The organism is Bacillus sp. FSL K6-3459 (assembly GCF_038003305.1).
Lineage (GTDB): Bacteria > Bacillota > Bacilli > Bacillales > Bacillaceae > Bacillus > Bacillus pumilus_O.
The window spans coordinates 807,403-865,073 of record NZ_JBBOOW010000001.1; the positions used below are offsets into that span (position 1 = coordinate 807,403).

59 protein-coding genes and 2 other annotated features (2 of these 61 only partly in view) are annotated in these 57,671 nt (G+C 39.9%); of the genes, 43 read left to right on the forward strand and 16 right to left on the reverse strand.

Annotated elements, in window-relative coordinates; translation table 11 throughout:
* The 11 genes from MHI35_RS03815 to MHI35_RS03865 all read left to right on the forward strand — a co-directional run.
* Positions 1 to 295 carry the 3' end of an alpha/beta fold hydrolase gene (locus MHI35_RS03815; RefSeq protein WP_211063701.1) on the forward strand. Its footprint begins 1,565 nt before the window's first position, so the window shows 295 of its 1,860 coding nt (coding positions 1,566-1,860); its start codon lies off the left edge, out of view; it ends in the stop codon at positions 293 to 295.
* Between the two features lie 106 nt (positions 296 to 401).
* On the forward strand, positions 402 to 827 hold the full coding sequence (locus tag MHI35_RS03820; protein WP_211063700.1) for a DUF6508 domain-containing protein: 426 nt from the start codon (positions 402 to 404) through the stop codon (positions 825 to 827).
* Positions 817 to 1,329, forward strand: coding sequence for a hypothetical protein (locus MHI35_RS03825; protein ID WP_211063699.1), 513 nt, complete (start codon positions 817 to 819; stop codon positions 1,327 to 1,329). Before MHI35_RS03820 ends, MHI35_RS03825 begins: the two co-directional genes overlap by 11 nt.
* A gap of 139 nt (positions 1,330 to 1,468) precedes the next feature.
* Positions 1,469 to 2,296 carry a MerR family transcriptional regulator gene (locus tag MHI35_RS03830; protein ID WP_211063698.1) on the forward strand — a complete coding sequence of 276 codons (828 nt, stop codon included), beginning with the start codon at positions 1,469 to 1,471 and terminating at the stop codon, positions 2,294 to 2,296.
* Positions 2,297 to 2,322: 26 nt separating this feature from the next.
* Entirely contained in the window at positions 2,323 to 3,510 is a 1,188-nt protein-coding gene (locus MHI35_RS03835; protein WP_211063697.1) for an MFS transporter, read from the forward strand.
* A gap of 136 nt (positions 3,511 to 3,646) precedes the next feature.
* A complete protein-coding gene (locus MHI35_RS03840) occupies positions 3,647 to 4,477 on the forward strand; it encodes a DNA alkylation repair protein (RefSeq protein ID WP_211063696.1) in 831 nt (276 codons plus the stop codon).
* 238 nt (positions 4,478 to 4,715) lie between these two features.
* Positions 4,716 to 5,900 carry a DUF1835 domain-containing protein gene (locus MHI35_RS03845; RefSeq protein ID WP_211063695.1) on the forward strand — a complete coding sequence of 395 codons (1,185 nt, stop codon included), beginning with the start codon at positions 4,716 to 4,718 and terminating at the stop codon, positions 5,898 to 5,900.
* A gap of 74 nt (positions 5,901 to 5,974) precedes the next feature.
* Positions 5,975 to 6,197, forward strand: a binding site (T-box leader).
* Between the two features lie 38 nt (positions 6,198 to 6,235).
* Positions 6,236 to 6,459, forward strand: a binding site (T-box leader).
* A gap of 52 nt (positions 6,460 to 6,511) precedes the next feature.
* The gene (thrS, locus tag MHI35_RS03850; protein ID WP_211063694.1) at positions 6,512 to 8,434 is read left to right on the forward strand and encodes a threonine--tRNA ligase; all 1,923 of its coding nucleotides are present in this window, start codon (positions 6,512 to 6,514) and stop codon (positions 8,432 to 8,434) included.
* Between the two features lie 173 nt (positions 8,435 to 8,607).
* A complete protein-coding gene (locus tag MHI35_RS03855) occupies positions 8,608 to 9,174 on the forward strand; it encodes a hypothetical protein (protein ID WP_144522578.1) in 567 nt (188 codons plus the stop codon).
* A 17-nt stretch (positions 9,175 to 9,191) separates the two neighbouring features.
* Entirely contained in the window at positions 9,192 to 10,481 is a 1,290-nt protein-coding gene (locus MHI35_RS03860) for a hypothetical protein (protein ID WP_335349808.1), read from the forward strand.
* 313 nt (positions 10,482 to 10,794) lie between these two features.
* A complete protein-coding gene (locus tag MHI35_RS03865; protein WP_003217864.1) occupies positions 10,795 to 11,076 on the forward strand; it encodes a hypothetical protein in 282 nt (93 codons plus the stop codon).
* A 53-nt stretch (positions 11,077 to 11,129) separates the two neighbouring features.
* On the opposite strand, the gene MHI35_RS03870 is transcribed toward MHI35_RS03865, so the two are convergent.
* A complete protein-coding gene (locus MHI35_RS03870) occupies positions 11,130 to 12,638 on the reverse strand; it encodes a helix-turn-helix domain-containing protein (protein WP_335349809.1) in 1,509 nt (502 codons plus the stop codon).
* 711 nt (positions 12,639 to 13,349) lie between these two features.
* On the opposite strand from MHI35_RS03870, the gene MHI35_RS03875 reads away from it, so the two are divergent.
* The 4 genes from MHI35_RS03875 to MHI35_RS03890 all read left to right on the forward strand — a co-directional run bounded on the left by MHI35_RS03875 (position 13,350) and on the right by MHI35_RS03890 (position 21,486).
* Positions 13,350 to 19,502 carry a SpaA isopeptide-forming pilin-related protein gene (locus MHI35_RS03875; RefSeq protein WP_335379116.1) on the forward strand — a complete coding sequence of 2,051 codons (6,153 nt, stop codon included), beginning with the start codon at positions 13,350 to 13,352 and terminating at the stop codon, positions 19,500 to 19,502.
* 21 nt (positions 19,503 to 19,523) lie between these two features.
* Entirely contained in the window at positions 19,524 to 20,126 is a 603-nt protein-coding gene (locus tag MHI35_RS03880; protein WP_012009295.1) for a class D sortase, read from the forward strand.
* Positions 20,119 to 20,445 carry a hypothetical protein gene (locus tag MHI35_RS03885; RefSeq protein WP_335349671.1) on the forward strand — a complete coding sequence of 109 codons (327 nt, stop codon included), beginning with the start codon at positions 20,119 to 20,121 and terminating at the stop codon, positions 20,443 to 20,445. Before MHI35_RS03880 ends, MHI35_RS03885 begins: the two co-directional genes overlap by 8 nt.
* Positions 20,446 to 20,673: 228 nt before the next feature.
* The gene (locus MHI35_RS03890) at positions 20,674 to 21,486 is read left to right on the forward strand and encodes a leucine-rich repeat domain-containing protein (RefSeq protein WP_335349670.1); all 813 of its coding nucleotides are present in this window, start codon (positions 20,674 to 20,676) and stop codon (positions 21,484 to 21,486) included.
* A gap of 155 nt (positions 21,487 to 21,641) precedes the next feature.
* Here the strand turns inward: MHI35_RS03890 and MHI35_RS03895 are convergent, their stop codons facing one another.
* The 3 genes from MHI35_RS03895 to MHI35_RS03905 form a co-directional block, all read right to left on the reverse strand.
* On the reverse strand, positions 21,642 to 21,956 hold the full coding sequence (locus MHI35_RS03895; RefSeq protein ID WP_003217878.1) for a DMT family transporter: 315 nt from the start codon (positions 21,954 to 21,956) through the stop codon (positions 21,642 to 21,644).
* On the reverse strand, positions 21,957 to 22,301 hold the full coding sequence (locus MHI35_RS03900; RefSeq protein ID WP_003217798.1) for a DMT family transporter: 345 nt from the start codon (positions 22,299 to 22,301) through the stop codon (positions 21,957 to 21,959).
* Between the two features lie 80 nt (positions 22,302 to 22,381).
* Positions 22,382 to 22,960: a TetR family transcriptional regulator gene (locus tag MHI35_RS03905; RefSeq protein WP_034620888.1), complete on the reverse strand. Its 579-nt coding sequence runs from the start codon at positions 22,958 to 22,960 to the stop codon at positions 22,382 to 22,384.
* A gap of 173 nt (positions 22,961 to 23,133) precedes the next feature.
* On the opposite strand from MHI35_RS03905, the gene MHI35_RS03910 reads away from it, so the two are divergent.
* The 7 genes from MHI35_RS03910 to MHI35_RS03940 all read left to right on the forward strand — a co-directional run bounded on the left by MHI35_RS03910 (position 23,134) and on the right by MHI35_RS03940 (position 30,558).
* Positions 23,134 to 23,682: a VanZ family protein gene (locus tag MHI35_RS03910; RefSeq protein ID WP_335349669.1), complete on the forward strand. Its 549-nt coding sequence runs from the start codon at positions 23,134 to 23,136 to the stop codon at positions 23,680 to 23,682.
* Complete coding sequence (locus MHI35_RS03915; RefSeq protein ID WP_211063688.1) at positions 23,679 to 24,143, forward strand: DUF6884 domain-containing protein; 465 nt, start codon at positions 23,679 to 23,681, stop codon at positions 24,141 to 24,143. The genes MHI35_RS03910 and MHI35_RS03915 overlap by 4 nt, the downstream gene beginning before the upstream one ends.
* Positions 24,144 to 24,294: 151 nt before the next feature.
* Positions 24,295 to 24,924 carry a rhamnogalacturonan acetylesterase gene (locus MHI35_RS03920; RefSeq protein ID WP_144522571.1) on the forward strand — a complete coding sequence of 210 codons (630 nt, stop codon included), beginning with the start codon at positions 24,295 to 24,297 and terminating at the stop codon, positions 24,922 to 24,924.
* Positions 24,925 to 25,077: 153 nt separating this feature from the next.
* Complete coding sequence (locus MHI35_RS03925; RefSeq protein WP_335349668.1) at positions 25,078 to 26,118, forward strand: NAD(P)/FAD-dependent oxidoreductase; 1,041 nt, start codon at positions 25,078 to 25,080, stop codon at positions 26,116 to 26,118.
* Positions 26,119 to 26,187: 69 nt separating this feature from the next.
* The gene (locus tag MHI35_RS03930; protein ID WP_335349667.1) at positions 26,188 to 27,789 is read left to right on the forward strand and encodes an AraC family transcriptional regulator; all 1,602 of its coding nucleotides are present in this window, start codon (positions 26,188 to 26,190) and stop codon (positions 27,787 to 27,789) included.
* A 114-nt stretch (positions 27,790 to 27,903) separates the two neighbouring features.
* Complete coding sequence (locus MHI35_RS03935; RefSeq protein ID WP_335349666.1) at positions 27,904 to 28,830, forward strand: ABC transporter substrate-binding protein; 927 nt, start codon at positions 27,904 to 27,906, stop codon at positions 28,828 to 28,830.
* A 12-nt stretch (positions 28,831 to 28,842) separates the two neighbouring features.
* Positions 28,843 to 30,558: an ABC transporter ATP-binding protein gene (locus MHI35_RS03940; protein WP_335349665.1), complete on the forward strand. Its 1,716-nt coding sequence runs from the start codon at positions 28,843 to 28,845 to the stop codon at positions 30,556 to 30,558.
* A gap of 75 nt (positions 30,559 to 30,633) precedes the next feature.
* Here the strand turns inward: MHI35_RS03940 and MHI35_RS03945 are convergent, their stop codons facing one another.
* The gene (locus MHI35_RS03945) at positions 30,634 to 30,960 is read right to left on the reverse strand and encodes a YnfA family protein (RefSeq protein WP_144522602.1); all 327 of its coding nucleotides are present in this window, start codon (positions 30,958 to 30,960) and stop codon (positions 30,634 to 30,636) included.
* Between the two features lie 356 nt (positions 30,961 to 31,316).
* Here MHI35_RS03945 and MHI35_RS03950 point away from each other — a divergent pair, with 356 nt between their 5' ends.
* The 6 genes from MHI35_RS03950 to MHI35_RS03975 all read left to right on the forward strand — a co-directional run bounded on the left by MHI35_RS03950 (position 31,317) and on the right by MHI35_RS03975 (position 35,169).
* Entirely contained in the window at positions 31,317 to 31,883 is a 567-nt protein-coding gene (locus MHI35_RS03950) for an RNA polymerase sigma factor (protein WP_335349664.1), read from the forward strand.
* On the forward strand, positions 31,880 to 32,626 hold the full coding sequence (locus MHI35_RS03955; protein ID WP_335349663.1) for an anti-sigma factor: 747 nt from the start codon (positions 31,880 to 31,882) through the stop codon (positions 32,624 to 32,626). The genes MHI35_RS03950 and MHI35_RS03955 overlap by 4 nt, the downstream gene beginning before the upstream one ends.
* A gap of 96 nt (positions 32,627 to 32,722) precedes the next feature.
* Entirely contained in the window at positions 32,723 to 33,226 is a 504-nt protein-coding gene (locus MHI35_RS03960) for a hypothetical protein (RefSeq protein ID WP_335349662.1), read from the forward strand.
* A 90-nt stretch (positions 33,227 to 33,316) separates the two neighbouring features.
* Entirely contained in the window at positions 33,317 to 34,342 is a 1,026-nt protein-coding gene (locus MHI35_RS03965; RefSeq protein ID WP_335349661.1) for a zinc-binding alcohol dehydrogenase family protein, read from the forward strand.
* A complete protein-coding gene (locus MHI35_RS03970; protein WP_144522564.1) occupies positions 34,339 to 34,866 on the forward strand; it encodes a YfiT family bacillithiol transferase in 528 nt (175 codons plus the stop codon). Before MHI35_RS03965 ends, MHI35_RS03970 begins: the two co-directional genes overlap by 4 nt.
* A 12-nt stretch (positions 34,867 to 34,878) precedes the next feature.
* Positions 34,879 to 35,169 (forward strand): hypothetical protein, encoded by a 291-nt coding sequence (locus tag MHI35_RS03975; RefSeq protein WP_088001679.1) that lies wholly within the window; start codon positions 34,879 to 34,881, stop codon positions 35,167 to 35,169.
* A 22-nt stretch (positions 35,170 to 35,191) separates the two neighbouring features.
* Here MHI35_RS03975 and MHI35_RS03980 read toward each other — a convergent pair whose 3' ends face one another.
* Positions 35,192 to 35,671, reverse strand: coding sequence for a MarR family transcriptional regulator (locus MHI35_RS03980; RefSeq protein WP_088001677.1), 480 nt, complete (start codon positions 35,669 to 35,671; stop codon positions 35,192 to 35,194).
* A 168-nt stretch (positions 35,672 to 35,839) separates the two neighbouring features.
* Between MHI35_RS03980 and mprF the strand changes: the two genes are divergently transcribed.
* From mprF to MHI35_RS03995, 3 genes are all read left to right on the forward strand, one after another.
* The gene (gene mprF / locus MHI35_RS03985) at positions 35,840 to 38,410 is read left to right on the forward strand and encodes a bifunctional lysylphosphatidylglycerol flippase/synthetase MprF (RefSeq protein WP_144522562.1); all 2,571 of its coding nucleotides are present in this window, start codon (positions 35,840 to 35,842) and stop codon (positions 38,408 to 38,410) included.
* 91 nt (positions 38,411 to 38,501) lie between these two features.
* Positions 38,502 to 39,050 carry a thioredoxin family protein gene (locus tag MHI35_RS03990; RefSeq protein ID WP_144522561.1) on the forward strand — a complete coding sequence of 183 codons (549 nt, stop codon included), beginning with the start codon at positions 38,502 to 38,504 and terminating at the stop codon, positions 39,048 to 39,050.
* Between the two features lie 336 nt (positions 39,051 to 39,386).
* On the forward strand, positions 39,387 to 39,854 hold the full coding sequence (locus MHI35_RS03995) for a thiol-disulfide oxidoreductase DCC family protein (protein ID WP_144522560.1): 468 nt from the start codon (positions 39,387 to 39,389) through the stop codon (positions 39,852 to 39,854).
* 36 nt (positions 39,855 to 39,890) lie between these two features.
* Here MHI35_RS03995 and MHI35_RS04000 read toward each other — a convergent pair whose 3' ends face one another.
* Positions 39,891 to 41,147, reverse strand: a complete 1,257-nt coding sequence (locus MHI35_RS04000) for a transcriptional regulator (protein ID WP_211063677.1) — start codon at positions 41,145 to 41,147, stop codon at positions 39,891 to 39,893.
* A gap of 272 nt (positions 41,148 to 41,419) precedes the next feature.
* Here MHI35_RS04000 and MHI35_RS04005 point away from each other — a divergent pair, with 272 nt between their 5' ends.
* Positions 41,420 to 42,007 (forward strand): nitroreductase family protein, encoded by a 588-nt coding sequence (locus tag MHI35_RS04005; protein WP_335349660.1) that lies wholly within the window; start codon positions 41,420 to 41,422, stop codon positions 42,005 to 42,007.
* A 37-nt stretch (positions 42,008 to 42,044) separates the two neighbouring features.
* Here MHI35_RS04005 and MHI35_RS04010 read toward each other — a convergent pair whose 3' ends face one another.
* From MHI35_RS04010 to MHI35_RS04020, 3 genes are all read right to left on the reverse strand, one after another.
* Positions 42,045 to 42,200, reverse strand: coding sequence for a YfhD family protein (locus tag MHI35_RS04010; RefSeq protein WP_012009317.1), 156 nt, complete (start codon positions 42,198 to 42,200; stop codon positions 42,045 to 42,047).
* Positions 42,201 to 42,261: 61 nt separating this feature from the next.
* On the reverse strand, positions 42,262 to 42,372 hold the full coding sequence (locus MHI35_RS04015; protein ID WP_017358836.1) for a YfhE family protein: 111 nt from the start codon (positions 42,370 to 42,372) through the stop codon (positions 42,262 to 42,264).
* 52 nt (positions 42,373 to 42,424) lie between these two features.
* A complete protein-coding gene (locus MHI35_RS04020) occupies positions 42,425 to 43,321 on the reverse strand; it encodes a TIGR01777 family oxidoreductase (RefSeq protein WP_335349659.1) in 897 nt (298 codons plus the stop codon).
* A gap of 94 nt (positions 43,322 to 43,415) precedes the next feature.
* Here MHI35_RS04020 and recX point away from each other — a divergent pair, with 94 nt between their 5' ends.
* Positions 43,416 to 44,207 (forward strand): recombination regulator RecX, encoded by a 792-nt coding sequence (gene recX, locus MHI35_RS04025; protein WP_012009320.1) that lies wholly within the window; start codon positions 43,416 to 43,418, stop codon positions 44,205 to 44,207.
* Between the two features lie 3 nt (positions 44,208 to 44,210).
* Positions 44,211 to 44,525 (forward strand): YfhH family protein, encoded by a 315-nt coding sequence (locus MHI35_RS04030; protein WP_088001663.1) that lies wholly within the window; start codon positions 44,211 to 44,213, stop codon positions 44,523 to 44,525.
* 22 nt (positions 44,526 to 44,547) lie between these two features.
* Here MHI35_RS04030 and MHI35_RS04035 read toward each other — a convergent pair whose 3' ends face one another.
* Positions 44,548 to 44,721: a YpzG family protein gene (locus MHI35_RS04035; protein WP_003217811.1), complete on the reverse strand. Its 174-nt coding sequence runs from the start codon at positions 44,719 to 44,721 to the stop codon at positions 44,548 to 44,550.
* 25 nt (positions 44,722 to 44,746) lie between these two features.
* Complete coding sequence (locus MHI35_RS04040) at positions 44,747 to 44,896, reverse strand: small, acid-soluble spore protein K (protein ID WP_003217849.1); 150 nt, start codon at positions 44,894 to 44,896, stop codon at positions 44,747 to 44,749.
* A gap of 116 nt (positions 44,897 to 45,012) precedes the next feature.
* Here MHI35_RS04040 and MHI35_RS04045 point away from each other — a divergent pair, with 116 nt between their 5' ends.
* From MHI35_RS04045 to MHI35_RS04055, 3 genes are all read left to right on the forward strand, one after another.
* Positions 45,013 to 45,285: a YfhJ family protein gene (locus MHI35_RS04045; RefSeq protein ID WP_012009323.1), complete on the forward strand. Its 273-nt coding sequence runs from the start codon at positions 45,013 to 45,015 to the stop codon at positions 45,283 to 45,285.
* Positions 45,286 to 45,575: 290 nt separating this feature from the next.
* Positions 45,576 to 46,559: a glycosyltransferase family 2 protein gene (locus tag MHI35_RS04050; RefSeq protein ID WP_003217835.1), complete on the forward strand. Its 984-nt coding sequence runs from the start codon at positions 45,576 to 45,578 to the stop codon at positions 46,557 to 46,559.
* An 87-nt stretch (positions 46,560 to 46,646) separates the two neighbouring features.
* Complete coding sequence (locus MHI35_RS04055; RefSeq protein ID WP_335349658.1) at positions 46,647 to 49,241, forward strand: YfhO family protein; 2,595 nt, start codon at positions 46,647 to 46,649, stop codon at positions 49,239 to 49,241.
* A gap of 22 nt (positions 49,242 to 49,263) precedes the next feature.
* Here the strand turns inward: MHI35_RS04055 and MHI35_RS04060 are convergent, their stop codons facing one another.
* The gene (locus tag MHI35_RS04060) at positions 49,264 to 50,397 is read right to left on the reverse strand and encodes an FAD-dependent oxidoreductase (protein WP_335349657.1); all 1,134 of its coding nucleotides are present in this window, start codon (positions 50,395 to 50,397) and stop codon (positions 49,264 to 49,266) included.
* A gap of 206 nt (positions 50,398 to 50,603) precedes the next feature.
* Between MHI35_RS04060 and MHI35_RS04065 the strand changes: the two genes are divergently transcribed.
* Entirely contained in the window at positions 50,604 to 51,071 is a 468-nt protein-coding gene (locus MHI35_RS04065; RefSeq protein ID WP_335349656.1) for a DinB family protein, read from the forward strand.
* Positions 51,072 to 51,073: 2 nt separating this feature from the next.
* Here MHI35_RS04065 and MHI35_RS04070 read toward each other — a convergent pair whose 3' ends face one another.
* From MHI35_RS04070 to MHI35_RS04080, 3 genes are all read right to left on the reverse strand, one after another.
* Positions 51,074 to 51,496 (reverse strand): regulatory YrvL family protein, encoded by a 423-nt coding sequence (locus MHI35_RS04070; protein WP_335349655.1) that lies wholly within the window; start codon positions 51,494 to 51,496, stop codon positions 51,074 to 51,076.
* A gap of 68 nt (positions 51,497 to 51,564) precedes the next feature.
* Positions 51,565 to 52,728, reverse strand: coding sequence for an oxalate decarboxylase family bicupin (locus MHI35_RS04075; RefSeq protein WP_268496505.1), 1,164 nt, complete (start codon positions 52,726 to 52,728; stop codon positions 51,565 to 51,567).
* A 94-nt stretch (positions 52,729 to 52,822) separates the two neighbouring features.
* A complete protein-coding gene (locus MHI35_RS04080; protein WP_003217819.1) occupies positions 52,823 to 52,987 on the reverse strand; it encodes a YvrJ family protein in 165 nt (54 codons plus the stop codon).
* A 166-nt stretch (positions 52,988 to 53,153) separates the two neighbouring features.
* Here MHI35_RS04080 and MHI35_RS04085 point away from each other — a divergent pair, with 166 nt between their 5' ends.
* The 5 genes from MHI35_RS04085 to cas10 form a co-directional block, all read left to right on the forward strand.
* Entirely contained in the window at positions 53,154 to 53,756 is a 603-nt protein-coding gene (locus MHI35_RS04085) for a sigma-70 family RNA polymerase sigma factor (protein WP_335349654.1), read from the forward strand.
* Positions 53,704 to 53,925, forward strand: coding sequence for a sigma-O factor regulator RsoA (gene rsoA, locus MHI35_RS04090; RefSeq protein ID WP_029707333.1), 222 nt, complete (start codon positions 53,704 to 53,706; stop codon positions 53,923 to 53,925). Before MHI35_RS04085 ends, rsoA begins: the two co-directional genes overlap by 53 nt.
* A gap of 1,280 nt (positions 53,926 to 55,205) precedes the next feature.
* Positions 55,206 to 56,048, forward strand: coding sequence for a DUF6602 domain-containing protein (locus MHI35_RS04095; protein WP_211063669.1), 843 nt, complete (start codon positions 55,206 to 55,208; stop codon positions 56,046 to 56,048).
* A 15-nt stretch (positions 56,049 to 56,063) separates the two neighbouring features.
* Entirely contained in the window at positions 56,064 to 57,371 is a 1,308-nt protein-coding gene (gene cmr1, locus MHI35_RS04100) for a type III-B CRISPR module RAMP protein Cmr1 (RefSeq protein WP_335349653.1), read from the forward strand.
* Positions 57,341 to 57,671, forward strand: the 5' portion of a protein-coding gene (cas10, locus tag MHI35_RS04105) for a type III-B CRISPR-associated protein Cas10/Cmr2 (protein ID WP_335349652.1). It continues 1,481 nt past the right edge of the window; 331 of the gene's 1,812 nt are visible here — the first part of the coding sequence; it begins with the start codon at positions 57,341 to 57,343; its stop codon lies off the right edge, out of view. Before cmr1 ends, cas10 begins: the two co-directional genes overlap by 31 nt.

Consider the following 57,671-nt stretch of genomic DNA (forward strand, 5'->3'; position numbering starts at 1 on the left):
GGAGAGCATCCCTGCATATTATATTGAAAAAGTCAGAAATAGTTTGACGTCTCCTAGAATATTAAATACGACGGTTCAGCTTATCAGCTTACTACAGAAAATCAATCAAGATCATTTCAATAAGGTCACAAAGGATCATCTTCATATCATTTGGGGGAATGATGACAAAGGCTATTCAGCCCCATCACATCTTGGTCAAGTTGATTTTGTTCCATATGGTCATCATTTTCCTCTTAGCCATCCGAGTGAAACAGTCGCATTGGTCATAAAGCAGATGAGAGTATGGGGTAAATAAAAAGTTTGAGGGAGACAAGCGTAGCTAAATCATTTCATTAGTAAAATACCTGATAAAATCGCGAGAAACAAAGTGATCCATATCAATGAAATAGAGGAGAATGAGAATGAGCCAGTTCGATATTCTAACAAAATACATACCGGTGCTTCAGGAAGATCCTATTGGAGAATGGGTCATCGATCGAGAAAATGATGGTACAGCTGAACATCCGATTCAGATGCCCTTTGTGAATTATTCCGAAACGGTTCGTCACTTGATTGCAGATATTTACACCTTTGCAGAACAACACGAAGAGATGGAGCTTATCCGTTACAGAGAAATCCTGAAAGAAAATGGGTTTGAATCGGGAATGAACGTTATGGAGAACGTGGACATTTCAAACTTAAGTGCGCAGTGTGTGCTTGCTTTGATGATGGAGGTTGTGAGAGCCGAACGATTTAGCGAGGGTGCCATCCTCAATTTCTTTAAAAGCGGAGCTATTGTCAAGTGCCTAGAAAGATTGGATTGTTTGGATTCAACAAATGAAAAGTAAAACAGATGCAGCCAATACTTTTCATCCTATGAAAATAGAAGAAATTGATCAAATATTATTATATGATCTTGATGCAATAAAAATGGAAAAAGAAGATGAACGTATAAAATTCATTTTACAAGATCCCTATTGTCCTGATAAACATCATATTCACAGTGTGTATGTCATTTATAAGAAGTCTATCCTCAATTTACTTGAAGGTAGGATTCGCTCTATTCACAGTCATGAATTCATGACTGCTAAGAAAAAGGATCGAACGATTTCTATAGAAGATATAGAATATGTATTAGAGATGGCTACAGTTGTAGTTCTTGCAAGTGAAAATAATGGAATATTGACGAATTATTTTTATAGTGGAGTCGGAGAAAGGTTAGATTGTATTTTTAATCTATGTTTAGGTTATTCTTCAGATTTACAGAAAAAAGAGAACAAAGTAAGTTTACAACGCTTTATGAATGATATAAAGATTGTTGAAAAGATGGGATTATTAGAGAAATTTTAGAATAATAAGCAAAACCTAGATGTTAGAGAAATCTAGGTTTTTTTGCGCTTTTGAAAAATTTATTCAACTTCATGTTGACCTTCCCCTTAACTGAAAGGTTTATACTTTGATCAGATCAACAAAACGGAGGAGATGCAGGATGTTCAAGATCGGCGATTTTTCAATGTTAAGTAAAGTGCCTGTTAAAACCTTAAGATATTATGACCAAATTGATTTACTAAAGCCTAAGCAGATTGATCAAGATTCAGGATACCGTTATTACTCAGCTGAACAGCTACTTGAGGTTAATCGAATTTTTCTATACAAGGAATTAGGTTTTACGTTAAAGCAAATGGCTCAGCTTCTTCGTGAAGATATCTCAGTAGAGCAAATTCAGGGCATGTTTCTGCTGAAAGAAAGTGAAATTCAGCAATTGATCGAGAAAGAACAACAGAAATTGGCGCGTATTAAGGAACGGATGCACCTCATCAAAAGAGAGGGATGTGTTGAAAAAGAACAGGAGGTCATCATCAAATCCGTTGAAAGCAAACGTATCATGTCTTATCAATCTAACGGAACGGTTGATGAGATCCCTTCATTCTTTGAAACGTTTCATCATTTATTACTTAAACATCAACAAGAATCGATCTCGGGACCACAAGTGGTGCTATGGAGGGAATCATTCGAAAAAGAAAGTGAATTTGAATTTGAGGTAGGGTATTCCGTCAAAGCGTTAAAAGGCACTCTTCCTCAAGAAATCACGATACGTACGTTACCTGCTGAAGAAACCATGGCGACATTATTGTTTCATTCACATTCTCCATCCGCACAAACAGCTTGTATTGACCTGGCGACATGGATCGAAAATAACGGATACCGCGTGAAAGAAGATCAGCCGGGCCGAGAGATTTATTATCCATTGTCTGAAACTGAAGAAGGCAGGCTCATTGAAATTCAAATTCCGATTATAGATGAAAACAAATCGTAAACATTGCCCAAAGGAGAAACGTCACGATGAAGAATAAAACCGTTGTCTATTTACTTGCATTAGCAGCCTTTTTAATTGGAACAATCGAATATATCATTACAGGCATTATCCAAATGGTCGCAGATGATTTACATGTCACGACGTCTGCCGCTGGATTATTGGTCACGTCTTTAGCACTCTCAGCGGCAATCGGTGCACCAATTGTCATTGCACTGACCATCAATATAGATCGTAAAAAAATACTGTCATGGATGCTGATGATTTTTATTTTAAGTAATGTCATCACAAGTGTCAGCCATTCGTTTGAAATGGTGATGATGACAAGGGTTTTACAAGGAATTAGCGGGGGGACGGCTATTGTAGTGGCAATGGCTGTTGCAACTCGTCTTGTAGAACGTGAAAAAAGAGGAACAGCTATTGGCATCATTTTAATGGGATTAAGCAGCTCCTTGGTTTTAGGCGTTCCAATTGGGACATTTCTAAGCAGTCTGATCGGATGGAAAGCATTATTCGCAGCCATTGGATTGATCACGCTTATTCCACTGATTGTTGTGTATAGGCGGATTCCATCTATGAAAGAAGAAGAACCGGTGACGATTCGTATGCAGTTATCGATTTTAAAAGATAAGCGAATATTACTGGCTGTGGCAGTGACGCTATTTTATGTAGGTGGGTATTCCACGTTGTTTACCTATCTAACACCCTTCTTGCAAGCATCAGCAAACCTGAGCATCACAGAAATCAGTGGTATTTTGTTACTAGCAGGAATATGCAGCTTTTTAGGTTCGAGCCTTGGAGGATTGGCGGCAGATAAAAAGGGCCCAATATTTACGATTTTCTCAGGAATCATTTTGCAAATCATTATGCTCATGCTGCTATCATTTGTCACAGGGAATCTCGTGGTCATGGTAGCTGTCATCATGATATGGATGATCGCTACATGGAGCACATCACCAGCACAGCAGCTATATCTTGTCACACTTGTACCAAAATCTCCAGATATCGCATTAAGTGTCAATACATCATTTATTCAATTCGGATTTGCCTTAGGTTCTGGTGTAGGAGGGTTTGTGCTAAGCGAAACATCTATATTAAACCTAAGCTGGATCAGTGCTGGCACGGTTTTCCTTTCTTTACTCATGACCATTCTAATGGTAGCGTTTGGCCGATTTTCTCAGCGTAAGGGTTTGAAGGTGATCGGGCAAGGAAACTAACTGACATTCCATTTTGTTAGAAGGAACTACTTATTTCGAGTAGTTCTTTTTTAATTTGAAGAATGAACCAGTGGAGTTGTTTATTTGCTAAAATAGGAATCAATATCTAATCCGCTAGACAAGGAGAGAATACAGCATGCCAATAAGTGAGGAAATCATCAATCGAAAAGGCGCTCGAAAAGGTTCTGATATCCCTCATGACGTCTTGATCCTTTTGAATCAGGGAGAGATCGAAAGTGTGAATTTAACCGAATGGTTGGCTGTCAATCATATGACGCTAATACAGCAAGTTTTACCGTCCGTTGGATTAGAGCATCATTTAGACGATGTATCAGCTGAGATCACTAAACAAAAAACTGAATCAGGAATGAAAGCCATTCGGCTCATCGGTCAATTGTTAGATGACGTGCTACATGAAGAGAATGAAGAAAAACAAACGGAAGTGTTGCAGGCATTTGCTCACCACGTATCTGACAGCGTTCGCTGTTGGGCTGCTTATATGAACAAACAGAGTTTATCAACACTGGAAGAGAAACTCACGTACATTCAGCCATTTGCAGCTGATCATCATTTTGGTGTTCGAGAAATTGCGTGGATGTCAGTGAGAGAAAGTCTCAGTCTTCAGCTCGATCAAAGTATAGAGCATTTAACAGAATGGGCAAAAAGCGAGGATGAAAATCTTCGCCGGTTCGCTGTAGAGGCAATCCGTCCGAGAGGGGTATGGACAAAGCATATTGAGTTATTAAAAAAGGAGCCAGAGAGAGCACTACCTATTCTAAATTTACTCAAGGCCGATCCATCCACATATGTTCAAGATTCTGTAGGAAATTGGCTCAATGACGCGAGCAAAACACAACCAAATTGGGTAACAAACCTGTGCGACCAGTGGTCAAAGGATTCTGACACAAAAGCAACTAGCAGAATTGTGAAGAAAGCCAAGAGAACGATTGTGAAGGGGAATTTGTGAATAAGAACATGAACTAAATGAAGGGGATTTCTATCAATCATTCAGAAAGAAATTCTCAAAGCGAGCCCAGTAAACAGATTGCCCCAATTCATGGGATATAGTCTCTTCAATTCTGCATTCTATAAAGATCTTAACCTCTCATTGTCATACTTTTGAATGAAATTGACTCAGTAGAATTGACGCAAATACCATGAATAGGTGAAGATAAAATAAACTGTAAGATAAAGGGAGACGAATGATGATACATATCGTATTTGGGGCAGCGACTGCCGGTAGTTTAAAACAAGCATTCTGCGAAATGAAGCAAGATCAAGTAAATGATATCATCGCCTTTGATGACATTTATTCGATTGGACCTCTTCTGCATTTGCACGAACAAGAAGGACAGGAGAAACGTATAGAGTGGCTTCGTCACGTGATGTCAAATGAATATGGCTATTTTGATGACATGGTCACCGGTCAGCATAGAATGTTTCAGCAAATAAAAAATATACAAGATGGTACTCGTATCCTCATCTGGACAGGCAATAATGCCCATGAGCAAATTGGTTTGCGATATGCCATCTATTTATTAAAAAAGAAAAACATTGAATTGTCTCTCATCAATACAACGACTGCATTTGACAAGCTGTTCAATACAAATACAAGACGAATGGATATTCGGCATGCCGGGGAAATCACATCTGAAAAATTGCAGGTTTTGTACAGAAGTAAAGAGCATATTCACGCAGTGTCAAAAGATGAAAGGGAGAACTTACAAAACGAATGGCTATTATTTGCTAAAGAAAACCATACCCTGAGGGTTTGGCAAAAAGGACAAACGATCAACGTACCAGAGGATGAATTTGATGCTTATTTAGTGAAAATGGCTAAGCGACTTCATCAGTCTCATTCAGAAGAGGAGTACATCGTAACGCCACGCTTAATAGGAGAAGTGATCGGTCATTTAGAACAGTATATCGGTGATGATTTTATTGAGTATCGACTGAAGACATTAATTGATCAAGGGATCTTTGACATGATAGGAAGGCGCACTTCCATGCGTTATTACTCAATTAAACTGACAGAATTCGGTCAGCGCTTCAAAAAATGGGTGTGCTGTCGAGAATTTGAGGATCATCCTTTTGTGAAAATTGAAGGAGATTACGGTGGTGAACCTTTTCATTGTGGGCATTGTCAATGTCATTTAGAAAGAGATGATGTACCAGTAAGCGATACCCTTTTCTCGAAGATATGGAATTGGAATATACAGTATGGCCGCTGGTTTGACGAAGAGACAGATGAATTGGTGCTAAATGGTGCAGACATGGAAAAGAAATTCAATCAAGATGGAGAGCGTATTACTGAAGAAGTGAAACGAGCCTTATCCCCTGCGTTTCAAATTGAATACAGCCCAAGTGAATACACTCAATATGTCATTTAAAGAATGAATTTCAATTGCTCTGAAAAAAATAAAGCTTTACATGATCCATCATCTTCATGTAAGATATGGAGAAATTAAAAGCGAAGAAAAGGACATGAGCCATTTTTACTGGTTACCAGAGAGGGAAGTCACGCTGAAATCTTCCTAGCGCAGAAAAATGTCTTACCACCTTTGAGCTGTATTGGGGAAATCATAGTATCCAATATCGTCTACGCCACGTTACGGCACCAGAGCCATAGAGCGAATACGCGATATGGGAATTTGGGTGGAACCACGGATTACACATTCGTCCCTTTATGAGGGATGGGTGTGTTTTTTTTGTTCACTCAACTATGATCATTGCTTTGAAAAGGACATGAGCAGCTTTTATCGGTTACCAGAGAGGGAAGTCACGCTGAAATCTTCCTAACGCAGAAAAGTTGTCTTACCACCTTTGAGCAGTATTGGGGAAATTCAAGTATCCAATACCGACTTCGCCACGTTACGGCACCAGAGCCATAAAGCGAGTATGCATTATGGGAATTTGGGTGGAACCACGGATTACACATTCGTCCCTTTACAAGGGATGGGTGTGTTTTTTTATTTTTTAAAAAAAGAAAGGTGTGTCAGTCATGAGAGAAAAAATGGTGAAGATTCAATTTCCAGATGGAAAGATAAAGGAGTTCTCTGCAGGTACGACTGTCGCAGATGTTGCCTCCAATATTAGCCTAAGCTTAAGGAAGAAAGCAGTGGCAGGAAAGGTCAATGATCAAATGGTCGATGTCAGTCATCAGCTGGAAAGCGATGCCCGGCTGTCTATTGTCACACTCGATTCAAAAGAAGGCCTTGAAGTGCTGCGCCATACATCCGCACACGTATTAGCTCAAGCTGTGAAAAGGTTATATGGCAATGTCACACTTGGAATCGGGCCTGTTATTGAAAATGGATTTTACTATGACATGAAGCTGAATCAAACATTAAGTGTAGAGGATTTGGCTGCTATTGAAAAAGAAATGGAAAAGATCATAAACGAGAATCATCATATCCAAAGAAAGGAGATTTCCTACAAAGAAGCTGAATCGATGTTTGAGCATGATCCATATAAGCTGGATATTTTAAAACGTCTCCCATCTGAAGAAGCCATCACAGTGTATCAGCAAGGTGAATTTATCGATTTATGCCGCGGGCCTCATTTACCTTCTACTGGATTCGTAAAGTCATTTAAGCTAACACGTGTTGCAGGGGCTTATTGGCGGGGCGATAGTCAGCAAGATGTATTGCAGCGAGTGTATGGTGTCGCGTTTCAACATCCAAAACAACTAGCTGAGTATCTTCATTTCATGGAAGAAGCGAGCAAACGTGATCACCGAAAATTAGGGAAACAATTATCTCTGTTTATGTTTTCAGAAGAAGCGCCAGGTATGCCGTTTTACTTACCAAAAGGTCAGCTTGTGAGAAATGAATTAATGGCCTTTTCAAGAGAAGTTCGAAGCAAAGCGCAATATGAAGAAGTGAGTACACCGTTTATGATGAACCAAGAGCTATGGGAAAAGTCAGGGCACTGGGATCATTACCATGAAAATATGTATTTCTCAGAAGTAGATCATACAAGCTTTGCTTTAAAACCGATGAATTGTCCAGGACATATGCTCATGTTTAAAAACAGCTTATTTTCATATAGAGACCTTCCGATCAGAATGGCTGAGTTTGGTCAGGTGCATCGTCATGAATTTAGCGGCGCATTAAATGGATTGTTCAGGGTCAGAACCTTTTGCCAAGATGATGCCCATATTTTTTTGAGAGAAGATCAAATTGAAGCTGAAATCAAACGGATTTTCCAATTAGTTGATCATGTGTATCGGACATTTGGATTTGAGTACTCTGTGGAACTATCCACTCGTCCAGAAAAGGCGTTAGGGGATGATGCCATTTGGGATATTTCTGAATCAGCGCTAAAGAATGTGCTTGATCGGCTAAAGGTCGATTATCAGTTAAATGAAGGAGATGGGGCATTTTATGGACCGAAGATCGATTTTCATATTAAAGATGCCTTGCAGCGGAGCCATCAGTGCGCCACAATCCAGCTAGATTTTCAAATGCCTGAGAAATTTGATTTAACATATATCAATGAAAAGAATGAAAAGGTACGGCCAGTTGTGATTCACAGTGCCATTTTCGGTTCTCTTGATCGTTTCCTTGGCATTCTCATTGAGCATTTCGCAGGCGCCTTCCCGTTATGGCTAGCACCAGTGCAAGTACAAATCATTCCTGTCTCAAAGATTCACCTTGATTATTGCCTCGAGGTGCAGCAGCAATTAAGAAAGATCGGCATCAGAGTCACAATCGATGAACGGGATGAAAAGCTCGGCTATAAAATGAGAGAAGCACAAATGCAAAAAATCCCTTATATCGCTGTCATTGGCGATACAGAAATGGAAGAAAAAACACTGAATATCAGACAGCATGGAGAAAAGACTTCAAAACAGCTGTCTATTGATGACTTTCAACACATGGCGGCTCAACAAATAAAAGATAGAACAGTTGCCCAAATATGATGTACTGATTTCATGAAGAAGGATAAGACGTTCATTGAATGATGGGCGTCTTTTCATTTGTGAAAAAAGCCGAATTGACAATAGGAAGGGAAAATATTGAAACATTTTTTCGGTGGAATCGTAATAAAGATAGAGCGTTTAACAGAAACATTGAAAACGGAGAGGAGTATTACATGGAACAAGCTACACTGAAAAAGATGAGAAGAAAACAGATAGCTGTCTCTAATTTAATAGTCTGCATCATGATCGTCGCTTTTTTTATCTTGTTTCAAATGTCTGATATTCGATTTACACATTTCTTTCTTTGTTTAGGATTTATCATGCTCTTTCTAAGTATTTATGGTTTTATTAAGAAAGGCTCAACAAAGTCTTTCATTCCTATTTTCGAGCAGATAGCCATTTATGAAAAAGAAAAATTGGGGGAAGAGTGGGAGAAAGAAAAGAGGTCAGAAAATATTTCGAGAGTGGTATTGAGTGGTCTGATGTTTCTCCAGTCATTTAGTTTCCAAGATGTAACGAATCCATTCTTAAACATACAACCTATACTTTTACTTTTCTTATTATTTGTAACTCTAGCCCTTATTAATTTAAGCATGCTTTATCGCTTTAGAAAAATTGACCGGTCGACGGAAGGTGAATTAAAAGGCTTTACAAAGGAATCAAACATGATGTCATTGGTTTTAGGATTATTATCAGCGATCATCATAGTCGGTTTTATTGTCACCTTTCTTCTTCCATAAAACATCATTATTTTGAGGTGAAACCATTGAATGCAAACATTCAACAACTAATCGATCAGACAAAGGCGAAATTTGGCTTAAATCTTTACTATTTAAAAAGACACAGCTTTTATCGTTACGTCAACATGTTCAATGAAACGATTTATACTTTTAATATGGAATGGTTCCCCTCTCATGAAGCTGAACCTGTGGACGACGATGTCAACCCAGACGGTACAGCTGTGATTGAAGTGAATTTGAATACAGGACAGATCGAATCGGTTATTTTTGTCATGGACAAAACCTATGCGCAGCATGGTGTCACGTTTAAGAGACCTTATCCAGCTCATGTCATTCAATGGATCGAACAAGAAACAGGGTTGATCTATGGAGAGCATTTTCATATGCATCAAAAGGAGAAAGGGGAACTTTCTTTCGAAGAAGCAATAGATGATGTGCAAGTCACACCTTCAGGTAGAATCGAAGTGAAATGGAATGAACATGGACAGCTCATGTACTTTACACACAACGGCCCATTTTTAGCCAAAACATTACTGAAAGCTGAGGAATATGCGCTTTCTCTTGATAAGCTGGAGAACTTAGCTGAGCAGCAAGTACAGCTGTTTCAATTGCCTTCCTTTGAGCACAACCGAATCCGATCTATTTATGCGTTAGAAGAAATTTATGTGAAGAATGATGGCACAGGAACGCTTCCGTTTGAAATTGGGCGTGAAGAAACGCATTGTATACACATGAATGAGGTCATTGAATGGAATGAACCGTTAAACAATACCTATGAAAAAAAAGAAATAGACATTCATGAGAATATTTCAGCTGAACAAGCTTTCTCATTGGAACCGTCACCAGATTCCTTCCCGATATCAAAAGAAGAGCAAGCCGAGTGTATCAAAGCAGTTCGAACCTTCTTGGCGCAAAAATATCCAAAGGATACAGGGAAGTGGGTTCTGAAAACACTCCATCGTGATCATGGATACATCCATGCGGTATTAAAAACGAACGGGCAAGAAGGCAGTGGGTTTATGGACAAGATCAAGGTCTTCATTGACGCCAGCTCGTTTGAAGCCGTTAATTACATAGACAAAAAAGAAATGTTTCAAGTGTGCGGGATACTGAGTCCCTCTCAATCAGCAAATGAAATTTCTGTATCTCAGCCAGAAGCCTTTGAAAAGTTGAGAGAACGTCTTGAACTTACACCTATCTACGTCTATGACGAAGCACAAAAACAATATGTTCTATGCGGAAAGCTCGATTGCCATGATGGTGTTGATGCAGAGAGCGGTGAAGTGTTTTCTTTGAAAGAGCAGTGAGGAGCTGTTCTTTTTTGTCTCATTGGACCAATTTTTTGAAGAAATTTGGAATTTTGTAGCAGGAAGTTGTCGTTTCATCACGAAAGAAACAAATAAGAATATGATCATAGGTCCATCGGTTGGAATATGAGTAGACGTCATACATATGAAACACTCATGACAGTCAAGTTGATCTACAATGCTTTTTGAAAAAAATGAAATCGTGTCTCTAGTAGTATACGACATTTGGTGGGCTGACATCATAGGATGACTTTGAACATGTTTGGTTTAGGTAAGCTTGAAGCCATGATAGAAGAAAGTGAGGATATCTACCTTGAGTACATTGGAAGTGTTTCGTCAGTTTTTGGTTGACCATTATCCTGCGTTACAAGATGAACTTTGGCTAAAAGATGTTGATACTCTTCGAATCTCTCCTATTCTTCATCCTTTTCTGAAAAGCAAGCTGCCAGAGGGGATCGAAAAATTCACTTGTGTCCTATTCACGCAGCAGACAGATCAAACGGCTGCACCGCTCAAAGTATACCTTCTATTAGATGAATATGAGCAATCACTTTATGCCATTGATTTGATGAATGAACAAATCGTGCTTCATTAATACAGAAGCAAAAAGCTGCTTGAGAGTTCCTCAGCAGCTTTTTTTGGTGAATCTTAGTTTGTCATATCAACCAATCTTGAGTACAAGTTGTCCAATTCTTTCTTTGTTGGAAAAGAGCTGATCAGCAGCGTAGACCGTCCTAATTGATGAGGAAGCTCAGTATCGGTCACAATCATATCAATCCCAAGTCGATCCATTGTCAGTTCATTTAATGTATTTTCTGGACTTGTGAAAATATGAATGAGAGGAGGCAATCTTAATTTAATTAAATCCGCAATCAACAAACTATGATTATAACCTAATGTTGAAATGACAAAAATGTTCAACACGTTTCTCCGATCCATTTCCAAATGAACAAGCCCTCTCCAGTTAGAAGTAATGATACGAATCAATTCTCGTTCATTTTTCACAAAAGAAGCGAGTATATCGTCTGTTTTTAACTCTTGGATGATGTGAGTAATCCTCGAATAGAAGTAAGGAAGCTGTTTTTTTACCTCTGATAAATACCTCGATTTCTTTTTGAAAAGGAATCCATCTCTTACGGTAATTTCCCTAGAATACACATAATATTGGAGAAGAATCAGTGTCATCACCTTGCGATTAGCCACCTCTTGATGAAAAATCAACTCCAATTGATTGATAAAGGAATGAATGGCTTCGAAGAGGTGTGGTGTATGCGATTGAAAGAACGTCAATTTTTCTTCGACAGTTTCAATTGATTTATAATGGCCAATAGCTGGTTCAATCAATAGTAAAAAGACAAATTCGTGACGATCTAACGTAACACCAAAAGTGTCCTTTGTCATTTGGCAAACGTGTTCTTCCAAGTTTTTGATTTGTTTATAGGTACCTTTAGCTGTAGATGTTTGTTTTTCCTTATCCATTGAGTACGTATAATTGCGTCGTATGGTAAAATTTTTCCTCACTCGGTGTATGGAAACGGCGAGCCATAGGCAAAATTTATCTATCGCCACATCTGGTAGATTGACTTCGAGCACCTGAAATAGCTTTTGTAAAAAATCAACTGCATCTTGCTTTTGAATATCATCGAATGGCCAAAGCCTGCTTCCATAGACTTCAAACAAAAATTCCACAAAAAATTGACGAATCTCCTTCTCATTTCCATGGAACTGCATACTATCTGGTCGTATCTCAATGTCATACGAGATAAGAAGCGAATTGATTTTATGAATGGTGTTATACAATGTGGATCTACTGATATTCAGCGTGTCCATCCATTCATAGAAAGACCTGTTTTGTTCAAAGAAAACGCCGTCGATCAATCGAATTTCAATCGTATTTTTTAGAATTTCTTTGATATAGTAGTCGACTCGTATCGTCTGTGTATAACAAATAGATATGCCTTGTCTTGGCTTTATGTGGATTAACGGCTCTCCGTTCTCTGTTTGGAACGACTTCATTTGTTCTAAATCGCTTTGAATGGCACGAACCGAACCGATTTGTTCATTCGATATCTCTTGAAGGCTCCACCACTTATCTTTTGATACAAGCAGTTTTAAAATTTTTATCCATCTCTTTGATTTATTATCAATGAGCTCCATTAAACAACTAACTCCTTCCCTTGGCTTGCCTCTATATTATGAAGTTCACTTAAAGACCATTTGATTTTCTAAATAGGCATAAAATGATTTTAATGTTTAGGCTAAATCGTTTTGTCTTAACTTTTCGTGATAAAAGAGAAAAAAATTAGACGAAAACAAATGTTATGCCCTGATTCTCCATATATTTCTTTTAAAAGGTGATAAGTAAGCCATGATTCCTATAAAAATGGATCAATTTAGATATTTAAGTTTATTTTTTTGCTGTTGAAACGGTAAATGTAAGAATAAAACGCAACAGCTTTTTGATTACCATATGAAAGGGAGTAGAAAGGAATGCGATTTATATAATGCTGAACTGACTCACCTTACATACGATATGATACATGCTTGTTTCATATGAACGAACCATATGTGAATACATGCTTATATATGCATGTACACATCGTTTATTGTTCATTCCAGTATAAATAGAAAAATTCACATTTAATCTTTTCACGATCCTCTCACTATTCCCCATTTCTATAGACCCCTATTTAGTTACTATACCCACTACTCATGATTTCCTTTCAAGCTCATGATTGATCAACTCATTTAATTCATAGGGTCTTAAGGTGCACTTTTCAAAAAAATATTTGATCAGAAGCGGAGTGATTGATCTGACAGTATACAAATGAGTTTTTTATCATTGTTGAAAATTAATTTTAGAAAAGGGTGGATGTATTGAAAAGAATATTGTCATTGGCTCTCATCGCGGTGTTAGTCATACAGTCTAGTATATTAGGAATCTTGCCTTTAGCAGGGGCACAAGCTAAAGAAAGCCAAGAAAACATTTATGGGGATATTGAGTTTGCTGATAGCGAAGGAAACAAGTTATCAAACATAGAAGATCAGCAAGTTAGAAAGGCAATTGTTCATTGGTCGATAAAAGGAATAGATCTAAAAAAACAATATCCGTATGTTCTCACTCTTCCTTCAGCCATACAGGTAGAGAAGGAGCAAAAGGAATCAATTACAGTAGGTGACATCATTATTGGTGAGTATACCGTTTCAAAACAAAATGAAGTGACGGTCATATTTAAAGAAGATGTTGAGCTTGATCCAAATCTAGAAGGATCAATAGACATCGATGTCACCAGTATAGCTGAGCAAAAAGAAAAAACAAAGCAAAACGAGCGTGAAGAAAGCCTTCCAAAAGATGACTCAACCTCATCTGAAAAAGACGCTAAGAATCAAGAAGCCGCTCAAACGAAACAAAACGATGAAGATGAATTACTTAAAAACAAAGTGAGCGTATCTAAGCGTGTAGGGCTGCAAAGTGTTTCAAAACAAATGCAGATACAAGAAAATCTTCTCACTGATGCGAAATTAATTTTTGAAGATCAGGAAGGAAATTCAGTTGATAAGCCTGACATCAACTCGCTTATTTCCATTAACTATGAGTGGGCGATCCCAAATGGTCATAGCTATAATGGCGGGGATGAATTCCATTTCAAGGTTCCAGAGGAATTAGTGATTTACGAAAAAATCAATCGTCTTGAGATGAAATTTAATCAGGCAACCATTGGTTATTTTTCTGTAGATGAAAGCGGAAATGCCTCCATCGAATTCACAGATTTTATTAAACAATATTCAAATATCCATGGAACACTTCAAGTATGGACGCAATTAGATAAAAAAACTGTCATTACTGAAGAAAAAGAAGTGGTCATTACCCCGATTGAAGGCAAAGATAAGATATCGATCCCGATTCAATACATTCCAAATGGTCCAAACGTCTCGAAAAAGGGAGAACCAAATCGATCTTACAATGCTGAAACCATTCAATGGACAGTCGATTTTAATATGGACTTAGACGATGTGAAACAAGCGAAACTGTTAGATCCGATTCAAGAAGGTCAAGAGTTAAAGAAAGATTCAATCAAGCTTTATCGTGTTGATACAAAGCTAAATGGTGAAACATCGATTGGTCAGCTGCTTGACGAAAACCACTACACGATTGGCCAAACAGCAGATGGTCAAGATTTCACGATTGAATTTAAAGATGACGTGCATCTCGCTTACCGTTTAATGTATGAAACAGACATTACGAATCAAGACCAGTCTGCGTTTCGTAATAAAGCGTCCCTTGTCTCTGCTGATAAAGTGATTAGTTCAGCGGAAGGAACAGTGAATGTGACAAGAGGCAGTCCTTTAAATAAAAAAGCCGCCCAATACGACCCAGTCACACAAACAATTACTTGGGAAATTCGTTATAACTATAACGAAAAAAAGATTGCTGAAAAGGATGCTTTGTTAGAAGACTTCTTTAATGGCACACAGTCGCTGATTACTGATTCATTTCAAGTCAAGGAAGTCACAATTGATCAGAATGGCAAAGAATCAGGAACAAAAGCGTTTGAAGATTATGTGGTTCAACCTCAAAAAAAGGATGAACAAAATGGGTTTACCTTGCAATTCAATCAAGATATCCAATCGGCTTATCTCATCACATATCAAACAAAAGCAACCGAGCGGATTTTCGAAGCTGAAGACATTATCAATACCGTAACAGCTGGCAAAGAGAGCAAACAAGGGAAGCAAAGAATTGACCAGCAAATCTTAACGAAAAATCATGGAACACCGAATTACAAGAACAAGACCATTCCATGGCGTATCATCTTCAACAAAGATCAACAAACCATGAACAATGTGATATTAAAAGATACGTTTACAAACGAAGGATTGACGCTGCAAAAAGATAGTTTAAAAGTGACGACAGGTAATACAGTGCTTGAAGAAGGCACAGATTATCAAATCGTTGAACATGCAAATGGATTTGATATTCAATTTATGAAAGAAATCAAGACAGAACATACCATCACATATACAACGTCTTTTGATTATGAAAAAAGAACAGATAAAGATCAAAAGAACTTGCGTAACCACGTAAAGCTTGAATGGGTAAATGAAGATGGCAAGGATTTGACGAAGGAAAATCAATCTGTCTTCACGCCTGACACATACACGCAGTCAAATGGTTTCAAGAATGGAACATATGATGCAAAGAAAAAAGAGATCACATGGAATATCGGTGTGAACTATAACTTGAAACATTTAGAAGAGGCGAAAATCGAGGATTTCATTCAAGGAAATCAGCGTTTGCTTAAAGAGTCAATCATCGTCTACTCGCTTGATTTACAAGGCGGGGAAAATGGTGCGGAAGAAAAAGAAGTATTAGCGAAAGAACATTATGACATCAAATTCCTTGAAAATGAAAAGGGAGAATCAGGCTTCGAAGTCATTTTCAAACATGCCATTGATTCCCCATACAAAATCACGTATCAAACAAGTGTTGAAGGAATGGATTTAGTACAGAAAACCTATGAAAATAAAGCAACCCTTTATGATGGAAAGACGAAAGAATCAGATGTGAATGCTGTGGTGTCCATTCCAAATGGAGGGAAATACACGAGCAAATCAGGAAATCAACAAGGGAAAGTCATTGATTGGAAACTGAATATCAACTTTGGTCAATCAACAGTCCAAGATGCGACGATTATAGACCATCCGAGCAGTAACCAAGCCATAATAGAAAACTCATTTCATCTGTATTCGACAACAATAGATGAAAAGGGGCAAGTGACCAAAAAGGAAGAGCTGGAAAAAGGGAAGGATTATGAACTAGACCTTGAATTCGATCCAGATTCTTTTCAAATCAAATTTAAAGAAGAAATCACGAGACCCTATATTTTAGAATACCAATCTCTCATTTTAGATAAGGTGGGAAGTACACTTCAAAACGAAGTAACGTTTAGAGGTGAAAATGTAAAAGAAATCAAAAAGGAATCCGAAGCCTCAATTGTGGTCAAACGTACCGCTGGCATGGGAGATGGCACTGGAGCGGTTGGCGCTTTAACCATTAAAAAGGTAGATGCGAGTAGTGGAAAAGCGCTAAAAGGAGCAAGCTTTTCTCTGACTGATGCTGCGAGCGGTATCGTCATTGGAACAAAGACAACAGATGAAGAAGGATCTCTTCGATTTGATCGTCTTCTGTATGGTGACTATATCGTGACAGAAGAGAAAGCACCTGATGGTTATATAAAAACGAAGGAACCGATCAATGTCACGATTGATCAGCCTTACGAATCAGGAGATCAAGCGAAAACAGGAAATAGCATGACGGTTCAAAACCAAGAAATCCGCCAACATGTCCAGTTAACGAAAAAAGACAAAGAGACGGGTGCGGTATTAGAGAATGCAGAATTTGAACTGAAAAATGAATCTGGAGATACCGTCCAAACCGATTTGAAAACGGACGAAAAAGGAGAAATCCTTTTCAAACATCTTGAGCCGGGTTCCTATTATTTTGTTGAAACAAACGCACCGAAAGGCTATCAATTAAATCAGCAAAAATGGCCGTTCACCATTAAAGAAAATCAAACAGAAACAACGATTGTCACCGCAGTAAATGACATCATCAAAGGCTCTGCTGAATTGAGCAAAATAGGTGAAGGCGGAGAGAGACTAGAAGATGCACAGTTCAAGCTCTTAGATCAAGACGGACATGAGCTAAAAGGTTCGCTTGTCACAGGAGAAAATGGCAAAATCACGATAAACGAACTAAGACCGGGTACGTATCAGCTCATTGAAACAAAAGCACCTGATGGTTATGTATTAGATGAAACACCCATCACATTTGAAGTACCACTCGATCCAAAAGAACCAGTCATCATTTCACAAAAGAACCTATATGAAACAAGTGCATTAGAAGTGATGAAAGAAGGGGAAGATGGTAAGAAGCTTCAAGGTGTTCGATTTGACATCACGGATCAAAATGACAAAGTGGTACGTAAAGATTTGACAACAGATGAAGATGGGAAGCTTTTGGTCGATAACCTCAAACCGGGCAAATATCAGCTTGTCGAGACAGAGAGTATTGATGGGTACCAAAAGAAAAATAAACCTTATCCGTTTACCATCGAAATCGCACAAAAAAAACCAGCAGAGATCAAAGTGATCAATGATCTCAAAACTGGAGCTGTCCAGCTCACGAAGCTTGGTGAAAAGAATGAAGCGCTTGAAGGAGCAGAATTCAAGCTTGTAGATGCGAATGGAAAAGAGATAAAAACAGGTCTTGTCACTGATCAGAACGGGGAAATCATCGTCAATGATCTTAAACCTGGAACCTATCAGTTTGTTGAAACGAAGGCTCCATTCGGTCATGAGCTTGACGAAACACCTGTCACTTTTGCTATTCCATTTAACCCTGAGAAGCTGGTCAGTGTGACAAAAGAAAATAGCCGCACAACAGGCGGAGTGCTGTTACACAAAAAAGGCGAAGACGGGAAATCATTAGAAGGGGTTGTCTTTGATCTATCTGATGCCAAAGGAAAGATAGTGGCAGGAGGAGAAGGGATTACAACCAATCAGGATGGAAAGATTACCTTCACAGGTCTAAAACCTGGAACCTATCAATTTGTTGAAAGAAAGAGTCTTGAAGGCTATGAATTGAGTGCGAAACCACTTGTCTTTGAAGTTGAATTAGGTCAAAAAGAATTGATTCAAGTGGAGGCGATCAATCAGCTCAAGAAAGGTTCTGTAGAACTAACAAAAATAGGGGAAGAAAAAGAAAGATTGAAAGGCGCAGAATTTACACTTTTTAATGAAAATGGTAAAGAATTGATGTCAGGTTTAACAACCAATGAAAAAGGTATCATCACTGTTAACGATTTGAAACCAGGCGCTTACCAATTGGTTGAAACGAAGGCTCCTTTTGGACATAAACTTGATGCAGAACCAGTAGACTTTAAGATTGATTTCAATCCAAATCAACTGGTGAAAGTGACAAAAGAAAATATCCGGACGACAAGTGCTGTAAAGCTTCAGAAAAAAGGGGAAGATGGTCAACTGCTCGCTGGCGTGACCTTTGACCTGATTGATGCGCACGATCAGCGTGTGAAGAAAGACTTAAAGACAGACAAAAACGGTCAACTGACAGTCGATCAACTGAAGCCAGGAACCTATCACTTTGTCGAAACAGCAAGCATTGCAGGCTATGAATTGGATCAGACACCTGTCTCATTTACGATTCGATTAGGTCAAGACAAACCAGCAAAAGTAGAAATGATTAACAAACTGACGCCGGGAGCAGTGGAACTGACCAAAGTCGATGATGAGGGACATACGCTCGAACATGCAGAGTTTGCTCTTCTGAGTAAAGAAGGGAAAACGTTGAAGAAATCACTTGTAACGGACCAAAAAGGAAAGATTCATATCAACGATCTAAAACCGGGAGAATATCAATTCGTTGAAACGAAAGCACCCCATGGCTATCAATTGGATGATCAGCCGATCCTGTTTACAATTGAGAAAAATCAGCAGAAGCCACTTCAAGTAACAGCTAAGAATCAATTGATCTTAGGAAGTCTGCGTATCATAAAGGTAGACCAGCAGACAGATAGAACTTTAAAAGGTGCAGCCTTTGACATTCGTACAAAAGCCGGGAAAACCATAAAATCTGTGACAACAGGAAAAGATGGAGAAGCCATTGTCAAAGGGCTTAAACCTGGTGAATATACACTCACAGAGACAAAAGCTCCAAATGGTTATGTAGCTTTAAAGAAACCACTCGCTTTTACAATTCAAATGGGTGAAGTGGAGATCAAGACATTGATTGTGAAAAATGCTCCGGTGAAGAATGAAGTGGACCACACGAATCCTCCAGCCTCAGATAAGGGGGATCAACATCCACCTCATGGCTCAAACTCAAACGGGGAGCTGCCAAAGACTGGGGAAGAATGGCTACGTTATTTGATGTATGCAGGTATTTTATTAGTAGCTTCTGGAACTGTACTTCTTGTTCTTAGAAGAAGAACCATTCAGTAAAAGGAAGGATCGAGTGTATTGATGAAAAAAAGAACCTTATTAGGCAGCTTTTTGGTGGTCGCGGGGCTAATGCTCATTTCCGTTCCTTTTATATATGAGTGGCGCACTTCTCAAGAGACAGCAGCAATGGAACAGGCATTAAAGATGATTGAAGAAAATGACAGTGATGCCCTTTCTTCTATTCCACATCTCACTGTGTCAGAAGAAGACCTTCGAGATGTGATGGAGCTAGAGATTCCATCAATTGATTTAAACGAAAAAGTGCTTCCTGTTACATCAAAAGAAAATTTAGGTATAGCTCTGACTCAAATCAAATCTCATCAAATGCCAGGTGAAGGAAATTTCACGATTGCAGGCCATAGAGGGTATAGAGGCGATCGGCTTTTCAGGCAGTTGCCAGAGGTGCCGAAAGGAGAAAAAGTCGTCTTACATCATCAAGCGGAAACATACGAATATAAAATTGTCAGCTCAGCTACGATTGAACCGACGGATGTTGATGTCCTCAAGGATCGCGGGAAAAATGAACTGACATTGATTACTTGTACTCTTGATGGTCAGAAACGCTTTGTCTTAAAAGGAATACGAATCAATGCTTCAAAGGGTGAGCAACCGTCGGATGTATAACACCAACATAATAGATGATGGGTACGATGGAAAAGCAGCGCTCACGACTGGCATGCTACACCAATTGTTATCAGCACATTATCCAACATTAAAAAATGAACGTTGGGATGTTGATGTAGATACAATTCGGACTTCGCCTATTCTTCATCCTATATTAAAAAGAAAGCTACCAATTGGTATCGAAAAATTCACCTGTGTTTTGTTCACACAGCAAACAGTAGCTTTTGGAGAGCCTTTGATTGTGTACTTTTTATTAGATGAAAAAGGCGAATCGATTTACGCAATGGATCTCTTGCTCGAGCAGCAAGAGATCCATTAAACGAGAAATACAAAAGAAAAGGCTTTGATTATTAAGGTAGAAAAGTTAAATCAGTCAAATCATTAGGACTCTAATTCATAAATGAATTGGAGTTCTTTTATTTGTTTATATAGTCCTGTTTCTTCGAAAGAAATATCGGAAAGAGCTAAAGATGATCATGTTTTGACTCCAAATTTCTGATAAAATTCATTTCGATCATCCGTCATTAGTAGATATGGAGGTAAAAGAATGCGAAAAGAAGACCCTCAATATATTTTTCGTAACGATGCACGACCAGAAGTTGTTCATGATTTAGCCGATGTAGATGAAAATGCCACTGAGTTGTTAATCACAGGAAAAACAAAAAATATTGAAAGATTGAAATCTTTTTCTAACCTGACGAAATTGTGGATTTACAAAGTGAGCCAAAAGGACTTCAATACGATCTTGAGCTTAGTTAATCCCAAAATGCTCTTTGTGCATGAACTGAGAGTAGAAGATTTATCAATCATCAGTTCTCTTAAAGATGTTGAGGTATTGGCACTTGAATGGAATACAAAGGCACAAAGTTTATGGGATTTATCAAAAAACACTTTTTTAAAATCTTTATCCATCACAGATTTTTCAAAGTTGAATGACATAGCCCCTTTGCAAAAAAACACTGGTTTAGAACTGTTACAATTGTCAGGAGGGATTTGGAATACATTAAATATAAATACTCTTCAACCTTTAAGGTACCTCAAGAATTTAATATATCTGTGCTTATCAAATATAAAAGTGAAAGACGAGTCTTTAGAGCCAATATCGGAATTAGAAGGACTCAAGGAACTTGAAATTTCGAACCAATTCCCGACAGAAGAATATGCTAGGTTATCCGTAACCCTCCCAAATACGAAGTGTGATCGTTTTGCACCGTACATCTTTTTATCAAGTCCTATTGTAGATAAAGATGTGATGGTTATTGGAAAGCGAAAACCGAAATTAAATTCAAAAGTTGATGGGGAAAAGTTGAAGAAATACGAAGAACAATTTAAAGCGTACCAAAAAAAGTATATCAATTAACTTAAAAAGCAATGGAAAATCAATTCCATTGCTTTTTCTATTGCTAATGTAATGGTTATACCATCATAAACTTCATGCTAAATGGTGTTCTAATTGATATTTTCTGGTCCAAAACCAAACCCGTTAGGCTTTGATCCCTTCCTTTTGTTATTCCATTACGCAAACAACTTCAGCCCGACGACGCCAATCACAATCAGCAACAAGCTGAGGATACGAATCATGTTTTTCGGCTCTTTAAATAGAATCATATTAAACAAGACAGAACCCGCCGTTCCAAGCCCAATCCAGACCGTATAGGCAACGGATACTTGAACGGAAGAGAACGAGGCGTATAAAAACAAAAAGGATAAGGCAAATCCGCCGACAAATAAAATACCTGTCGTGATTTGTTTCTTCTTACTAAACATATTGAGACCAATGGTGCCGCCAATTTCGCAGGCAGAGGCTAATAGTACAAAAAACCAGCCCATTTATACCGCTTCTCCTTTCTGCTCATGTGCATCTCCATCAGACACTTTCAGCCCAATAATCCCGAGAATCAAAATCCCCATAAATAAGAGCTTTTCTAATGAAAACGAACCGCCAAACAGCGCATAATCCATCAAAGACGTACCAATCGTTCCAACTCCGGCAAACACGGCGTACACGGTCCCTGTCGGCAGCTTCTCACAGGCTTTCATTAAAAAATAAAAATCAACCGGGATCAGGCAAATAATGATCGCCCACTCCCACACCGCATCAGCTCTATTTAAACCAAACACCCAAAGTAATTCGAATAAACAAGTGAGTGCGACATACATCCAACTTTTTTTCATCGTATTTCCTCCTAAAACTTAAAACTGACGATTCGTCATTTTGAAACCAAAAAAGAGCGTACAGCAAGTGCTGTACTAAGTTAAGGTGTCTCTATGCCAAGTGCGTAAAGAAGAAATTGCTTTACCTCTCGCTTTTGAATTAGAACCTCTTCTGTATCTGTTTCTGTAAATAAGTACATTTGCTCAGCAGACGATTCAAGTAAACCGATAATGAATTTCGCTGCATATTGACAATTCAAATTCGCACGGACCCTTTTGTCCTGCTTTGCTTTTTCTAAAAAAGCAGCGACCCATTTGTAAATCGGTTCATAAATATCTTCCCATTCCTTTAAATGCTCCGTGGCAGCTAAACCTGAGTAGGTCAGAGCAAGGACGTCACGGTATTGTCTTGTAAAAGAGAAGATGAATTCGACAAGCGCATCTGCTTGATCGAGGACATCCGCATGCTGAGTGAGTTCCTTTTCAATGGCAGGCACCATCTGCGAGATCAGATGTTCTGCGATAGCAGGCATGACAGACAGTTTTGAAGGAAAATATAAATAGTACGTTCCTTGCGCTACTCCTGCGGCTTTCACAATATCCGAAATGGTCGTCTTTTCAATTCCTTTTTCTTTAAACGCGTCAATGGCAGCAAGCATAATCTTTTCTCGTTTCGACACATCATCACCGACCTTAAATGACTGAATGTCAGTCAGTTTATCTAAAAAATGACGATTTGTCAATATGGGTTTCTCGTCATTGAATAGGAGAATAAGTGATGAATAGATGCGGGCAGGCCTGAATAAGCTGTAAATATGGTCAAGCATTATGCGAGAAAGGGGCAGCTCTCCGTATGACATTCAGTGCGATGTTTTCCATGACTTATTTTCTCCTGCTCGTCCCGCTCTATTTACATATGAGATACAGACAGGCGAAAAAGCAAAAACGATTTATCTATTTACGAACAGAAATCGTTCTTGCCTGTCTGTTTATTTATACGAATGTTTTATTATATTTGACGGTCTTTCCAAATCGTTTTTCCGCACCAAGGGACCAGGTGAGTGTCAACCTCATGCCTTTGCAGTCCATTTATCAAAATCTCTATGCCTATCATCACGGCTATCCCAATCTTGTTTTTTTAAATTTGGCAGGGAACATTTTGTTATTTGTACCACTTGGTTTTTTTCTCTATCAAGCATTCCGAACCTTGCGCTGGCAAAAAGCGATTCTTGCTGGCTTTTTCTTATCTACGATGATTGAAGTGCTTCAATGGGTATTCTCTCAATCTGGTATGATTACAAGAAGCAGCGATATTGATGATATTCTCTTAAATACACTCGGCACAGTGCTAGGGTGTATGTTGTATCGAATGTATCGACGAAGGAAGGAGAAAATTAAGTGAAGCGAGTTTGTATCATCCCATGTGGGGCGAAGAAAATTTGGGACGTCCAGCCAGAAGCAGGAAGCCAGCCGGCGAACCTCGTTTATTTAAGTCCACTGCATCAGCGTACGAAAAGCTATGCTCAAACGTTCTTTTCAGACTGGCTGATCATATCAGCAAAGCATGGATTTTTAAAGGCAAATGATATCATTCATGAAAATTATGATGTGGCTTTTGGTACGCCGCATGCTGATCAGATGACACGTGAAGCACTAAGTGAGCAATTTCATGAAAAACATCTCACTGCATATGATGAATTAGTGATACTAGGTGGAAAGAAATATCGAAAGGTGATCGATCCTTTATTACTTCCTCATCAGACAGCGATTTATCCACTAGCTCCATATAAGGGAATTGGCTACATGCTTCAGGCGTTAAAGCAAGCCGTTGAGACAAAAGTAGAACTTCCGCCGCATATTTAACGTATTCACATCTATCGGTAAGCAGGGTTTTCATCATCAAAAAGAGAATCAATGAGGTAGCGATGCTGATTGTTTCATATCTTTTCAGCAGCCACTAGGATGTCCGCATCGCTTATAAGAGTGGCTATATGAACAAGGGGGCGTATGAACAATGACAACCATCTATTTAGCTGGTGATTCAACTGTTGCATCTTACCTGGATCGTCCTGTTCAAGGAGGATGGGGAGAGTTTTTACATCGCTATACAGCGCAAGATGTGAGCGTCGACAACCGCGCAATTGGTGGAAGAAGCTCAAAAACATTCATTGAAGAAGGACGGCTTGATAAAATATTGGCTGACATTCAGCCTGGGGACTGGCTGTTCACCCAAATGGGGCACAATGATGCTTCAACGGAGAAGCCCGAGCGGCATACAGATCCTTTCACGACGTATAAAAGTTATTTGTCTCAATATATTCACGGAGCAAGAGCGAAAGGAGCTACACCGCTTTTATTAACGCCAGTCGGTCGCTTTCATGAAAAAGACGGAGAATATATCAACGATTTCCCTGATTACTGTGCCGCTATGAAAGAACTAGCTGATGAAGAAGAGGTCCTTCTTGTCGATTTAAATACGGCAAGCCTTCAGTTTTATCAAATTTCCGGCATAGAGAAAACGACTTCTTATTTTATGCTGTCAACAGGTATAGAGGATCGAACGCACTTTACAAAAGAAGGAGCAGATGCGATCGCAAGACTTGTTTCGCTTGAATTAAAAGACCTTGGATTAACGATTGTGTGACGGATGACAGGACGAGAAAGCGCTCGTCCTGTTCTTTTTTTGCAGAAAGCTATTGATTCCCTTCGCCAGAGTAGACTACAATAGGTATATATGATAATGAGAATCAATATCACTTATAAATAGATCAATCGATGAAAAACTGGAGGGACTCAAATGACAGATCAGCTTGAATTATTTGACGTCACCATTATTGGCGGCGGTCCAGCAGGAATGTACACCGCCTTTTATAGTGGGATGCGGGATTTAAAGACGAAGGTACTGGAGTATAACGAAAGCCTTGGCGGAAAAATCCTACTGTATCCTGAAAAGGTCATTTGGGATGTCGGCGGTTTGCCGCCAACAAGAGGCGAACAGTTGATTCAGCAGCTAGAAACGCAGGCGAAAACATTTGAACCAGAGATCGCACTGAATCAAAAAATCACGTCATTCGAACGAGATGAACATCAGAACATTTTGCTGACGGCTGAAAATGGTGATCGTCATTTGACGAAGACCCTTATTTTAGCGATGGGCCACGGCATCCCTGTCCAGCGGAAACTTGAAATCGAGCATGCAGACCGTTATGAAGTGACAAACCTTTATTACACAGTGCAGGAGCTTAAGACATTTGCAGGAAAGCGAGTGGTCATCTCTGGAGGCGGTGACTCAGCGGTTGACTGGGCAAATGCCCTTGTTCCAATTGCTGAAAGTGTCACTGTGGTGCATCGTCGTGACATGTTTGGTGGACATGAGAAAAACGTCGCCAACATGAAGGCATCTTGCGCACGAATTTTAACCCCGCATGAACTGACCGAACTTCATGGTCAAGGTGACAAAATTGATGCGGTCACGATTCAACATTTAGAGACAGGTGAAATCGAACGTATAGAAACAGATGCTGTCATCGTCAACCACGGCATGAAAGGCGATTTAAGTGTGCTATCAGAATGGGGACTCAAGCAAGGTGAATGGGGACTCATCGAGGTCAATGAAAAAATGGAAACCAATTTACCGGGTGTCTATGCAGTAGGCGATTTATGTACACATAAAAGCAAGGTTCGCTTAATTGCTGGGACATTTGTTGACGGAGTCAATGCGCTCAATAGCGCGAAGCTTTACATCGAACCAGAAGCCGAAAAAGTGGCGTATGTTTCTTCTCATAACGAACGCTTTAAAGAGAAAAACAAAGAATTACAAACGGCTTTAGCTCGTTAAAACATCTAGTCAACCATTGAAGTGCTAAAAAATTTTAGCACTTTTTTTATATGGAAGGAGAAAGAGGACATGACAACCCGTACTCATACCATACTGCGCATGAAAGAAAGTAGAGAGCAATCTCTTTCTATCAAACAAACAGTCTCCTGGCAGACATCTTCCCCTATGTTCTTGACATGCGATGGATCTGTGAGAATTGAAATGGAAGGATTACAATATCAGCTAAATGCAAAAGACAGTATGTTGATACGCTCAGGTATAAACGTCATGCTCCAATCTTTATCATGCGAGCAGGTAGCGATTTATACAATCACATTTGACCAGTTTACTCTGGCAAATGATGCGCAAAATGAATTGGTTTATAAGATGAATTATGATGATCTCCCGGATAATGGATCAATGGTTAAAGGCTCTGGCATGCTTTTTTCTTATATCAAACAAATGAAGACGAGTCAAAGCACCCAAGAACAGGTGAAATGGCTGGAGGACATCATGCACATTTTTCACCGTCAATCCAAGCCATACACTGAGAAGGTGCATTATTCTATTGAAATGATTTTGCAGTATATGGCGCAGCATTATGAAAAAAAGCTAACGAGAAAAGACTTAGCCCATAAGATGGGTTTTCATGAGAGTTATTTTTCGACCTTTTTCAAACAAAGTATGGGACTAAGTGTGACGGACTATATTGCTCAAATTCGAATAGATGAAGCAAAAAAACGTCTTCTGCAAACAGATGATCAAATTCAAATGATTGCGCGGCAAGTGGGCTATACAGACAGTTTATATTTCAGCAGGATATTCAGGCAGAAGACAGGAAGGTCCCCTAGTCAGTTCCGAAACAATCGAAGACCAGAGCGGATTGCTGCTTTTCAATTTGTCGGAACATTGGTCGCGCTAGGCATTCGCCCTGTCTGCATTGACCAAGATACCTTTCTCCATTCAAATATACTCAAAGATCAGCTGGCCGGTGTGCTCGTCATAGATGAATACACGCCTGATGACGTCTTCAAATCACTTCAGCTAGATTTAATCATCATTCCTAACTATTTTTATTCGAAGCCTGCGCTGATCGAGCGGTTGGAGCGGATTGCCCCTGTCCTTGTTCTGCCATATGGCGGTGGTCATGTGGTACAAGAGGTCTTATCTACAGGTCGTCTGTTAGGAAGAGAGAAAGAGGCAGATGCTTGGGTGAAACGCTTCGAGCATCTCTGTCAAAAGGCAAGAAATGATCTATCTTCTTTTAGGAAAAAAGGAGAGACAGTGGCGATTTATGAAATGAGAGGACATGACAAAGTGTATATGTGGTCCTATGAAGCTAGAGGCGCCTTCTACCTTTATGAAACGCTTGACCTAAAGCCTCCGAAGACGATTCTAGAAGAAGTTCTTCTCCCCAATCAACATACAGTCATACCTTTAGAGAGGTTAAGAGAATATGAGGCGGATCACATGTTTTTTATTGTAGGTGTTGAACATGGGTGGTATGAACAAATGGATCAGCGGCTGGAGGAAAGCGATGTTCTTCGTCAATTGTCCGCTGTGAAAAACGGCACCTTCTATCCACTAAAGCTAGAGGAGTTTCGATTTGATGAGGGGGAGCGGGTGATTCATTTAATGAACCGATTTGTCTCCCAATTGACTCAAGGTAGCCTATCCAACAATTGTCCATAAGTAAGTTGCGAGAATCCTCCATAGACCACTTCGTATGAGGTTGATAGAATACATGAGACTAGTAATTGATAACTATTCTCATTTGTATCATGAAAATGAAGGAGGAATACTCATATGAAAAAGACATATTGGATAAGTGCTGTCATCCTCATGCTGGTATTGTCAGCCTGTGGTCATAAAGAACAAGCCAAAACGGCAGAAACAAAGGAACAAACGAAAACCATTGAGACTGTAAAAGGAAAAATCGACATTCCAGCAAACCCAAAACGCATTCTCATAGATGGATATCTAGGCAGTGCAATTGCATTGGAAGTTCACCCTGTAGGTGCAACAACACAAGATTTAAAGAATGTACACCTGAAGGACAAGATCAAAGGTATAGAGGACATTAGTGACGAGCGTTCAGCTGAAAAAGTCCTTAGCTTAAAGCCTGATCTGATTATCACAGCCGTACAGGATGAAAAGGTCTATGATGTGTATAAAAAAATAGCGCCAACGCTCGTATATCCGTACAGTTCATTCAAAGATGCACATGAAGAAATCACGACTTTGGCTAAAGTGTTAAACAAAGAAGAGGAAGGAAAGGCATTTCTCGCCTCCTTTGATCAACGAATTGAAACAGCTCGAAAAAAAGTGAAGTCTGCATTAAAAGAGAATGAAACAGTGTCCATCATGGGCGCATTTAAAAATGATGTGTTTGTGTATGGGAACGGAATTTACCGAGGTGGACAAGCGCTCTATCAACAACTGAAAATGAACCCACCGAAAGAGGTCGAAGATACAATTTTAAACAGTAAAACAGGCTACGAAGTACTTTCCTATGAAACCCTTCCGAAATATGCAGGAGATTATATATTCATTGATGAATCCAATGGCGGGACATTTGATAAAAATAATTCCATCTGGAAGAGTTTAAAAGCTGTCAAAAAAGAGCAAACCTATCAACTGGATGCAGATTTCTTTTGGCCTTATGATCCCATTGCAGTCATGAATCAAGCTGACAAATTTGCTGATATATTGACAGATTTATCTCATCAATAGGGGGTCTGTCAATTGTTCAAACGCTTTTTTTCATACTACAAACCCTATATGGGGCTATTTATATTAGATTTTTCCTGTGCGGTACTGGCGGCCTTACTCGAACTATCCTTTCCACTAGCCATCAGTAAAGTGATGGACGATTTACTGCCAAATGGTAATTGGGAAGCTATTTGGTTCTGGGGCAGTTTACTGCTTATCTTATATGTTATCAGCTCCACCATGCATTACGTTGTCACCTATTTTGGTCATAAGTTGGGGATCAATATTGAGACCGATATGAGGAACCAGCTATTCTCTCATGTACAGAGAATGTCCTTCCGTTTCTTTGACCAAAAGAAAACAGGCAAGCTCGTTTCCCGTATGACCAATGACTTGATGGATATTGGAGAGATGGCACATCACGGCCCAGAGGATTTATTTATCGCTATCATGACCTTAACGGGCGCGTTTGGCCTCATGCTATCAATTAACTGGCAGCTTGCCGTACTCACATTTATTGTCGTTCCATTCCTGATTGGACTATCCGTCTACTTTACGAAAAAAATGTCTGCTGCTTTTGATAAAATGTTTTCAAGCATTGGACAATTCCATTCACGAGTGGAAAACAATATTAGCGGCATCCGTGTGGTGAAAGCATTCGGGAATGAGTCACATGAAATGGACAGTTTTATCGAGCATAATGAGGAGTTTAGAAAAACAAAACTGACAACGTATAAAATGATGGCACTGCACACAGCGGTGAGTCATTTACTCATTAAGAGCGTCACCGTTTTTGGACTGGTGTGCGGTGCATGGTTTGTACTGCAAAAAAATATGACGTATGGGGAATTTGTTTCATTCGTCCTATTAACAGGTATTTTCTTAGGACCAATTCAACAAATCAATGCAGTCATTGAAATGTATCCGAAAGGTGCAGCCGGCTTTAAACGATTCGCATCACTCATCGATCAAACACCAGATGAAAAGGATGATGAGGATGCAATCGAAGTTCAGCAGTTAAAAGGGAATATCATTTTTGACCACGTATCTTTTCAATATGAATCAAGCAAACCTGTGTTGCATGACATCAATCTAGAGGTCAAACAAGGAGAGAAAATCGCCATTGTCGGCCCATCTGGTGCTGGAAAATCGACCCTTTGTAGTTTGATTCCCCGTTTTTATGAATGGCAGAAGGGAAGCATTACAATTGATGGCATAGAAACGAGAAAGATGACACTTGCATCGCTGCGTTCACAAATTGGTGTCGTGCAGCAAGAGATTTATTTATTTCATGGAACGATACGTGAAAACATCCTATACGGTAAACTGAATGCATCGGAAGAGGAAATTTGGCAGGCAGTAGAGAAGGCTCAGCTCATGGACTTAGTCAATAGTTTGCCAAAAGGGCTTGATACGGTCATTGGTGAGCGCGGGATGATGTTATCTGGCGGACAAAAACAACGTATCTCCATTGCACGTATTTTCTTAAAAAATCCGCCCGTTTTCATTTTAGATGAGGCGACCTCTTCGCTTGATACTGAGACAGAGTCTTTTATCCAAGCATCACTAGAAGAGCTGGCAGAAGGACGAACGACCTTCATTATTGCGCATCGTTTAGCGACAATACAGCATGCTGACCGCATTATCGTTCTCACAAAAGAAGGCGTAAAAGAGCAAGGAAAACATGAAGAATTACTCAAAATGAACGGTCTATACCGCCGGTTATACGAAACACAATTTAGAATGTAAACTTTATACTGAAAAGAAGACAAAGGGCTAAAATCATCTCATTTTAGCCCTTTTTGATTTGTAGAAATGAGAAGATTAACTGCGAGGCGCAAATAACATCACACTGACCCCAGCTAAACAGATCAAAGCACCCATCCAGTCGTAGAGATCAGGCGTTTTTCGATCAACCCACCAGCCCCAAAACACAGCAAGAACCACAAATACACCGCCATAGGCCGCATAAACCCGTCCGAACGTCGGGAACTGCTGGAAGGTAGGAATGATCCCGTAAGCGACGAGGATGAGGCTGCCGGCGATCCCGAAGCTGATTGGTTTTGCTTCACGCAGCCAAAGCCACACAAGATAGCCGCCGCCAATTTCTGCTATTCCTGCTAATAAAAAAAGAACGATCGTCAACATCATGTAAGGACACTCCAATTCATTTCGTTACCTTCTATTATGACATGTTGAAAAAATGCGTTCTACTTCATTTACATTGTGAGGGAGACGAGAGTTTGCTAGAATCAACTGGACAATGATTGGGAACACATGGATTCTTGACTTTTTGGAGATAAATGATCCAAATGACCTTTCTTTTCGTAAAGTAAGTACATTCTCATGAGGAGCACACTTCCTTTTTCGGCGCTCTTTTTTTCTCCTTGAAAAAAGAGTAAAGTACAAAGTAGGCTTATTTCAGTAAGTAGAGTGATAAGCAATACGTGAAGGATTTCATGATGAATGCAGCATGCTCTTTCTCATGAAAAAGGAAGGAGATGACCATGGATACACTGAAAGATTCTGAGCTGTATCACAAGATCAAAATTGATCGTCACAAGCCTTCACTTGAAGTGCTGTATGATCGCTATGAACGTGTGTTATATTCGTTTATTTATAAACTGACTGGAAGCCGTGAGCTTGCGGAGGAAGTGCTTCAAGAAGTCTTTATCAAGCTCTGGCGCGGGATAGGAGAATATCATACGGATAAAGGCAAATTCTCCTCGTGGTTATTCATGATGTCACGCAACACAGCCATTGATCTCCTAAGAAAGAACAGGAACGAAACGGCACTAGAAGACGAGCATATTGAATATTTAGCCGATCATCAAGAAGATGTATCAAAGGAAGTCGAATGGAACGAGGAAAAACAAATCATACGTGAAGCAGTATCTACATTGTCAAAAGAACAGCAAACCATCATAGAAGATGTCTATTTTAAAGGAATGACACAAAAAAGCATTGCTGAAAAGCTAGGCATCCCCATTGGAACGGTGAAGGGAAGGGTTCGATTGTCATTGAAGCACTTACGGACGAGACTGTCTCGCGGGGGAAAGGAGGAAGAGGCATGACTCAGTGTAAACATCAAGTGATTGATTATTTCAACGGACATATCCAAGGAGAAGAAAAAGCACAATTTGAAGAGCACCTCAAGAACTGCTCAGCTTGCAAAGAAGAGCTTGAAGAATTGACATCGCTCATGTCTGACATTCCATTTCTAGCAGGTGACCAAACACCTCCGGCAGGGATGAAAGACCGTATTTTATCCAAGGTGTTTGAAGAAGAGACAGTCGAAGAAAAGAATAGCCATAGGAAAGAGTTTAAGGCAGCACGTGAACAAAACGAGATCAAGCCACTACAAAAGAAACGAAATCAATGGCTCTTGCCACTCGTTGCCGCACTGCTTCTCATTTCAGCAGCTGGAAACGTGTATTTCTTATCGAATGGGAAAGAACAGGCGGAAGAACCTGTCACGGTTGTAGCGACAAAATCACTGGCATCAGCCGCATCACCAAAAACAACGGGTGCTTTCTCAGTGATTGAGCATAACGGCAAAAAAGAGTTGGTTGTGAGTGCAGACGGATTAAAGGATCAGCTTGATTCATCTGCTGTTTATCAAGTGTGGCTCATTAAAGGCGATCAACCGGTACCAGCTGGTGCCTTTAAAACAGATAACAAAGGAGAAGGAACCGTCACCTATGCGTTATCTGAAAAAGAAGCGAGCGAATCATGGGATACCGTGGCAGTCACCCTTGAACCCAAAAAGGATAACAAGCTGCCGCAAGGACCTGTCGTACTAAGCGCTGCTTTTTAAATATGATTCAGGAAGGATGCCTTTTTGGCATCCTTTTTTGATAGGCAGAGGGAACTTTTGGGCAGAACAGACGTAGTACATATGGAGGTGAAACAGATGAAACCATACATAGAAAAAGAACTATTTCTCTTATCAGTGAGACACGCATGTGTAGCCATTTATTTTCTTGTTATCCCATTTTTGATCCCATTCTTTTATCGACCATCTCTTTTATTCATTACGCTCATTGCACTTTTTATCACTCATAACATAGCCGAAAGTATCATTTGGTTTTATAAATCGAGAAAGATCAGAAAGCATCAGTCTGGTGATCTATCGAAACAAGGACATGTCTTGACCCAGATCGCACAAAGGCTTGAACAGCTGATGATGATTAGTTTTGTGGTGTTTTTTATCAACGAATGGATACAGGGGATAGCAGATATGTCTAATCTCTTCTTCATTACTTTTTTCTTCATCATTGTTATCCTGCAACACATCCAGATTTATTACGTTCAGCTATTCTTTAAATCCAAAAGCTGGTTCTCTTATGTTCCTTCATGGCAAAGAGCTCGCCCTTCTTATATAGCGAGGGAGCGAAAGGCTTTGGATAGATCCTAAATGTGCAGTCACTTGTTCTATCTATCCATTAACATCAGAAAATTATGATAAAATGTGGAAAAGAAGCATGAAGAAAGGGAGTGCGAGCGAGTGAAAGCTGTTGGACTATTGGAGTACTTACCGATCGAGCATGAGCAAAGCTTGGTGGATCAGGTAGTAGAAAAACCTAAAGCAATAGGCAGGGATATACTGGTGAAAGTTGAAGCTGTGTCAGTGAATCCAGTGGATACGAAGGTGAGATTACCGAAGGATCAGAAGGAAGAAAAACTGAAAATTCTTGGCTATGATGCAAGCGGTACGGTTGTTGAAGTCGGAGAAGCGTGTACATTATTTCAGCCAGGTGATCACGTGTACTATGCGGGAGATATCACGCGTCAAGGCTCAAATAGTGAGTATCAGCTTGTGGATGAACGTATTGTGGCAAAAAAGCCTGCCAATCTCTCCTTTGCAGAAGCAGCCGCGATGCCTCTGACGACGATTACGGCATATGAAGCGTTATTTGACCGGATGCATATGAAGCAAAATGTAGAAGGGGCAACACTGCTCATCATCGGCGGTGCAGGCGGAGTAGGTTCTATCGCCATCCAACTAGCCAAATTAGCAAATGCCACTGTGATCGCCACCGCATCAAGACCTGAAACAAAAGAGTGGTGTCTGTCATTAGGTGCTGATCATATCATTGATCATCATGAGCCGCTTCTTGCGCAGCTTCAGGAAAAAGGAATAGGCGAAGTGGATTTCATTTTATGCCTAAATGATACAGACGGTCATTTCAAAGGCATGGCAGAAGCCATAAAACCGCAAGGCACGATCTGTACTATTGTTGAGAATCAGCACAACTTAGACATTCAATTACTCAAAAATAAAAGTGCTGCATTTGTATGGGAGTTTATGTTCACACGCCCTATGTACAAAACAGCAGACATGATCAAACAGCATGAGCTTTTAACAGAGGCGGCTGAGTTATTTGAACAGGGGACATTGACGCATACGTTAACAAAGGTTCTCAGTCCGATCAATGCCGCTCATTTAAAGCAGGCACATCAAACCCTTGAACAAGGAAAGATGATTGGCAAATTTGTGCTAGAAGGATTTGAGAAAGGGGAGAGTGTATGACATCATTACAATATCCGATTGGCTTATATGAACCGGTTGAAAATAAAACAAAGGAACAGCTAGAGGCATGGATTGATCAGTTAGCTGAGATTCCACAACAATATGAAGCGGTTACCAATCAATTGACAGATGCTCAGCTGGATACACCCTATCGGCCTGGAGGATGGACCGTCCGTCAGCTCATTCATCACGTAGCAGACAGTCACCTGAATGCATACTTACGATTCAAGCTTGCGCTCACAGAAGAAACACCGCACATCCGTCCATATGATCAGGCGGGATTCGCCGAGCTTCCAGATAGCAAAGCGCCTATCAGCCTATCACTGCCCTTCATCAGCAGTTTGCATCGCAGGTGGGTGACATTAGTTAGAGGGATGACAGAGGAAGACTTCACAGCGTCTTATTATCACCCAGCCGATCAACAAACGGTGTCCTTATATGATGCAACAGGAATGTACGTCTGGCACTCAAAGCATCACCTTGCCCATATCACGGAATTAATCAAAAGAAATCAATGGAATTAAAGGAGTCATGACATGTCTGGTAGAAGAATTGTCGGCGCCATGTTTATTTGTATGGCAGCATTGTTTTATTTAGCAAAATATGTTCTTTTCGAGCTTCATTATTCTGGAATGAGCTTTGATGAAGATGTAAATAATTTTCAACTTCTAGAAGAGGTGCTGCCTGGCGGTACGTGGATCAGCATTTTATTTCTCATCATCGGTTTAGCCTATCTTTTATGGGATGACAGAGTCGTTCTTCAAAAAACCTTCATCCTCTCAGATAAACAAGTAGAAGAAGAAATAAAAAAGACGGATCTCAAGTGACCGTCTTTTTTTCTTTACATGTTTAGCCGCGTTCAGGCCGCAGTGCTTTTTCTAAAATAGCCAGCCCTTCGTTGACTTTTTCTTTTTCCTCGTCATTGAGCCGTTGCAGGGAGTTTTTGATTTTTTCGTGTCCTTTTTGATAAATGCTTCTGAAAATATTTTTCGCTTCCTCAGTTAGTTCGACGACAATGATTCTCCGGTCACGCTCAGAGTGCTTTCGTTCAACAAATTTAGATTGTTCTAACCGGTCAAGCAGACCTGTCATATTGGACAAAGAAGCGCCCATTTTTTCAGCGATTTCGGATACCTTGAGAGAGCCATGGTTATTGAGCAGCATGAGCACCTTCATTTGAGGCATACTCATATCGAGCTTCATCCATTCTGACACATCTCCAAGACCTGCAGCTGTGAGTACTTTCATATAAAGCACCCATGTCTTTTTTTCCTCTGGAGATAGAATCTCTTCTTTTAATACGGTGGTGTCATGAATATTATATTCCACGCTTGTTCACTTCCTTTAAGCGGCTCTTTTCTCTATATTACTGATTTTTACTTCTAATTGAAAGATTCGTCAAGCTTTTGAATGTTAAACTGCATGAATCAAGTGGTATTTGTTGTATAATAATGGTCAGTCGAAATAAATGAAGCAACTTAGAAAGTTGGGAAAATCATGTGGAACAAAAAAACGGGTATGACGATCTTAAAAATGCTTTTTCCGATCGTGATTATCCTTGTCTTAATTTTTGTCGCCAAGAAGGAACTGAGCGGCCTTTCCATTAAAAAAACGTTTTATATCATCGACAGCTTGAATCGAATGGACTTGTTTATTCTTGTCTTTCTTGGACTTGTCGCAGTGTTATCCATGTCCTTATATGATTTTATTTTACGAAAAAGCCTGAATATGCCGATCAGCGGCTGGAAAACGATTCGCATTTCTTGGATTGCGAACTCCTTCAACAGTGTCCTTGGGTTCGGTGGTTTATCAGGAGCAGGGCTTAGAACACTTCTATACAAGGAGTACATAACCGATACGAAAAAACTGCTCAAAGGCATTGCCCTTTTGACTTCCTCGGTCCTTTTGGGCTTATCTATTTTCAGCGACCTGATCTTGGTGAGGGTGCTTCCTGTTGAAAGTATTATCAGCCAAGAGCCGTGGCTATGGGCATTTGTCATTATCTTTGCCTGTATTGTGCCCATTTACATTATTATGGCGTCCGTACGAAAAAGCTCGATTGAGAGCGGTGAAAGCGGACTGAAGCATCCGATTTACGCTTATATCGGTGCATCATTTTTAGAATGGCTGGCAGCTGGCCTTGTCATGTATATGGCTGTCGTCTCTATGGGGATGAATGTCGATGTTCGGATTGTTTTAGGTATATTTGCGATTGCGTCAATTGGCGGTTTAATCAGTATGGTTCCGGGCGGATTTGGTTCTTTTGATCTTATCTTTTTACTGAGCATGCAGTACATTGGGTTTGATAAAGAGATGGTACTGACGGCGCTCGTTTTGTACCGCTTCGTGTACTCGATCTTCCCGTTTATCCTTGGGCTTTGCTTAGCTGCTTATGACTTAACGGGAACGACGCTTAGACGTCTTGAAGGCAATCCGAGAATGGCACCAGCCGTAGAAACAACGAACGTCTTAATTGTGTTGCACCGTGCTTTATTAATCCGTTTATTGTACGGATCATTATCAATTTTAACCTTCGGAAGCGGCTTGCTCATTATGGCGTCTGTTGTCCTTCCTGTCGATCGATTAGGCGTGATTACGAGCATTCCACGCTTTTTGTTATCAGGTTTTAATGGTCTTTCTTTAATGTTCGGCATTATCCTGATGGTTTTGTCCATTGAAGTATACAAACGAACGAAAAGATCGTATGTGCTAACAATGATCGCCCTAGCAGGCGGATTTGTGTTTACTTTGTTAAAAGGATTTAACCTGAGTCTTATCTTTATACTGCCAGTCATCATGGTTGTATTTTTCTCTCTTCGAAATCAATTTGTGAAGCAGCAGGCCCCTTATTCGTTGTATCAGTTTGTGGCGGCTGCCGCTGGTTATTTACTCGTGCTATTTAACTATAATGTCATCGGCAATTTTATTTGGACCAAAATCGGGCATTTCTTGAGTAAGGATTACCTTGTGCATAATGAACGGCATATCACAATGACAAGCATGATTGCGCTCATCGGTGTACCGCTTTTCTTCTTCATTAGTAAATTGATCTTTAATAAAAAAGCATTTCCGATTGGAGAAAAAGCCGATGAGGAAAAATTAAAAACATTTTTAGAAGAAAAGGGTGGCAATGCCCTTAGTCATCTTGGCTTTTTAGGCGACAAAAAATTATTTTTCTCAAGTGATGGAGAGGCGATGCTTCAATTTGGGCGCATTGGCCGCTGCGTCATTGTGCTCGGAGATCCCTCTGGACGTAAAGCATCCTATCCACTTGTACTTGAAGAGTTTTTACAGCAAACAGAAAAAGCAGGCTATCGCGTTGCTTTTTATCAAGTAGAACGGGAAGGGATGGCGCTCTACCATGACTTAGGCTTTCATTTCTTTAAGCTTGGAGAAGAAGCCATGGTCGATTTAGAAACGTTCTCTCTCTCCGGTAAGAAAAAATCAAATTTACGGGCTGTGGCCAATAAGTTTGAACGAGAAGGCTATACGTTTGAAATGCTGGAACCGCCTTTTTCAGACGAGTTCATCGCAACCTTAAAACAGATTTCTGATAGCTGGCTCGGAAAGAAAAAAGAAAAAGGATTTTCGCTCGGGTATTTTCAAGAAGATTATCTTCAAAAAGCTCCGATTGCGATACTAAAGGATGAACAAGGGGAGATCATTTCTTTTGTGTCACTCATGCCGATGTATCAAGAAGGGGAGATATCCATCGACCTGATGCGTCATATGCATGATGCGCCGAACGGGATGATGGATGCGCTTTTTATCCACCTTTTTCAATGGGCGAAAGAAAAAGGCTACAAATCCTTTAACATGGGAATGGCACCTTTATCAAATGTAGGAACATTTCATCAGTCCTTTCTCACGGAGCGTTTGGCGAGTGTTATTTTCAACAACGTCAGATTTATGTACAGCTTCAGCGGATTACGCTCGTTTAAACAGAAATATAAACCTGAATGGCGCGGAAAATATTTAGCGTATAAAAAGAATACGTCATTACCTGTCACCATGGTGCTTGTCACCAAGCTGATAGGGATGGACCCAAATCGCAACCGCCGTCCATAGATCAAAAACCTTTACCTTTCACTAGGTGAAGGTTTTTTTAGACAAAAGAATAGAAAAAGTGGTAAAGTTGAAGAGTAAGGGGGATGTAAATATGACATTAAATGAATGGTTTAAAAAGGGATTAACTGAACGTACATATGTACACAACATGGAGAAAAACCGAGAAAATTTACTCACGGTGTACAACCAGTACGCAATTCATCAAAAAGAAAAAGAGCTGCTTCAAAAGCTGCAAAAGAAAAAGCTCAGAGCGCTTGTCATTACAGCTGATTGGTGTGGAGATGCGATGGTCAATGTACCCATTTTCATGCGTATCGCAAGTGAAGCACTCATTGATTCGCGCTATTTCATTCGGGACGAGCATCTAGATCTGATGGATCAGTATTTAACGAACGGGACCGCAAGATCAATTCCGATTATCGTGATCATTGATCAGGACGGAAATGAAGTAGGTAAATGGGGACCACGCTCAACTGATGCACAGCGCTTTGTTGATGAGAAAAAACCAGACAAGGATGCACCTGATTTTGAGGAAGCTTTTCAAGCATTTGCGAAAGAAGCCGCACATCACTATACGACAGATCGTTACTTATGGAAAGATATTGAGAAAGAAATAGTAGAAGTTTTGGAAAAAATATAAACCAAAAGACTACTTCGCCGCAACGGGAAGTAGTCTTTTTTTATCTTGTTTTTGCGTCTCACCTACAAAACACCGCATAAAGATGTAGAAAAACCGCAGAATTCTACCAAAAACCGCAGAAAACCGCAACGCATCACGATTTTCCCAACCATTTTTAGTTGAAAAACCTCATATGTGCCATGAAAACCTCAATTTTGCCCTTATCTAAAGGCTCATATAACGCACGTTGGTTTGCTTTTTCCCAATACAAGAGGCCCAGCAACTATAGTAATCTAGTTGTAATCTCCTTTGAACGAACTAAAAAACAAATGACGGAAAAGGGCTGGCGATCAATCTATGAAAAAAATCATTTATCTCGATCAAGAAAAAAAGAAGCTCGCTGAATCGAAAAAAAGAGAACAGCGTTCCATCAAATCACTTAGGCTGCTTGTGTTTTATGACGGGCAAAGCCCTTCATGTGCAAAAGCGATGGATTTGTTGAAAGCTCTCGATTGGAAGAATCGTATTCATTTCGAATCCTTTCGACACTCGCAGCTGCTCAAACTGAACAAAATAAGTGAAGAAAAGGCAGAAAAGCGAATCGTGTCAATTTCCTTAGCCAAAAATCAAAAAAACTCAGGGATCTATACATGGTTGAAAATTGCTTGCAATATCCCTGCATTATGGGGAACGATCCCATTCATTGTACTCAGCATTTGGTTAGGTTTTGGTCAGCATGCGTACGATTACTTTGCGAAAAAACGGTATGTTCATTCAGTCAAACAAGTCACCCGTCCTGATACAGATCAACAGAAGACCATTTAATGAATAGGAAAAGCATGACCTTCGAACGGCAGAAGGTCATGCTTTTTTGTAATAGGGGATGTATGATGCAAGATGTTGAAGCAACGTTCTCGTGTAGGTCATAAACGCATGCTCATCAAGCTCAGAACCCGCATAGGAAAGCAAGGTTCTAAGAGCAAACAAGTACTCACTGTGCAGCTCATTTTGTTTAAAGTAAGGAAGGGCTGCTTCGATCAAATAGGTTTTCAAATCAAGAGGATTTTCCTCAATCATCAATTTATAGATTTTGATCATATATAAACAGTTTGGCTGAATACGAGGCTGTTTTAACAGCTCATGTATGTAGGGAAGTGCCTTTTTGCGGTCGTATTCAGCATATAATGTCGCAATTTCATACAGAGTTTCACAGTAACGGTCTTCTATCTGTTCTTGATTAAAGTAATTGAGTGAATCTAGTAAATAAGGCACAGCTGAAGAAAAATCGCCTTCCCGTTTTAAGAGCACACCGTAATAAAAATAAGCGGTCATTTTAATATAGGCATCAGGATAAAGGGACGTGTGCAAAATCACTTCTTTTAAATATTTCTTCGCTGTTTGAAAAGCTTTTAGTTCCAGTGAGATCACGCCATGAATGAGTGTGCAGTGAATGATCCGCTTGAAATTGTTCTTTTGTCTATATAAATCCATCGCTTGATGGGTTGCTTCAAGCGCATCTCCAAGTTGTCCCATGTTTCCAAGTGCTTTTGCATAGTGATAATACAGGTCACTCTGTTCAACAGACGCGTAAGAAAAGCAGCTCTCAAGTTTCTTAATGCCTTCTTCAAGCTGACCATTTTGAATAAGATGAATGCCATCTAGATATTCAAATATCTCTTTTTCCGTTTCAATAAAGGTTTTTTCAAACTTTTTAAGCACGCGATGTGTTTTTAAGGCAAGCGGCTGCTTGTCCGATAATAAATAAAATTGAAATAAGGACAAATGATACTGAATGCCTAAATCGAGCGAAAAGAATTGTTCCTCGTGCTGAATGATCATTTCTGCATTTTGTTCAGCTTGATCGAGTGCATAGAAATACATATTCATTTGAAACTCATCCAAGAGTGACAGCAGATGACGCGCCTTTTGTGACAGCGTTTCTTGACTGATACCAAGTCGTTCAAGCAGTAAATTGATCGTATCTTGATTGGCCTCCTTTGAGCCATTTTCGATTTTACTTAAATGAGAGACAGAACAAATTCCTTCTGCCAATTCAGATTGGGTCATATTTTGTTTATACCGGTAGAGCTTAATGATTTGTCCGATATTGATTTTCATTCCATCCAGAAGCCTCCCTTCCAATCATGGGTTGAAAGCCTTTTGACAAAAAAACCGAATCAGACAAAATGGGAATACCTAAAATCATTTCATCATCTTGGCTTTTTTCTCAAAATTTGTTTAAAACGTAATATGATTGTAACATTACTTGAAAAACTCAAACAACTTTTTAGCAGAAGGGAGGGGAAACACCATTTGCAACTGCACGAAATGATGTTTATAATGTGAATGAGAATCAATTTCAATTAAGATTGATTGAAAGGATGACACATATGCCAGAAATCAAACAACAAACAGAAGCGTTAACGGTACGAGACGCTGTCAGATATAGACGATCGATTCGAAAATTTAAAGAAGCACCGGTGAGCATTGAGCAGCTTCAGCCGTTATTAGAGGATGCGGTCTATGCACCGAATCATAAAATCACGGAGCCGTGGCGCTTTCTATATGCGGTGACGGATGAAGCGAAAGCAACATTTGTTGAACGCTTCATTGCGTTCTTCAAACGCAACAATCCAGATGCAAAGGAAGAAAAGATCAATCAATATAGAGATTACTTTTCAAAAGTTCCAGCCCTTTTACTTGTGGTGTTAAAGGAAGACGAGAATCCAGTAGTAAGGAATGATGATTTTGCCGCTGTGAGCGCGCTTATTCAAAACTTCCAGCTGCTTGCCTGGAATCAAGGAATCGGTATGGTCTGGAAGAGCGGCCGCATCTTATACGACAAAGGCTTTCAACAGGACATGGGCTTAAAGGAAAACGAGCGATTTGCTGCCATCCTTCATATTGGTTATCCAGAAGAGGTGCCTGAGGAAAAATCACGTCAGAAAGCATCAAGTCTTCTTACAGAAATTAAATAAAAGAAAAGCAGACCGCTAGAGGGTCTGCTTTTTTTACTTATTGTTTTTTGGCGCGCTGGTCGGCTGCTTTCATACGTGCCATTGCTTTTACGTCATTCGGATCTGCAAGTTCTTTGGAAAATTCAACATATTCGCCATCCGACTCTTGTGCTGCAAGCTCGTGGTTGGTTTTTTGGTGTTGGTCTTTTTTCAAAGCCTTTCCCTCCTTTACAAGATCACTTTAGTTATGTGCTTGTTGGAGTGGAATATCCATCTTATTTGTTTCTTTTTTCTGCTGCTCTTTCCGCTTTTTTGAATTCCTGCTGATACAGGACTTCCTGGGTTTTCTTCAGCTTTGAAGTTGGCTGGTGTTCTTTTTTCTTCATCAAAATCGCCCCCTCATCTCATTTTTAATAGGATGGGTGTTTTTGACAACAATTATTCCTTTGAATGCAAAATCGCTTCTTTTAATTCAGAATGTAAAAAGTCATAAGAAGAAAGCAATGCCTTTTTCGGCAGCGCACGCTGTCCTTCTAAAACAAGTAATGACATTTCGCCAAGTGCCGTTCGAATGACAAAGGATGGGACCTTCAGCCAGTGAGGGCGGTGAAGGGCAGACGCAATCGTTTGTCCGAGCTGCTTCATTTGAACAGGATTCGGTGATGTGACATTGAGTGGACCTGATATGTCGTCATTGTGTATGGCATAAGCAATGAGATGTGCTACATCTTCGACATGGACCCATGAAACCCATTGCGAGCCGGAGCCAATCGTTCCGCCAGCAAATAGTTTATATGGCAGTGTCATTAGTGGCAGTGTCCCTTTTTCTCCTAATACGACGCCGAAGCGTGTGTAGACCGTACGAATGCCGAGTGCTTCAATCTTTTGCCCCTCAGCTTCCCAAAGTTTAGACGTATGACTTAAGAAATCAGTATCCGCAGGAGGTGATTCCTCTGTGAAATCTCCTGTTTGAGACGTGCCATAAATGCCAACAGCACTTGCTTGAATGAGCACAGATGGTTTCGATTCCTGCGCTTCTATAATGCGTCTCACTTCTTGTGTGGATTGAATACGGCTAGAGAGGATGCCTTCTTTTGCCTTGTCTGTCCAGCGGGTGAAAATGGATTTTCCAGCAAGGTTAATCCAGACATCAATCGCAGGCAATTCATGCTCAGGCGCAGCACCTTCTGTCAGCCACTGCACATAGTGTAAATGATTTTGTTCGGATTCCTTCGGATTTCTTGTTAAAATATATAGATGATGTCCTTCAGCAGCGAGCACTTTCGTGATGTGCTGGCCGATAAAACCGGTTCCTCCGGTGATGGCGATATTCACTTGACATCTCTCCTCTCATATACATACCTATATCTTTCACGATTTTGAATCAGAAGAAACATCCTGACTGTTTGAAAAAAGGAGTGATCACAGGATGCCCTATATTACAAAAATCTCTGCTCAAAAAAACAATACAGAGCGGGTGAACATCTTTCTTGATGAAAAGTACGCCTTTAGCGTGGATCTAGATGTGCTCGTTCAGCACGATTTGAAAAAAGGAAAAGAGCTGGACGAAGCCGATATCATCGACATTCAATTCGGTGATGCTGTGAAAAAAGGATTTCAGCAGGCCGTTGATTATTTATCCTACCGGATGAGATCAGTGAAGGAAGTCACTGATTATTTGACGAAAAAAGAAATCCCGGCACCTGCCATTAGTGAAATTATACACAAATTAAAGCATTACAAGTATGTAAATGATCTCGAATTTGCAGAAGCTTATGTCAGCACCCACCGTAAAACGAACAGCAAAGGGCCGTCCGTTCTGAAAAAAGAGCTAAAGCTCAAAGGAATAGAGGATGACCACATTGAACAAGCACTATCGCAATATCCTGATGACTTACAGCTGGAGGAAGCTGTGAAGCAGGTTCAGAAGCTTGTGAGAAAAGAAAAAAATCGTTCCACAAAAGAGATCGAGCAGCGCATCAAGCTACAGTTGCAGCGAAAGGGATTTTCGTTTGAGATCATTGATAAAGCCCTTCAAGAAGCCTATGATGGACAAGAAGAGGAAAAGGAAGAAGAAGCGCTCCTTTATATGATGGAGAAGGCAAAACGCAAGGTAGGATACGACGGGTCATTTGAAAAGAAGATGAAGGTGAAGCAATTTTTATTCAGAAAAGGCTTTGATCTCGACACAATTGATCACGTTTTAGACAAAGGGGAATGACAGATGGACAAACGTTATAGTGAGATGACGGAATACGAATTGAAGCAAGAGATTGCCTCTCTTTCTGAAAAAGCACGAAAGGCTGAGCAGCTTGGCATTGTGAATGAATATGCCGTCTTAGAACGGAAAATCGATATGGCCAAAGCCTACTTAGTAGATCCAGCCTTGATTCAAACCAAAACGACCTATCAAATCAAAGACACAGACGAAGCGTTTTATGTGGAATATTTAAATGGTGTATTTGCGTGGGGATACAGACTATCAGCTCCAAATAAGGAAGATGCCCTACCGATTTCAATGCTTACGAAAAAGGACTGATCCTAGAGATCAGTCCTTTTCTCTACTTCGAACGTTGTTTACGGACGTTGTTCTGAAGTACGATGTCGTGCTGCGTTTGCTGCGTTTCTCCGTTGACCTGAGAGGCAGAATGCTTTGCATTCGCCCATGGTTGAGGGTAAGCGGTTGTCCTTAATTGAACAAAGTCTTCCATATACGATTTCCCATTTGAACTCATATCTCAAGCACTCCCTTTGGAAAAATTAGCGTTTCCCTGATGCCCTCATTCGTTCCTGTGGACGTGTATTCGTCTCACCATTCGGCCTTTTAGACGCATAAGCATCTGTGGCGCCTGGCTCGCCTTCAAATTTGTGATTCACTTGATTTGGAAAGCCTTTTGCTTTATTACGCATATCGATTCCCTCCAAACAATACAAATCATTTGCGTCTTTTGAAGACGTAAGGGTAGTATATGAAAAAAGAGGTTTTTTTAAAAAGGCACTTTCTGCTAGATGAAGGAGGAACAGGCATGGAACAATACTTTGAGCGATTAACAGAACAACTAATGGAAAAAAATAATATGCTGACATATGACGAAGCACGTACATGGGTAGAGTTGCTTTGGAGTGATTTTGAAACGACCTATGCAAAGGCTGGCCACAAGTATAAAGGACAAGACACAACTGAACGGATTGTCCAAGAATGGATTGAGAGCTACGGTGCGCAGCTGCATTTATTCCAAAATAAACAATCAAAGGCAAACGATCATCTACAAGGGCAGAATAAAGGGTTACTTCATTAAAAGAAGGGCCCTCTCATCTTTTTCAATAAATAGGAAAATATATAAAGAAGCAAACAATTTTATGATGCAATACCCAGTCTGTGATCGAAATTACAGGCTTTTTACAATGGTTAAACTTAAAATTACATTAAATTCATCTTACTGAAAATCACTGGAAATAAAACTTTGATATAATGGAACGATTAAAGAGACATGTAATTTATGGATAATAAAAAAGGGTTTCGTTTTCTGACAAAAAAGGAATAATGAACATATCAGACTATGTGAAAAAAGTGAAGAGAAGGTGCGATATGGAACGAGAATTGCTCTCTGTTATAATTCCTTCTTACAATGAAGGTGAAAACATCAGACGAATCTTTGAGGCACTCGAGGAAGAGTTTCGCGATTTTCATTATGACTTTGAAATCATTTTTGTGAATGATGGAAGCAAAGACAATACACTTCAATACATGAGAGAGCTCTCTCGCAAAAGTGCAAAGGTCAAATACATTTCTTTCTCGCGTAACTTTGGGAAGGAAGCCGCTATTTTGGCAGGACTTGAATATGCGAAGGGAGTAGCTGCGATCATCATGGACGCCGACCTGCAACACCCAACGTATTTGATTCAGGACTTCGTCAGAGGATATGAAGAAGGATACCATCAAGTCATTGCCAAACGAAACCGTAAAGGAGACAGCAAGCTTCGCTCTTACTTATCATCCATGTACTATAAAGTGATGAACAAGGTAGTCGAAGTGGACTTGCGTGATGGCGTCGGAGATTTCCGTTTAATTTCTCGCCAAGCAATCGATGCATTGCTTCAGCTAAAAGAAGGAAATCGTTTTTCAAAAGGGCTTTTTTGCTGGATTGGGTTTGAAGAAAAGGTGATCTATTATGAAAATGTAGAAAGACAGCATGGTGATACTAAATGGTCACTAAAGAAGTTGTTTAACTACGGCATAGATGGCGTCATTTCTTTTAACAACCGCCCGCTGCGTATTTGTTTTTATACTGGCATACTGATCTTATTCCTTTCTTTGATTTACATCGTGGCCACCTTTATTCAAATCGTCAGAACGGGCGTGATGGTACCTGGTTATTTCACTTTAATATCGGCTGTGCTTTTCCTCGGAGGTGTCCAGCTTTTGAGTCTAGGTGTGATTGGAGAATATATTGGCCGCATTTATTATGAAACGAAAAAGAGGCCGCATTATTTGATCCAAGAATCAAATGTCATGCAGCAAGAGACAAGCTCTAAGGAACAAGATCGAGTGTTAACACAGTTATTTAAATAAAGTGGAGTCACATAACCGGCAAGCACGATTCGCTTGCTGGGTTGTTTTGTTTCAAAGAACAATGGATCTTTTCTGGAAAGGATTTAGATGATGAAACGTAGATGGATAATCATTGGAATGTGCCTCATTCTTGCATTATTAGGCCACTCCTTTTTCTTATATGAATATACGCAAGGCCGGTACATGACAGGAGATGGGGATGGCATTTCGCAAATGCTCCCATTTAAAAAGCTGCTTTACGACGAATATGTCAAAGGGAATTTCTTTTATTCCTATCAATTCGGTCTAGGCGGCGGTACATACACGCAATTAGGGTATTATTTCACAACGTCGACGGTTTTTATGGTCACAGTCGCTGTCGTCTGGCTGATGAATGCGCTCCATCTCATACAGTCAACGGACATTCATTTTTGGGCAAATGCCGTGATTTGGCTGAGCGTGATCAAGCTGACGCTTATTCTTTTCATCGCTTACCGTGTGCTTCTTTCAATGGTTCAAAATAGATTGGGTGCACTGACGGGTGCCGCAATCTATGGACTATCTATTGTATATTTCCGGCATCAAACGTTTTGGGAATTTTTCACCGATAGCATGATGTGGCTTCCGCTACTTGTGCTTGGGGTGGAGCGGATATTCAAAACGGGTAAGCCCGCTTGGTTTATTGCGAGTTGCAGTTTGATGCTGATCAACAATTTTTACTTTGCTTATATTCACTTTATCTTTTTAGCGATCTATCTTGTTTTCAGATATATGATCAAGCTAAGAAGTGAGGAGCGCGGGTGGAAGGTATTCTGGACGCTGGCGATCTCTACACTGTTATCCTTTGGAATTAGTGCCGCCTTTTTTATCCCGTCTGTTTATGGCTTTCTTAACAATATAAGACCACCGTATGAACAGGCGATTCCTTGGTTTGACCTGCATGATCATCTGCTGTTTACGAGTAGGGTGTATTTATTACCTGTGATTTTTCTGATTTGTCTTTTTCTCGTACCGCTTTACCGGAACAGATGGTTTTTCATGTTCACATCCATTAGTATCCTGCTCATTATTTTTCACTTTAGCCCAAAGATGGCGAGTGTGTTTAATGGTTTTTCGGCACCGCAGTACAGATTTGAATACATTCTTGCCTTTACAGTTGGAGCGGTCGTTGCCATCACGATCAAGCATTTTTCACAAATCGAGTGGAAGTGGAAAAAGCGTGCAGTCTTAGGCGCTTGGATCGTGTTCCTTCTCGCAGTCGCCCTTTCAGAACGAGCAAAGGGAAACATGGATGTCGTTGTGTTTACAGGCATAGGACTGCTTGTCATTAGCTTGTTCTTCCTATGGATGCATGCGGAAAAACGTCAGCATCTTCGTCTCTTTTCAGCAGTGCTCATCGTTGTGAGCTTACTGACAGCAGGCGTGTATCAGCAGGGCTACTTATTTGAAAGAAGCAATATAAAGAGCGTATCAGATACGTATCTGAATAGTGAGGCATATGCTGGACATGAGCAAATGAAGCTCATTCAGCAGATTCAAAGCCGCTCTTCAAAAGATCCGCTTGCCCGGATTGATTGGATGAACGGCGTGCGCAACAACACCCCGTTATTTGAAGGCTTTCAAGGCATGAGTGCGTATTCAAGTATATTGAATCAGCATTTGCTCAATTTCTATTGGAATGACCTGCAAATCGATATGGGACGGGAAAGTGTCAGCCGGTATGCAACAATGGGGGACAGGGCGAATTTATACAGCCTGACCTACGGAAAGTATTATATGAGAGACAGTATGATGCCTTACTCACCCCCAACTTATTTTAAGCCAATCTTGAAAAGTGAGCATTATGAGGTATATGAAAATACTCGGTCACTGCCATTTGCAAGAACAACGAGCACCATTTATTCAGAGCAATCCTTAAAGAACGCCTCAGCACTTGATAAAGAGCATGCGATGTTGCAAGGCGTCATTCTAGACAAAAAAGGAAACGCTGAAATCGAGCGTACAGCAGATCGAGTCAAAGATACGAATATTCATACGGAACAAGCTGTATACGAACATGGCGTGCTTGATGTATACGGAGAAATGGGCGGTCTGAATATCACACTGCCAGATGACATTGCTCGCGCTGGGGATGTGTATGTGAGCTTTTATGTGAAACGGACTGACCGTAACGAAGGATTTCAGTTATCCGTTGACGACTATGTCACATCACGAAAAAGCAATACATCCATCTATAAAACTGGCGTCAATGAAGTGACGATTCGGGTCCCTGCGGAAAAGATCCTCTCCATTCGAGTACCAAAAGGGACATATGAGCTCAATCAACTGAAGCTGTATCATGAACCTTACCGCGCTCTAGAGAAAGCATATGAAAAAGAAAAACAGGATAATGGCAGCCAGCAAGTAAAGCTTAAAAATAACCGCTTTACGATTTCATATGATAACAAGCGCGGCGATGATTACATGATTCTGCCCGTTCCATATGAAAAAGGCTGGGAGCTCACGGTGAACGGACACAAAACCGATATTGAACAAGCCAACTACACGTTTATCGGTTTTCCAATAGAAAAAGGAAAAAACGAGATTGTGCTAACCTACTATCCGCCTTATATCAGAATTCTCGCATTGATTTCACTCGTCAGTTTGATTGGTGCGATCCTCTATGCACGGAGAAAACACAAGAAACACCACTTTTCAGCATAAGTGGTGTTTTTTTTCTTTCATCTCATACGTAAGTTTCTTCATCCCATTCAATCGTGTATTCGTTCATTTTTTTATCAATATCGTTTTGAATACTCATGTGCTGAAATAGCGCATTCAATTCTTCTGTCCTCTTTCTTCGATCCTTTTCATAATAATAGAACGCATCTCGATAATCATGATCCCTTAGCATCTTTGCTATGAGCATGGCATCTTCTAGACTATATGATGCTCCTTGACCAACAAAAGGATTCGCCGTATGTACCGCATCACCTACAAGAACAACACGTCCTTTTGACCACACAGGAAAATCCTTTATTTCATAGATACTTCTTGGAAAGAACATGTTAGTATGATCGATGATGTCAGAAAGGTGTTTAGGAATGTTCCAATGTTCCATTTGTTTATATAATAACTGTCGGATGGTTTCTTTATTGGCTTTCTCAAAATGTTTTGTAGGTAACTTATCAGGACACTGAGAGAAAGCTTGCCATAAAATATTCATTTTATTTGTTGGATGCGCTTTCCCAAAAATGAATTGAAAGTTTCCGTCATTGTAAAAATAACTTGTTGTCTCATCCAATACAAAATCCTTCACAAACGATACTCCTTGTAGTCCCCAAAAACCGCTATAGTCTAATTTAGCATTAAACGCAATAGCCTCTCTTGTTTTAGAAAAAGTTCCATCTGCTCCTATTACGATATCACCTGTTATCACAGTTTCATCTTCAAAAAGAACCTGAACGGAATGAGGCTGCTGTTTGATCGAGGTTAACTTTTTGTTGTATTTCACTTCTATACCTTGGCGGTGAACTTCTTTTAAAAGTGATTGGATGATTTGGTCTCTCATGACGTTCAGTAAAGGGGCATCATAATATTTTTCACTATAATTGTGAAAGATCGCTTCTACTTCATTTTCACTGTTTATTTGCTGGATCTTCTTTATCACGGTTGCATTTGCTATCACTTCATTTTTACACCCGATTCCATCCAAAATCTTTACCCCATTTGGAGACAGTAAAAAACCTGCTCCTGTTTCTAATTCTTCATCTGACCTGCTTTCATAAATCGTACTTTCCATTCCAGCCTTTTTTAAAAATAACGCAGTAGCCAATCCTGCTACACCACTGCCGATAATAATCACATTTTGAGATTTCATTATTTTACCTCCTATTTTATAAACAGACCGGTCGGTTTATTTTAGTGCGAAAAAATAAGCTTTTTCATATAGGACAGCGTATCACAATTCCCCCTTTTCATTTGGTAATTAAAGTATATGATAATATGTTATAAACGATTTAGCAAGAATGAAACTAACCAATTTCTAATCAACTTCTTTTAAAAACCTGAAGGGGATAACAAAACATGAACAAAGACACCGTGCTAAAACACTATGAACACACCCTTGAATGGGTACAGTCACTAGTGGAAGTAACAGACGAAAAATGGCGTCGCGCCTTAGCTGATGGAAAGTGGAGCATTTCTGAGATCATCGCACATTTTGTTCCGTGGGATGAATTTATTTTACACGATCGCCTAAAGGAATTTTGGAACGATCGGGCGTTATGTAAGGCACCGGATGTGCACGAAATGAATCGACAGTCAGCCGAAAGGGCAAGACACGAAGAGAGAAGCGAGACGATCGGTCGGTTTATTGCTGTCAGAACAGAATTGCTTCAAGAAATGAAGAAAATCGAAGCATCTCGCTGGACTACACCCTTTCTGATCGGTCAAACCGAGCTGACGTTATCAAGTTATTTTCAAGGTTTGATTAAGCATGATATTCATCATATGGAGCAGGTCAAACAAGCGCTCTCAACAGAGAGACGATAGCCTCACGATGCTTCTTTCTCAAATGGAAACGTCGCATAATCAAACAAAAAATGAAATAGCCAAAGACTTAGCGCAAAGAGAATTTCTTCGGAAGTAGTCAGCAAAATGCCGTCAACCAATTCGTCTGATACATAGACAGCACCCCAAATAAACAAAAGGTGAAATAAAACAGCATAGAAAACGATGGATCGTTTTTTGGACCGACACTTGCGAACAAACCGCATGAGCACGTGTTCCAGATGTTCAAAAGAGATCCCGAGTACAAGATAGATGCCCATAAACAGTAGCAGCGATAAAATCGATTGATAAAAAGCACCCGTCAAATGAAAGAACAGCACACAAAACAACAAAAATATGTAACAGACAGCCGACGTCGCCATCAGCCACTTTAATCCTTGCCATAAAGCGTGAACAGATTGTTGCATGGGTAAACAACACTCCTTTACATGAAGATACCTGCAAAAAGGATAGCCTTTTTGCAGGTAGGTTGGAATCAATCCTCTTTTTTAGGTGCAGCGATGACAGGATGTTTTTCAGTATCAAGCAATTTCAAGAATTCTTCACCTTGATCTAAATGATCAAGAACAAGCTGTTTCGGTGTGACCGCAAGCCACTGATTGAGCGAGATATCTGCATAATGGTCGCTCTTGAAGATTTCTAAGAAATAAAGCGGCTCGTCACCTGTATTTTCTACATAATGTCCCATCGCAAATGGCACATAGCCAACGTCTCCCGCTTGATAGTTGAAGGTTCTCGCATGTCCATCAGAAGCAAAGACCGTCATTCGAGCTTTTCCAGAAATGAAATATTGCCATTCATCCGTATTTGGATGCCAGTGCAGCTCACGAATGGCGCCTGGATCGACTTTCACTAGAGCAGAGGCAATCGTTTTAGACGCTTTGAAATTGGTAGAATCCGCAATCCACACTTGTCCACCGCTTGACGTAATCGGCTCTTGTTTTAACAACTCATATTTAAAGGAATTTGGGACTTCACCTTGCTCTGTTTTCACCTTGTCACACTCAAGGGAACCAGGAATTCCTTTTTGGAAAATATACTTCTCTTTCTCTGGCAGTTTCTCAAATTGCTCCTTTGTCATTCCAAAGTTTTGGAGCACAACTTCCTCTGGCGTATGGGCAAGCCAATCAGTCACTTGGAACGTACTATTTTCAGAGAAAGACCCATCATCAAACACAAGCAAGAATTCAGCTCCCGGTTCAAGTGCTTGAATAGAATGCGGCAAGCCGGAAGGGAAGTACCACAAATCACCCTCGGTCACATCCTCTGTAAAATTGCGTCCCTCTGCATCAACTGATGTAATTCGGGCTTCTCCATAAATCATGTACGCCCATTCCGCTTCCTTATGCCAGTGCAGCTCACGAATCGCACCAGGCTTTAGTCGCATATTGACAGATGCAAGACTTTTAGAGATCGGCAGTTCACGTACCGTGACTTCTCTGGCGTAACCGCCTTTTTCTAAACGGTTGTGCGTATCAGAAAAAGAATATTTCAAGTTGGGAACCGTTCCATGATCGGTTTCTGGTGGCGTGAGCATATCTGGATTTTGTCTGTCTCGCTCGAGATTACGTGGAATTTTGACCGTTGCTCCTTTTTCTCCTCGAATCGGCTGCGGTACACCATTTTGCTTTTCACTCATGATAAAATCCCCTTTCAACATCGTATTGTGTGAGGTGACAAAAGGCCTTTCATTTCGCCCTCGTTTTCATAAGGTGAAACGAATCAAGAAGATGTCAATCTGATTCATCATTTTTTTGAACAGCGACCAATCGTTGGATGAGTTTGCTTAATTCATCAAACTTTCGTTCAAAACGTGTCAGCAAGTAAACTGTCAAAATGGCAGGAAAGCCAGCCTGACCGAGCTGCTTCAGCCATTCCTCGGAAAAAAAGGTCTCCATTTGTCTCACCTCCCAGCGGATGCTCGTCTTCTCTATAAGTGGTATGAAAGAAGAAATAGGAAATCAAAGGGGGAGAAAATGAACCATTAGACCCGTCTCACAAAGTTTACTTTTTTTAACTTTTGTCCACTTAATGCAAGTAGAGAGAACAAAGGGGAGGATGCACATGGATTATCGGCTGTTATTGAAAACAAAATGGAATGAAATCATTGATCACCCACTCATTCAGCAATTTTTAAGCAACCCTAAAAACCAGCAGCTGCTCCGGCAAGTCATGGAGGAGCCAAACGAAGAAAATGCGAAAAAACTAGATTCCGAGTTCAAGCAGTTTTATCAAAAAATCCGCATCATCAAGTATATTTCCACAATGATCCGCATCTTTTCAGTCGACTTTGACAAACGAGTCAAAAAAAAGCAGCAGCGATTTCCGCTCATACTCGATCATCCTGATACACAAGAAGTGAAAGATCCTGTTCAAACAGATACGTATGAAGCTGTGCTCTTCAACCAGCAAGACTTAGGGGAGTACCTACAAGACAAAAGATTGTACAAGGCCTACCAGCAGCTCACAGACAAACAAAAAATGGTCTTAACCCATATTTATGTTGAAGGTCAAACAATGAAAGAAATAGCCGACCGGCTAGGTGAAACGAGACAAAACATCTCAAACATCCACAAAAAAGCACTTAACAAACTAAAAGAAGAAACAGGGGGAGATGTCCGTGCACGAAGACAAAATGACCAATGGAGAAATGGAAGAACTCATTGAAACCTTCACACCCATGATCAAAAAGAAACTACAAAACACGGCATATCAAGAAAGAGAAGACCTCGAACAAGAACTTTATATCAAACTCATCGAAAAAATAGACCGGCTGATTTACCAAGAAGGACCTGGATTTTGGGAGTTTATTGTGGAATATATGACGAAGTTGTAAGAGAGGCTCTTGGTGCGAATGTGAGGTGAACATAAAATCCCCGGGACATTCGCACCTTTTTATTCGACAAAAATGAGAAAAAATGTATATTTTATGAAGGGGAAAATAAAATTCTATATTGAAATTTGTGGATTTTTACTATTATTTCCTAAAAAATGTTACAATTAGGGCAGAAATCGCAGTCGCACTCTATATGAGTGCGTGGATTGAAATAGGCTTTACGCCAAACAATTCCTTGCTGTGCTCTTGTCGCACTCTATATGAGTGCGTGGATTGAAATCATCTACTGCAAGCTTGTTTGCTTTTTGGAATGCCGTCGCACTCTATATGAGTGCGTGAATTTAAATAATGATTGTGTGACCATGCTCAGGTGCTTCTATGTGTCGCACTTTACATGAGTGTATGGATTGAGGTAGCTTGAAAGAAATGTTGACAGTTGAGCTTGATTTAGGGGTGAAAAACATGACTCTGGCTCAGTAGTCATGTTTTTAAATGAATTCAAAACTGTTGATGAAATAATGAACAAGTACCTTTAGAACAATAGTTTTTAATTAATAGGATTAAGAAAAATTTGGTGCGAATGTGAGGTGAACATAAAATCCCCGGGACATTCGCACCTTTTCATTCGACAAAATTGAGAAAAAATGTATATTATTTAGAGGTGAAAACAAAATTCTATATAGAAACATGAGGGTTTTGACTATGATTCCCTAAAAAATGTTATAATTAGGGCGGAAATCGTAGTCGCACTCTACATGAGTGCGTGGATTGAAATTGTTTTAAATTTTCACCTCCGTTATGGAATCATCGGTCGCACTCTACATGAGTGCGTAAATTGAAATTCCCATTTTTAATAAAGTGAACAACTTATTATAGTCGCACTCTACATGAGTGAGTGGATTGAAATTCAATGACTGAATAGATAATCGGGTTGTTTTCGTTGTCGCACTCTATATGAGTGCGTGGATTGAAATTTGAAATCTAGAATGTATTTTTCCATGATCATTTGTCGCACTCTACATGAGTGCGCGATTTTAAATGATTGTCTCTTAAACGGTTATGGCCACCTCAAATCCATCTTCTTACAACATCCTCTTTCAAATAGCCATCAAATATACTGTTCATTTGTATAGTGAAAACATGACTCATTGCAGTCATGTTTTTTTCTTCTTCTTTTTCCTAAATAAACCTTAAAAAATCTCAAAATAAGTCGAAATGAAAAGTAGTTATTTAGATTCAAATTTTATCCATTCGTAATGAATGATGAAGGAGGAATTGATTTGGGTGAAACGGAGCGAACCGGTAAAGTGGAGCAGCTGATCTTAGAGAATTATCAAAGATTAAACAGCATGATATCCGAAGAAGTAGACTTTGCTTCTAATCATGGTGGGCTGACAGGGGATTCTAGAGAAGTGATGTGGATGGAGTTTTTTCGGAAAATCATTCCTAAAAAATATTCATTAGCACAAGGTGTCATCATTATTGACTCAGAAGGAAATCATTCTAACGAAGTCGATATTGCCGTATTTGATGAACAGTATACACCGTATGTGTTCCAACACAATTCGTTGAAGTTTATACCGATTGAGGCGGTTGCGGTTGCTATTGAATGTAAAAGCTCTAATTTGAAAGAAAAAGGTTTAGAAGAATGGTCTGAAAAAATAAAACGGCTAACACCAAAAACAACAGGAATTGCTAGAATGGCTACAGGTTACTTTACAAGTGAAAGTAACACACAAAAGAGGACGCGTCCTTTACTCATTTTAGCAAGTAACTTTAAAAGAGAAGAGGACCAAACAATTTCAAATAAAGCAGCTGAATTAGCGGCGTCTTTTGATTTTATGCTCATGAAAAAAAGCAATGAATTTCAATTAAAAGTACCTAATGAACATGAACATCTAAGATGGTGGTCAAACGAATTAAATTGTTTCAAACAAGAAAAACGATCTAAGGAAGAAGAACAATTTCTAGATGAAAACAAACTCAGCGATTTACGTATTGATGGATACGATCTGTTGACACTAAATTTCCAATTAAATCAATTGCTGATGCTCATCAACAATCCCATGTTTTTCCCTCACTATGCATATGCCAAGCTGTTTCAGAAACAGATAACAAAGTGAAGAAAGGAGAGCGACATGACAAGGGAATCTAGAAAACCCAAAACCAATTGGCATGATGTGAAACATGCGATTGACACAAACATTCATGAAGACCAAAGACTTTTTAAAGAGCCGCTCACTATTCATTTGGTTACGCCAATGTTTGGGGGAGGGCCCCAATCAAACTCAATTGATCAAGACAGACCGATTCGAGAAAGTGCAATTCGTGGTTATCTTCGTTTCTGGTGGCGTGCAACTCGAGGAGCTGCCTGCAAAAATGCGAATGAATTATCTAAAAGAGAAGCAGAGATATTTGGTCATACAGAACAAGCGAGCCAGATTCAAGTGGTAACCCATTATGAAACAGACGAAGTGAAAAGAAATTCAAAAGTATTTTTTAAAAAGAAAAATCATCCTTTTCCACGGTATGTTCTTTCAAATATGAAAGATGAAACACCATACCTCATGAAGGCGCAATTTTCTTTAAATATCCGGTTATCTAAAAAAACAACCCAATATGAGTTAATCAAAAAAGAAGTTGAAGCTGCCTTGTGGGCTTGGATCAACTTCGGTGGACTTGGGTCAAGAACGAGACGTGGGTGTGGCAGTTTATATTGCAAGCAATTTTCACCATACAACAAGAGGACAAAAAGCCAATTGGAAAAATGGTTTGAGCAAAAACTTTTAGAATATGACATCCAATTGCCAGCATCAAGTCGAGAATGGCCGACGCTTAGTCGTGAATTCAAAGTACAGGCATTTCCATCTTCTATGATCTCAAGCTGGCGATCCGTCATTCAGACATATGAAACATTTCGAAGAAGATCAAACCCGAATAAAAAAATGGGGAGAAGTTGTTGGCCGGAAGCAGATACTATTCGTCTTTTAGCAGGTAAGGCTAAATCAGGTCATGAAACCCCATATCCAAAAGGGAAACCATTTGAATATCAAGCATTTCCTAGAGCTCAATTTGGTTTGCCTATTCAGTTTCGATTTGCTCCTAAAGATAAGGGGAAAGACCCAAATCCTACAACGCTCCTACCTAAAGGAAAGGATCGTTTGGCTTCACCACTCATCTTAAAACCGTTAGCTATTAATCAAAAGGAATCGGTGGGCATGGTGATGGTGCTGCAGCAACCAAAGATTGAAGCTTTATCGCTTTTAGGGAACGGAAAGCCTTTGCCCAATGTGACAGATGAACAAAGTATCTACCCAACAGCCACCTACTCAAACAACCCATTACAAGACGAGAGTGGCCGGACGCACTCATCGGCGATTCAAGCCTTTTTACATAGCAAGGAGGTGCAAACATTTTGTCAGAAGAATTACAAAAACAAACATTAATGCTATTTTCGATAGGGCCTGTTCAAGAATTTATTGCGCAAGCAAGGCGGACGCGTGATTTATGGTTTGGCTCTTTTCTTCTATCTGAATTAAGTAAAGCAGGTGCGAAGAAATTTCAAGAACTGGGTGGAACGCTTATTTTCCCTGTGTTCAACGAATCCTCTGCAAAAACAAACAACGCACCAAACAAAATATTGGGAGAAATCTCACACGAACAGCCTTCATCCGTTGCAAGACAAGTGAAAAAAGCAATATATGACAAATGGAAGGAATACGCAGATTTTGTTAGAGAAATAGTTG

Bases quoted from the DNA above. Each gene is read 5' to 3' on its own strand.
- MHI35_RS03820 (WP_211063700.1), top strand. From the start codon at position 402: ATGAGCCAGTTCGATATTCTAACAAAATACATACCGGTGCTTCAGGAA.
- MHI35_RS03825 (WP_211063699.1), top strand. From the start codon at position 817: ATGAAAAGTAAAACAGATGCAGCCAATACTTTTCATCCTATGAAAATA.
- MHI35_RS03830 (WP_211063698.1), top strand. From the start codon at position 1,469: ATGTTCAAGATCGGCGATTTTTCAATGTTAAGTAAAGTGCCTGTTAAA.
- MHI35_RS03835 (WP_211063697.1), top strand. From the start codon at position 2,323: ATGAAGAATAAAACCGTTGTCTATTTACTTGCATTAGCAGCCTTTTTA.
- MHI35_RS03840 (WP_211063696.1), top strand. From the start codon at position 3,647: ATGCCAATAAGTGAGGAAATCATCAATCGAAAAGGCGCTCGAAAAGGT.
- MHI35_RS03845 (WP_211063695.1), top strand. From the start codon at position 4,716: ATGATACATATCGTATTTGGGGCAGCGACTGCCGGTAGTTTAAAACAA.
- thrS (WP_211063694.1), top strand. From the start codon at position 6,512: ATGAGAGAAAAAATGGTGAAGATTCAATTTCCAGATGGAAAGATAAAG.
- MHI35_RS03855 (WP_144522578.1), top strand. From the start codon at position 8,608: ATGGAACAAGCTACACTGAAAAAGATGAGAAGAAAACAGATAGCTGTC.
- MHI35_RS03870 (WP_335349809.1), bottom strand. From the start codon at position 12,638: ATGGAGCTCATTGATAATAAATCAAAGAGATGGATAAAAATTTTAAAA.
- MHI35_RS03880 (WP_012009295.1), top strand. From the start codon at position 19,524: ATGAAAAAAAGAACCTTATTAGGCAGCTTTTTGGTGGTCGCGGGGCTA.
- MHI35_RS03885 (WP_335349671.1), top strand. From the start codon at position 20,119: ATGTATAACACCAACATAATAGATGATGGGTACGATGGAAAAGCAGCG.
- MHI35_RS03890 (WP_335349670.1), top strand. From the start codon at position 20,674: ATGCGAAAAGAAGACCCTCAATATATTTTTCGTAACGATGCACGACCA.
- MHI35_RS03895 (WP_003217878.1), bottom strand. From the start codon at position 21,956: ATGGGCTGGTTTTTTGTACTATTAGCCTCTGCCTGCGAAATTGGCGGC.
- MHI35_RS03900 (WP_003217798.1), bottom strand. From the start codon at position 22,301: ATGAAAAAAAGTTGGATGTATGTCGCACTCACTTGTTTATTCGAATTA.
- MHI35_RS03910 (WP_335349669.1), top strand. From the start codon at position 23,134: ATGACATTCAGTGCGATGTTTTCCATGACTTATTTTCTCCTGCTCGTC.
- MHI35_RS03920 (WP_144522571.1), top strand. From the start codon at position 24,295: ATGACAACCATCTATTTAGCTGGTGATTCAACTGTTGCATCTTACCTG.
- MHI35_RS03925 (WP_335349668.1), top strand. From the start codon at position 25,078: ATGACAGATCAGCTTGAATTATTTGACGTCACCATTATTGGCGGCGGT.
- MHI35_RS03930 (WP_335349667.1), top strand. From the start codon at position 26,188: ATGACAACCCGTACTCATACCATACTGCGCATGAAAGAAAGTAGAGAG.
- MHI35_RS03935 (WP_335349666.1), top strand. From the start codon at position 27,904: ATGAAAAAGACATATTGGATAAGTGCTGTCATCCTCATGCTGGTATTG.
- MHI35_RS03945 (WP_144522602.1), bottom strand. From the start codon at position 30,960: ATGATGTTGACGATCGTTCTTTTTTTATTAGCAGGAATAGCAGAAATT.
- MHI35_RS03950 (WP_335349664.1), top strand. From the start codon at position 31,317: ATGGATACACTGAAAGATTCTGAGCTGTATCACAAGATCAAAATTGAT.
- MHI35_RS03955 (WP_335349663.1), top strand. From the start codon at position 31,880: ATGACTCAGTGTAAACATCAAGTGATTGATTATTTCAACGGACATATC.
- MHI35_RS03960 (WP_335349662.1), top strand. From the start codon at position 32,723: ATGAAACCATACATAGAAAAAGAACTATTTCTCTTATCAGTGAGACAC.
- MHI35_RS03970 (WP_144522564.1), top strand. From the start codon at position 34,339: ATGACATCATTACAATATCCGATTGGCTTATATGAACCGGTTGAAAAT.
- MHI35_RS03975 (WP_088001679.1), top strand. From the start codon at position 34,879: ATGTCTGGTAGAAGAATTGTCGGCGCCATGTTTATTTGTATGGCAGCA.
- mprF (WP_144522562.1), top strand. From the start codon at position 35,840: ATGTGGAACAAAAAAACGGGTATGACGATCTTAAAAATGCTTTTTCCG.
- MHI35_RS03990 (WP_144522561.1), top strand. From the start codon at position 38,502: ATGACATTAAATGAATGGTTTAAAAAGGGATTAACTGAACGTACATAT.
- MHI35_RS03995 (WP_144522560.1), top strand. From the start codon at position 39,387: ATGAAAAAAATCATTTATCTCGATCAAGAAAAAAAGAAGCTCGCTGAA.
- MHI35_RS04000 (WP_211063677.1), bottom strand. From the start codon at position 41,147: ATGAAAATCAATATCGGACAAATCATTAAGCTCTACCGGTATAAACAA.
- MHI35_RS04005 (WP_335349660.1), top strand. From the start codon at position 41,420: ATGCCAGAAATCAAACAACAAACAGAAGCGTTAACGGTACGAGACGCT.
- MHI35_RS04015 (WP_017358836.1), bottom strand. From the start codon at position 42,372: ATGAAGAAAAAAGAACACCAGCCAACTTCAAAGCTGAAGAAAACCCAG.
- recX (WP_012009320.1), top strand. From the start codon at position 43,416: ATGCCCTATATTACAAAAATCTCTGCTCAAAAAAACAATACAGAGCGG.
- MHI35_RS04030 (WP_088001663.1), top strand. From the start codon at position 44,211: ATGGACAAACGTTATAGTGAGATGACGGAATACGAATTGAAGCAAGAG.
- MHI35_RS04035 (WP_003217811.1), bottom strand. From the start codon at position 44,721: ATGAGTTCAAATGGGAAATCGTATATGGAAGACTTTGTTCAATTAAGG.
- MHI35_RS04040 (WP_003217849.1), bottom strand. From the start codon at position 44,896: ATGCGTAATAAAGCAAAAGGCTTTCCAAATCAAGTGAATCACAAATTT.
- MHI35_RS04045 (WP_012009323.1), top strand. From the start codon at position 45,013: ATGGAACAATACTTTGAGCGATTAACAGAACAACTAATGGAAAAAAAT.
- MHI35_RS04050 (WP_003217835.1), top strand. From the start codon at position 45,576: ATGGAACGAGAATTGCTCTCTGTTATAATTCCTTCTTACAATGAAGGT.
- MHI35_RS04055 (WP_335349658.1), top strand. From the start codon at position 46,647: ATGATGAAACGTAGATGGATAATCATTGGAATGTGCCTCATTCTTGCA.
- MHI35_RS04060 (WP_335349657.1), bottom strand. From the start codon at position 50,397: ATGAAATCTCAAAATGTGATTATTATCGGCAGTGGTGTAGCAGGATTG.
- MHI35_RS04065 (WP_335349656.1), top strand. From the start codon at position 50,604: ATGAACAAAGACACCGTGCTAAAACACTATGAACACACCCTTGAATGG.
- MHI35_RS04070 (WP_335349655.1), bottom strand. From the start codon at position 51,496: ATGCAACAATCTGTTCACGCTTTATGGCAAGGATTAAAGTGGCTGATG.
- MHI35_RS04075 (WP_268496505.1), bottom strand. From the start codon at position 52,728: ATGAGTGAAAAGCAAAATGGTGTACCGCAGCCGATTCGAGGAGAAAAA.
- MHI35_RS04080 (WP_003217819.1), bottom strand. From the start codon at position 52,987: ATGGAGACCTTTTTTTCCGAGGAATGGCTGAAGCAGCTCGGTCAGGCT.
- MHI35_RS04085 (WP_335349654.1), top strand. From the start codon at position 53,154: ATGGATTATCGGCTGTTATTGAAAACAAAATGGAATGAAATCATTGAT.
- rsoA (WP_029707333.1), top strand. From the start codon at position 53,704: ATGTCCGTGCACGAAGACAAAATGACCAATGGAGAAATGGAAGAACTC.
- cmr1 (WP_335349653.1), top strand. From the start codon at position 56,064: ATGACAAGGGAATCTAGAAAACCCAAAACCAATTGGCATGATGTGAAA.